52 protein-coding genes (2 of these 52 running past the window's edge) are annotated in these 57,671 nt (G+C 55.1%); 34 read left to right on the forward strand and 18 right to left on the reverse strand.

Annotation, left to right across the window (positions count from 1 at the left end):
• Both F1381_RS13705 and F1381_RS13710 read right to left on the reverse strand, forming a co-directional pair.
• On the reverse strand, positions 1–5,739 hold the 5' portion of the coding sequence (locus F1381_RS13705) for a DUF7507 domain-containing protein (RefSeq protein ID WP_425495276.1). The gene continues 975 nt to the left of window position 1, outside the view; the window shows 5,739 of its 6,714 coding nt (coding positions 1–5,739); it begins with the start codon at positions 5,737–5,739; its stop codon lies beyond the left edge, outside the window.
• 243 nt (positions 5,740–5,982) lie between these two features.
• Entirely contained in the window at positions 5,983–6,618 is a 636-nt protein-coding gene (locus F1381_RS13710) for a methyltransferase domain-containing protein (RefSeq protein WP_151735416.1), read from the reverse strand.
• Positions 6,619–6,759: 141 nt separating this feature from the next.
• Between F1381_RS13710 and F1381_RS13715 the strand changes: the two genes are divergently transcribed.
• Both F1381_RS13715 and F1381_RS13720 read left to right on the forward strand, forming a co-directional pair.
• Positions 6,760–8,352 carry an amidohydrolase gene (locus tag F1381_RS13715; RefSeq protein WP_151735417.1) on the forward strand — a complete coding sequence of 531 codons (1,593 nt, stop codon included), beginning with the start codon at positions 6,760–6,762 and terminating at the stop codon, positions 8,350–8,352.
• 128 nt (positions 8,353–8,480) lie between these two features.
• Positions 8,481–9,383: a hypothetical protein gene (locus tag F1381_RS13720; RefSeq protein WP_151735418.1), complete on the forward strand. Its 903-nt coding sequence runs from the start codon at positions 8,481–8,483 to the stop codon at positions 9,381–9,383.
• Positions 9,384–9,483: 100 nt separating this feature from the next.
• Here the strand turns inward: F1381_RS13720 and F1381_RS13725 are convergent, their stop codons facing one another.
• A complete protein-coding gene (locus tag F1381_RS13725) occupies positions 9,484–9,954 on the reverse strand; it encodes a hypothetical protein (protein WP_151735419.1) in 471 nt (156 codons plus the stop codon).
• Positions 9,955–10,139: 185 nt separating this feature from the next.
• Here F1381_RS13725 and F1381_RS13730 point away from each other — a divergent pair, with 185 nt between their 5' ends.
• Positions 10,140–10,520, forward strand: a complete 381-nt coding sequence (locus tag F1381_RS13730) for a DUF423 domain-containing protein (protein WP_151735420.1) — start codon at positions 10,140–10,142, stop codon at positions 10,518–10,520.
• A 63-nt stretch (positions 10,521–10,583) separates the two neighbouring features.
• Here F1381_RS13730 and F1381_RS13735 read toward each other — a convergent pair whose 3' ends face one another.
• The gene (locus F1381_RS13735) at positions 10,584–11,087 is read right to left on the reverse strand and encodes a hypothetical protein (protein ID WP_151735421.1); all 504 of its coding nucleotides are present in this window, start codon (positions 11,085–11,087) and stop codon (positions 10,584–10,586) included.
• A 191-nt stretch (positions 11,088–11,278) separates the two neighbouring features.
• Here F1381_RS13735 and F1381_RS13740 point away from each other — a divergent pair, with 191 nt between their 5' ends.
• From F1381_RS13740 to F1381_RS13785, 11 genes are all read left to right on the forward strand, one after another.
• The gene (locus F1381_RS13740) at positions 11,279–11,581 is read left to right on the forward strand and encodes a YunC family protein (protein WP_151735422.1); all 303 of its coding nucleotides are present in this window, start codon (positions 11,279–11,281) and stop codon (positions 11,579–11,581) included.
• 288 nt (positions 11,582–11,869) lie between these two features.
• Positions 11,870–12,334 carry a Dps family protein gene (locus F1381_RS13745; protein ID WP_151735423.1) on the forward strand — a complete coding sequence of 155 codons (465 nt, stop codon included), beginning with the start codon at positions 11,870–11,872 and terminating at the stop codon, positions 12,332–12,334.
• Positions 12,335–12,500: 166 nt separating this feature from the next.
• Positions 12,501–12,647: a hypothetical protein gene (locus F1381_RS28300; protein WP_187355346.1), complete on the forward strand. Its 147-nt coding sequence runs from the start codon at positions 12,501–12,503 to the stop codon at positions 12,645–12,647.
• A gap of 234 nt (positions 12,648–12,881) precedes the next feature.
• Positions 12,882–13,664, forward strand: a complete 783-nt coding sequence (gene sufC, locus F1381_RS13750) for a Fe-S cluster assembly ATPase SufC (RefSeq protein WP_151735424.1) — start codon at positions 12,882–12,884, stop codon at positions 13,662–13,664.
• Positions 13,665–13,695: 31 nt separating this feature from the next.
• Positions 13,696–14,997, forward strand: a complete 1,302-nt coding sequence (sufD, locus tag F1381_RS13755; RefSeq protein ID WP_151735425.1) for a Fe-S cluster assembly protein SufD — start codon at positions 13,696–13,698, stop codon at positions 14,995–14,997.
• Positions 14,994–16,220: a cysteine desulfurase gene (locus F1381_RS13760; RefSeq protein ID WP_151735426.1), complete on the forward strand. Its 1,227-nt coding sequence runs from the start codon at positions 14,994–14,996 to the stop codon at positions 16,218–16,220. The genes sufD and F1381_RS13760 overlap by 4 nt, the downstream gene beginning before the upstream one ends.
• On the forward strand, positions 16,207–16,641 hold the full coding sequence (gene sufU / locus F1381_RS13765; protein ID WP_151735427.1) for a Fe-S cluster assembly sulfur transfer protein SufU: 435 nt from the start codon (positions 16,207–16,209) through the stop codon (positions 16,639–16,641). Before F1381_RS13760 ends, sufU begins: the two co-directional genes overlap by 14 nt.
• Positions 16,642–16,659: 18 nt before the next feature.
• A complete protein-coding gene (gene sufB / locus F1381_RS13770) occupies positions 16,660–18,057 on the forward strand; it encodes a Fe-S cluster assembly protein SufB (protein WP_151735428.1) in 1,398 nt (465 codons plus the stop codon).
• A gap of 187 nt (positions 18,058–18,244) precedes the next feature.
• Positions 18,245–19,084 carry a hypothetical protein gene (locus tag F1381_RS13775; RefSeq protein WP_151735429.1) on the forward strand — a complete coding sequence of 280 codons (840 nt, stop codon included), beginning with the start codon at positions 18,245–18,247 and terminating at the stop codon, positions 19,082–19,084.
• Between the two features lie 231 nt (positions 19,085–19,315).
• Positions 19,316–21,091, forward strand: a complete 1,776-nt coding sequence (locus F1381_RS13780) for an ABC transporter ATP-binding protein (RefSeq protein WP_151735430.1) — start codon at positions 19,316–19,318, stop codon at positions 21,089–21,091.
• Positions 21,081–22,940: an ABC transporter ATP-binding protein gene (locus tag F1381_RS13785; protein ID WP_151735431.1), complete on the forward strand. Its 1,860-nt coding sequence runs from the start codon at positions 21,081–21,083 to the stop codon at positions 22,938–22,940. The genes F1381_RS13780 and F1381_RS13785 overlap by 11 nt, the downstream gene beginning before the upstream one ends.
• Before the next feature lie 126 nt (positions 22,941–23,066).
• Here the strand turns inward: F1381_RS13785 and F1381_RS13790 are convergent, their stop codons facing one another.
• From F1381_RS13790 to moaD, 3 genes are all read right to left on the reverse strand, one after another.
• The gene (locus F1381_RS13790; RefSeq protein ID WP_151735432.1) at positions 23,067–23,525 is read right to left on the reverse strand and encodes a VOC family protein; all 459 of its coding nucleotides are present in this window, start codon (positions 23,523–23,525) and stop codon (positions 23,067–23,069) included.
• A gap of 50 nt (positions 23,526–23,575) precedes the next feature.
• Positions 23,576–23,824 carry a DUF7667 family protein gene (locus F1381_RS13795; RefSeq protein WP_151735433.1) on the reverse strand — a complete coding sequence of 83 codons (249 nt, stop codon included), beginning with the start codon at positions 23,822–23,824 and terminating at the stop codon, positions 23,576–23,578.
• Positions 23,825–24,080: 256 nt separating this feature from the next.
• Positions 24,081–24,794, reverse strand: a complete 714-nt coding sequence (gene moaD / locus F1381_RS13800) for a molybdopterin converting factor subunit 1 (protein ID WP_151735434.1) — start codon at positions 24,792–24,794, stop codon at positions 24,081–24,083.
• A 135-nt stretch (positions 24,795–24,929) separates the two neighbouring features.
• Here moaD and F1381_RS13805 point away from each other — a divergent pair, with 135 nt between their 5' ends.
• From F1381_RS13805 to F1381_RS13825, 5 genes are all read left to right on the forward strand, one after another.
• The gene (locus F1381_RS13805) at positions 24,930–26,369 is read left to right on the forward strand and encodes a bifunctional metallophosphatase/5'-nucleotidase (RefSeq protein WP_151735435.1); all 1,440 of its coding nucleotides are present in this window, start codon (positions 24,930–24,932) and stop codon (positions 26,367–26,369) included.
• A 152-nt stretch (positions 26,370–26,521) separates the two neighbouring features.
• On the forward strand, positions 26,522–27,352 hold the full coding sequence (locus F1381_RS13810) for an undecaprenyl-diphosphate phosphatase (RefSeq protein ID WP_151735436.1): 831 nt from the start codon (positions 26,522–26,524) through the stop codon (positions 27,350–27,352).
• A gap of 144 nt (positions 27,353–27,496) precedes the next feature.
• Complete coding sequence (locus tag F1381_RS13815) at positions 27,497–28,606, forward strand: HD-GYP domain-containing protein (protein ID WP_151735437.1); 1,110 nt, start codon at positions 27,497–27,499, stop codon at positions 28,604–28,606.
• A 230-nt stretch (positions 28,607–28,836) separates the two neighbouring features.
• On the forward strand, positions 28,837–29,973 hold the full coding sequence (yfkAB, locus tag F1381_RS13820) for a radical SAM/CxCxxxxC motif protein YfkAB (RefSeq protein WP_187355347.1): 1,137 nt from the start codon (positions 28,837–28,839) through the stop codon (positions 29,971–29,973).
• Between the two features lie 15 nt (positions 29,974–29,988).
• A complete protein-coding gene (locus F1381_RS13825; RefSeq protein WP_151735439.1) occupies positions 29,989–31,350 on the forward strand; it encodes a hemolysin family protein in 1,362 nt (453 codons plus the stop codon).
• Between the two features lie 114 nt (positions 31,351–31,464).
• Here F1381_RS13825 and F1381_RS13830 read toward each other — a convergent pair whose 3' ends face one another.
• A complete protein-coding gene (locus F1381_RS13830; RefSeq protein WP_151735440.1) occupies positions 31,465–32,559 on the reverse strand; it encodes a hypothetical protein in 1,095 nt (364 codons plus the stop codon).
• A gap of 163 nt (positions 32,560–32,722) precedes the next feature.
• Here F1381_RS13830 and F1381_RS13835 point away from each other — a divergent pair, with 163 nt between their 5' ends.
• The 4 genes from F1381_RS13835 (at position 32,723) to F1381_RS28305 (ending at position 34,137) form a co-directional block, all read left to right on the forward strand.
• Positions 32,723–32,947 (forward strand): spore coat associated protein CotJA, encoded by a 225-nt coding sequence (locus F1381_RS13835; RefSeq protein WP_151735441.1) that lies wholly within the window; start codon positions 32,723–32,725, stop codon positions 32,945–32,947.
• Positions 32,944–33,213: a spore coat protein CotJB gene (locus tag F1381_RS13840; RefSeq protein ID WP_151735442.1), complete on the forward strand. Its 270-nt coding sequence runs from the start codon at positions 32,944–32,946 to the stop codon at positions 33,211–33,213. The genes F1381_RS13835 and F1381_RS13840 overlap by 4 nt, the downstream gene beginning before the upstream one ends.
• Before the next feature lie 28 nt (positions 33,214–33,241).
• On the forward strand, positions 33,242–33,811 hold the full coding sequence (locus tag F1381_RS13845) for a manganese catalase family protein (protein ID WP_151735443.1): 570 nt from the start codon (positions 33,242–33,244) through the stop codon (positions 33,809–33,811).
• A 182-nt stretch (positions 33,812–33,993) separates the two neighbouring features.
• Positions 33,994–34,137, forward strand: coding sequence for a hypothetical protein (locus F1381_RS28305; RefSeq protein ID WP_187355348.1), 144 nt, complete (start codon positions 33,994–33,996; stop codon positions 34,135–34,137).
• A 52-nt stretch (positions 34,138–34,189) separates the two neighbouring features.
• Here the strand turns inward: F1381_RS28305 and F1381_RS13850 are convergent, their stop codons facing one another.
• Positions 34,190–34,711 carry a DUF3231 family protein gene (locus F1381_RS13850; protein WP_151735444.1) on the reverse strand — a complete coding sequence of 174 codons (522 nt, stop codon included), beginning with the start codon at positions 34,709–34,711 and terminating at the stop codon, positions 34,190–34,192.
• A gap of 177 nt (positions 34,712–34,888) precedes the next feature.
• On the opposite strand from F1381_RS13850, the gene F1381_RS13855 reads away from it, so the two are divergent.
• Positions 34,889–36,328, forward strand: coding sequence for an amino acid permease (locus F1381_RS13855; RefSeq protein ID WP_151735445.1), 1,440 nt, complete (start codon positions 34,889–34,891; stop codon positions 36,326–36,328).
• Here the strand turns inward: F1381_RS13855 and F1381_RS13860 are convergent.
• The 3 genes from F1381_RS13860 to F1381_RS13870 form a co-directional block, all read right to left on the reverse strand.
• Positions 36,325–36,954, reverse strand: a complete 630-nt coding sequence (locus F1381_RS13860) for a LysE family translocator (protein WP_151735446.1) — start codon at positions 36,952–36,954, stop codon at positions 36,325–36,327. The genes F1381_RS13855 and F1381_RS13860 overlap by 4 nt on opposite strands.
• A 177-nt stretch (positions 36,955–37,131) precedes the next feature.
• Entirely contained in the window at positions 37,132–37,578 is a 447-nt protein-coding gene (locus F1381_RS13865; RefSeq protein ID WP_151735530.1) for a spore coat protein, read from the reverse strand.
• A gap of 127 nt (positions 37,579–37,705) precedes the next feature.
• Positions 37,706–38,560, reverse strand: coding sequence for a manganese catalase family protein (locus F1381_RS13870; protein WP_151735447.1), 855 nt, complete (start codon positions 38,558–38,560; stop codon positions 37,706–37,708).
• Positions 38,561–38,727: 167 nt separating this feature from the next.
• Between F1381_RS13870 and bcbE the strand changes: the two genes are divergently transcribed.
• Positions 38,728–40,020 carry a bacillibactin exporter BcbE gene (gene bcbE / locus F1381_RS13875; RefSeq protein ID WP_151735448.1) on the forward strand — a complete coding sequence of 431 codons (1,293 nt, stop codon included), beginning with the start codon at positions 38,728–38,730 and terminating at the stop codon, positions 40,018–40,020.
• A 71-nt stretch (positions 40,021–40,091) separates the two neighbouring features.
• On the opposite strand, the gene F1381_RS13880 is transcribed toward bcbE, so the two are convergent.
• The 4 genes from F1381_RS13880 to F1381_RS13895 all read right to left on the reverse strand — a co-directional run bounded on the left by F1381_RS13880 (position 40,092) and on the right by F1381_RS13895 (position 45,071).
• Complete coding sequence (locus tag F1381_RS13880; protein WP_246188022.1) at positions 40,092–41,876, reverse strand: alpha-glycosidase; 1,785 nt, start codon at positions 41,874–41,876, stop codon at positions 40,092–40,094.
• A gap of 112 nt (positions 41,877–41,988) precedes the next feature.
• The gene (locus tag F1381_RS13885) at positions 41,989–43,224 is read right to left on the reverse strand and encodes an MFS transporter (protein ID WP_151735449.1); all 1,236 of its coding nucleotides are present in this window, start codon (positions 43,222–43,224) and stop codon (positions 41,989–41,991) included.
• A gap of 38 nt (positions 43,225–43,262) precedes the next feature.
• The gene (locus tag F1381_RS13890; protein WP_151735450.1) at positions 43,263–44,291 is read right to left on the reverse strand and encodes an ROK family protein; all 1,029 of its coding nucleotides are present in this window, start codon (positions 44,289–44,291) and stop codon (positions 43,263–43,265) included.
• A 237-nt stretch (positions 44,292–44,528) separates the two neighbouring features.
• Positions 44,529–45,071, reverse strand: a complete 543-nt coding sequence (locus tag F1381_RS13895; protein ID WP_151735451.1) for an NADPH-dependent FMN reductase — start codon at positions 45,069–45,071, stop codon at positions 44,529–44,531.
• A 310-nt stretch (positions 45,072–45,381) separates the two neighbouring features.
• Between F1381_RS13895 and F1381_RS13900 the strand changes: the two genes are divergently transcribed.
• The 5 genes from F1381_RS13900 (at position 45,382) to F1381_RS13920 (ending at position 50,506) form a co-directional block, all read left to right on the forward strand.
• Positions 45,382–46,320: an aldo/keto reductase family protein gene (locus F1381_RS13900; RefSeq protein WP_151735452.1), complete on the forward strand. Its 939-nt coding sequence runs from the start codon at positions 45,382–45,384 to the stop codon at positions 46,318–46,320.
• Between the two features lie 20 nt (positions 46,321–46,340).
• Entirely contained in the window at positions 46,341–47,363 is a 1,023-nt protein-coding gene (locus F1381_RS13905; RefSeq protein ID WP_151735453.1) for an SDR family oxidoreductase, read from the forward strand.
• Between the two features lie 182 nt (positions 47,364–47,545).
• Positions 47,546–48,208 carry a class I SAM-dependent methyltransferase gene (locus F1381_RS13910; protein ID WP_151735454.1) on the forward strand — a complete coding sequence of 221 codons (663 nt, stop codon included), beginning with the start codon at positions 47,546–47,548 and terminating at the stop codon, positions 48,206–48,208.
• A 111-nt stretch (positions 48,209–48,319) separates the two neighbouring features.
• Positions 48,320–49,351, forward strand: coding sequence for a CapA family protein (locus tag F1381_RS13915; RefSeq protein WP_151735455.1), 1,032 nt, complete (start codon positions 48,320–48,322; stop codon positions 49,349–49,351).
• A gap of 267 nt (positions 49,352–49,618) precedes the next feature.
• Entirely contained in the window at positions 49,619–50,506 is an 888-nt protein-coding gene (locus F1381_RS13920; RefSeq protein ID WP_151735456.1) for a GNAT family N-acetyltransferase, read from the forward strand.
• An 83-nt stretch (positions 50,507–50,589) separates the two neighbouring features.
• Here F1381_RS13920 and F1381_RS13925 read toward each other — a convergent pair whose 3' ends face one another.
• Together F1381_RS13925 and F1381_RS13930 are read right to left on the reverse strand one after the other, a co-directional pair.
• Positions 50,590–51,426: a carbohydrate ABC transporter permease gene (locus F1381_RS13925; RefSeq protein WP_151735457.1), complete on the reverse strand. Its 837-nt coding sequence runs from the start codon at positions 51,424–51,426 to the stop codon at positions 50,590–50,592.
• Entirely contained in the window at positions 51,426–52,316 is an 891-nt protein-coding gene (locus F1381_RS13930) for a carbohydrate ABC transporter permease (protein ID WP_151735458.1), read from the reverse strand. The genes F1381_RS13925 and F1381_RS13930 overlap by 1 nt, the downstream gene beginning before the upstream one ends.
• 227 nt (positions 52,317–52,543) lie before the next feature.
• Here F1381_RS13930 and F1381_RS13935 point away from each other — a divergent pair, with 227 nt between their 5' ends.
• From F1381_RS13935 to F1381_RS13950, 4 genes are all read left to right on the forward strand, one after another.
• Complete coding sequence (locus tag F1381_RS13935; protein ID WP_246188023.1) at positions 52,544–54,385, forward strand: sensor histidine kinase; 1,842 nt, start codon at positions 52,544–52,546, stop codon at positions 54,383–54,385.
• A complete protein-coding gene (locus tag F1381_RS13940) occupies positions 54,363–56,009 on the forward strand; it encodes a response regulator (RefSeq protein ID WP_151735459.1) in 1,647 nt (548 codons plus the stop codon). Before F1381_RS13935 ends, F1381_RS13940 begins: the two co-directional genes overlap by 23 nt.
• A gap of 128 nt (positions 56,010–56,137) precedes the next feature.
• Positions 56,138–57,460, forward strand: a complete 1,323-nt coding sequence (locus tag F1381_RS13945; protein WP_151735460.1) for a type 2 periplasmic-binding domain-containing protein — start codon at positions 56,138–56,140, stop codon at positions 57,458–57,460.
• 134 nt (positions 57,461–57,594) lie between these two features.
• Positions 57,595–57,671 carry the 5' end (the start) of an alpha-galactosidase gene (locus F1381_RS13950; RefSeq protein WP_151735533.1) on the forward strand. The gene runs 2,023 nt beyond the window's last position, so the window shows 77 of its 2,100 coding nt (coding positions 1–77); it begins with the start codon at positions 57,595–57,597; its stop codon lies beyond the right edge, outside the window.

The raw sequence follows: 57,671 nt of genomic DNA on the forward strand, positions 1-57,671 counted from the left end.
GACGGTAATATTATAAGGAAGGGTATCTCCCGGTACCGCATCAATGACCGAAGTTGTCTTAAGCACAGTAACATCCGGCGAAGAGACGGGGATCAGGTTGAAGTTGGAGGCTACCGATTCGTTGAAGGTACGGCCATCCGGCAAGGTATAGGCAAAGGCAACGGTGGCCTGGTTGCTTAACTGCTGGCTAGCCGGCAAGGTGGTAATGAGCACGGAGAAGGTCAGCGTGTGGGTTGACCCTGCAGCGAGGCTTCCCAGCGGTACGCCGGCGGACGGGTCACTGCCAGGGAGCGGAAAGCCGTCCAGCAGAACGCTGTTCGCCACAAGCGACGTTCCGGCCGGAATAGTATCAGTCAGTGTGGCCGTAGCCGCATAGTTTCCGGTGTTGCTGACCACGACAGTATAGTTAATGGTATCGCCTACCGTTGCAACGCTGGCGCTTCCCGATTTCACCGCCGACAGAATCGGCTCATAGACAGGTGTGGTGACGATGTTGGAGAACGTGGTGCTGGCCAGCGTACCCGAAGTGAAGCTGACCGAAGACTGATTGTTCAGCACGCCGCTTGCCGGAAGCGAAGTGACCGTTACGGCGAAGGTGACCGTAACCGTCGCTCCCGGGGCGATGCTGCCGATGGTTACGCCGGTGGCCGGATTAGTTCCGGTACGCGGCGCACCGTCAACTGTGACGCTGTTCGGCACAAAGGCCGTACCCGCCGGCAGGGCATCCGTAAAGATCACGTTATTGACTGTGGCGATGCCGTTATTGACCAGCAGCACGGTGTACGTAATCGTATCCCCGACGGTGGTTGCCGTTGTTGCAGTGGATTTGGTTACGCCCAGATTCGGATTGGATACCGGAATCGTGAGCGTATTGGACAGGGCGGTGCCGCCAAGCGTACGGCCGTCCGGCAGCGTAAAGCTGAAGGCGGCAGCGCCCTGGTTCACGAGCAGCTGCGGTGACGGCAGGGAGGTAATATCCACAGAGAAGCTGACCTGCACGGCCCCGCCCGCCGGAATGATGCCTGCGGCGATTCCGGTAGCCGGATCGGCCTGCGGCAGCGGCTGTCCGTTGACCAGCACGCTGTTCGGGATGAAGGTGGTGCCGGCCGGAATGTTGTCGGTTACGGTCAGGCCTGCGGGATAATTTCCGGTATTGCTGACATTCAGGGTGTAAGTAACCGTATCCCCTACGGTGGCGTTGGTGGTGCTGGCGCTCTTGGCCACAGCGATGCTTGGCTGGAAGACCGGTACGGCGACCGGGTTGGACCAGGTGGTTCCGGAGAATACCCCGGAGGTATACGTAACGGTAGCCTGGTTATCGATAGACGCGTCTGCAGGCACGGCGGTCACCAGCACACTGTAGGTCACAGTCGCTGTTGCTCCCGAGGCCAGCGTTCCGATGGCAATGCCGGTGGCCGGATTTGCAGCCGGAAACGGTACGCCATTGACAGCTACGCTGTTCGCTACAAAGGTAGAGCCGTCCGGGGTCGGATCATTCAGCTGTACACTGGTGACGGAATCAATTCCGGTATTGGTAATCGTCACCGTATAAGGTACCGTATCGCCCAAGGCGGCGGCCGTAAACGTAGTGCTCTTCACCACATCCAGATTCGGGGCGGAGACGGCAACTGTTACCGTGTTCGACAGCGCTGTTCCGGTCAGCAGCCGGCCGTCGGGCGGCGTAAAGGTAAAGGTCGACGAGGCCTGGTTAACCAGCTGCTGCGGCGAAGGCAGCGACACGATAAATACGGCAAAGCTGACGGTAACACTGGTGCCGGGGGCTACCGTACCGACGGCAATGCCGGTATCCGGCGCAGAGCCCGGCTGCGGGAAGCCGCCGACGATGACGCTGTTCGGCTCGAACACCGTACCTGCCGGGATATTGTCCGTAAAAGTGACATTGGCGGCGAGATTTCCGCTGTTGCTGACGACAATCGTATAGACCAGATTTTGCCCGACGCTTGCATTCTGGTCGCTCGCGCTTTTGACAAGCGAGATTTGCGGCTGAATCACCGGTGTCGTGGTGATGTTGGACGATGAAGAGCCGGAGAAGACACCGGAGGTAAAGCTCACGGTGGACTGGTTGTTAATCTGTGAAGGAATCGGCATGGTTATCCTCACCTCGAATGTTACGGCGACTGAAGCCCCTGGGGCCAGACTGCCGATTGGAATGCCGGCGGACGGAACTGATAGCGGCTGGGGAACGCCGCCCACAATTACGGTTCCGGGTATGAAAGCCGCATTCTCAGGCAGCGGATCGCTGAGAATGATGTTGCTGACAGAAGCGATGCCGGTGTTCGTCAGAACGGAGGTGAACGTCAGGATATCACCGGTGACGGCATCGATGGCGTTCACGCTTTTGACGACACTGACATTGGGCGCGGAGACAGGGACGGTAAGTGTGTTCGAAACGGCGCTTGCTCCAAGCTGGCGTCCGTCCGGCAGCGTGAAGGTGAAGGCGGCGGCGGCCGAGTTGCTGAAGCTTTGCCCCGGCGGCAGGGACGTAACGGTGGCCAGAAAGCTCACGTTGATGCTGTCGCCGGGAGCAAGCGGACCGACAGGGATTCCGGTTGCCGGACTGTATCCGGGCAGCGGAGTGGTACCGATAATGACACTGTTGGTTTCAAAGACGGCCTGCGGCGGCAGGATGTCCGTCAAATTCAGCGAAGCGGCGATATTGCCGCTGTTGCTGACTTGAATGGAGAAGGCAATGGTACCCCCGACCGATGCCTGCTGGACATTGCTGCTCTTGACCAAGCTGATCACCGGGATAAACACGCCGGTCGTAAACGTATTGGAGATAGCCGTTCCGCTGAACGCGCCAGCGGTAAAGGTAACATTGGCCCGGTTGGCAAAGGAGGCGGGATTCGGCAGGAATGCCACATTCACCTGGAATATTACCGTGTGACTGGCTCCGGCCGCCAGCGGGCCGAGGGCAATGCCGTTGTTCGGATTGGCCGCCGGTACGGGTGAACCGTTCACAATAACGCTGCCGGCGACGAAATTACCGCCAGCGGGAACCGGGTCCGACAAGACCACATTATTGACTGTAACTCCGCTGGGATTGCTTACGGTTACGGTGTAAGTGAGATTCTCGCCGACGGCGGCGGACGTGAGATTTCCCGTCTTGGCCACCGTCAGATTGGGTGCGGACACCGGAATACTGACGATATTGGACACGCTGCTGCCGGACAGGGAACGGCCGCTCGGCAGGGTGTACGTGTAGCTGCCGGTGCCCAGGTCGCTGAGGACGGCCGGGGACGGAAGGCTCTGAACCGCTGTCTGAAAGGTCACGGTCACGGTTCCGCCTCCGGGCGGGATTGCGCCCAGCGGAATGCCAGTCAGCGGGGAATCCCCGGGACGGCTGACACCTCCCACAGTGACACTGCCGGGTACAAAGGCGGAACCGGCCGGGATTGTGTCGGTTAACGTGACGGTGGCCGCCAGATTTCCGGAATTGCTGACCTGCAGCGTATACACCACGCTGCCGCCTACTGTGGCACTGGAGGTATTTGCGCTCTTGGCGATATTGATTACCGGCTGGTAGACGGGGGTCAAGGTAGTGTTGGACTGCGTGATGGCAGAGAATGCTCCTGAATTGTACGAAACGGATGACCGGTTGGATAGCTGGCCCGCAGCCGGGACAGTGGTTACATTGACCTGGAAAGTGACGGTTACGCTGTTGCCCGGAGGAATGGCCCCTACGGTAATGCCCGCCGCCGGATCGGCGCTTGGCCGCGACGTTCCGCCTACAGTAACGCTTCCCGGTATAAATGTGCTGCCTGCAGGAATAGGGTCGGACAATACTACACTTGTTACCGCGGAAATGCCGTTGTTCGTGATCACTGAGCTGTAGGTCAGCACATCGCCAGGCGTTACATCCGGCAGGCTGGCGCTCTTGACGACGGCGACACTCGGCAGTCTGACCGGAGTGGTCAGCGTATTTGACGCCGCCGAGCCCGAGACCGTGCGTCCGTCCGGCACCAGGAAGGTGTAAGCGGCGGTTGCCTGGTCGGTAAGCTGCGGCGGCGAAGGGAGGCTGTTCACAAGCACCTGGAAGGTGACGGTGGCGGTGGCGCCCGCTGCGATGGTGCCTATGGCAATGCCCGCTGCAGGGTTGCCGGCAATGGGTGTGCCGTTGACGGCAAAGCTGCCGGGGACATAGGTGCTTCCGGCCGGAATGTTATCGGTGAAGGTGGTGGTTGCCCCGATGTTGCCGGTGTTATTGATCTGAACCGTATAGGTGATCGTGTCGCCGACGGTTCCATTACTTGTGCTCCCGCTCTTGACCATGCCGACAACCGGCGAGTATACCGGAAGCGTAACCGTATTGGAAGGAATGACCCCCGAGACCGTAGGTCCTCCGGCCACGCTCTGAAAGGTAAATGCCGCATTCGCCGAGTTGGCGATGCTCTGCGGGCTGGGCAGCGACGTTACTCTGGCCTGGTATGTAATCGTAACGGAAGTACCGAGAGCCAGGGAGCCCAGCGGGATGCCTGCCGTAATGTCGTAGGTGGGCCTGGACACGCCGGCTGCGACCACACTGCCGGTGACGAAGATCAGGCCCGGCGGAAGCGTATCGGACAGAACCACGCTGGCCGCATTGGCCGTGCCGCTGTTGCTGATGGTGACGGTGTAGGTGATCACATCTCCGACGATGGGGCTGGTGACATTGGCGCCTTTGGTCAGGCTGATGACCGGGGCATTGATGTTGACCTGGATGGCGTTGGCGTTAACCACATAGGCATCGCCGGAGGTCGTCAATGTCAGTACGGCGGAAGACTGGTTGTTTACGAGCCTTGCGGAAACATCGACATTGGTAATATCCCAGCCCTGGCGGCCGCCGATGATATTCGAGCCCGGGCTTCCGTTAGTCTGGTTGCGGTTGCCGAACGTTCCGGTCGTGTTCAGATTACCGGCATCATTGTTGATTTGTGACGCAAAGAAGTTGTTCGCAAAGTTGTTGGGACCGGAGAGAGCGACTTGGGTCGCGGAAGTCGGTCCGAACAGCGCCTGGTCGCCTGAACGGTTGGCGTCGCCTTCCTGTGCGCTGAACAGGGCCCGCCCGCCGAGCGCACCGGTAACCGGTGTGGCGAATCCTGTAATTGTCGTAACCACCGGCGCCGAGGTCGATTGCACGAGCACCGCTCCGGCCCGCAGCGACATGTTGCGGAAGGGCAGGGACGGATTCTGGTAGATCACGCCGAGCGTCCAGCCGGCATGGTTAGCCGTAGGATCTCCTGAGACGACGATGGTCCCGACTACACCGCCGGTAATGTAGGTTCCGGCTCCAGATGCCTGAATAATGCCCGTCACATTGGCTGACCGCACAAAAGCGAACGCGCCGTTGCCGAGATCGACTGTGTTGGCAGTGGCAGAGTCAGGGGTAACGCTGACCGTATTCCCGAGCGGTGTCGTAAAGGACACAGGGTTATTGATGGCCGCGCTGAGATTGACCGAGCCATTGATATAGGAACCGCCCCAGATCAGTTCGGCATATAAAACCGTGCTTCCGGCCGGCAGCGTCAGAATGGCCGCTGAGCTGTTGTTCTGATACAGACTGGTGGTACCGGCAGGATAGGTGCCGAACACGGAGGCAGTATTGACTGTAGTGAACGCGCCGATGCTGTCTTCGGTGCCGGGAACACCGGTTGTGCCCGAACGGCTGAGACCCAGTGTGTTTCCGGTAAACGTAATGGCGCCTGTAGCGTTAACTGTAGCCCGAACGACTAGAGGAATGATTCTCACCTCCTTACTGAGTAGTGCTGTGACTGCGTATGTTGCCGCAAACGAAAAAAAAAGCAGACCTTCTCCTGCCCTTCTTTACGATCTGCGCTCTTTCCTGATCTTACAAGACATCCTGTGCTATATTAGCCTATGAGGGCGGATGTACAGATTTGTATGTCCCAGTGTGATTATTTGAAAAAAAAAGTACATTCTCCCGCGCGTCAGACCCGCCCGCGAATAGCAGGGAACGGCAGACTATCTGCCGTTCCCTCCGGACAAGCGTCTGCGGCGCAGGACCTGCGGCTCTGGATAAACTTTCCGGCTCATGGACTCCAGCTCCTCCAGGGAGATCTCTTGTTTAACTACGGTGAAATGGTACATAATCTCATGGACTACATTGGACTGCAGGGTGCGCAGAACCTCCAGCTCCTCCGCCTCGTACAGTGTATCGTTAAACGGATACTGGTAGAACATTTCCATCCGCAGCAGCCTGTAATCGAAAGGCGGCGCAGGCGGAGGATAATCGGGAACCGGTGGCGACGGCATTCCGAGGGAAGGCTGGAAAAAATGGGCGGTAAGATGCCGCGGCGTGTATTCATCGAATTTTTGCTTGAACAAGGGATTGGAAGCGTGGGAGAAGCTGTGGGCGTAAGGAGCAAGGATGCACACGACGGCCTTATGGGCGCTGATGCGGTAAATTTCCTGCAGGGCGGTGAACAGATTGCGCACGTAAGGCAGCACACGGCTGGCCATAACAAATTCAGCGGTGTTGTCCGGAAGCGGAATTTCTTCATTAATATCGCAGACGATATCCACTCCGGGATAGGCAATGCGGTCGATTCCCAGATAACCGGTTTCTTTGGCGGAACCGCAGCCGATATCGATTCTCACGGAAATCACTCCTTCGCAAAAGCTGTAATCAGGCTCTCCACCATTGTATTAATCCTGCTCCCGCCTGCTTCCGGCTCATGCCTAAGCCTGCCCGGAAACGCCGGTAAAGTATATTGAACGATCAAAAGGAGAGTGAAACGCTTGAAAGCAACCTTGTTTACGAACGGAAACCTGTCCCTCAGTGGTCACCCGGCGGCCGATGCCGTTTATGTGGAGGACGGCAGAATCGTTGCCGTTGGCAGCGGGAAGGCGCTTGCCCTGCAGCTGGGCGGCAAAGACGTTGCCCGCGTGGACTGGGATGGCGCCTATGTGCTGCCCGGTCTAGTCGATGCCCATGTCCATCTGGGGATGCACGGAATGAAGCTGGATATGCTTGATTTTAGCGGCATGACATCCAAAGAAGAGATGCTGCGCGCTGTTGCGCAGCGCGCAGCCGTAACGCCGCCGGGCGAATGGATTCTCGGGCTGAACTGGAACGAGAATGAATTCTCGCCCCCTTTCGCCCCCGGCATAGCTGAATTGGATGCGGTAACGGACCGCCATCCGGTCTTCCTGACGCGGACCTGCTTCCATGCCTACTTAGGCAACAGCGAGGCGTTCAGAAGAGCCGGTGTGAATGAAGCCACGCCGGATTTTGCTTCGGGCGCTTACGGGCGCGGACCGGAGGGCAGGCTCAACGGCTGGATCTATGAAGATGCGGCTGCCCCGTTTCAGGCCGTCCAGCCGGAGCCTGATTATGCCGCCAAGAAAAATGCGGTCCGCCGGGGGATTCTGGACGCCCTATCCCTCGGCTTGACTGCGGTTCATACCGAAGACCTGCGCCTGCTCGGGAGTGTGGAGACGATGCTGCGGATTCACCGGGAGCTTAGGGAAGAGGGACTTAGCTTCCGTACCCATCAGCTGCTGTACTATGAATTCCTGCAGGAGGTGGAAGCGCTGGGGCTACGTGCCGGGCAGGGCGACGAATGGCTGCGTCTTGGAGCGGTCAAGCTGTTCGCCGACGGGGCGATCGGCGGCCGGACCGCGCTGCTGGAAGCGCCGTACAGCGATGCTTCCGGCACGCGGGGCATTGCCATCCATCCGCAGGAGGCGCTGGATGGCATCGTCGCCGCCGCCCGGAAGCTCGGCTTTCCGGTCGCGGTGCACGCCATTGGGGATGCCGCGGCCCGCATGACGCTGGCGGCAATGGCCAGTACCCCGCTGCCGGCGGGAGCGGCGCTGCCGGACCGCTTCATTCACGCACAGGTGCTTAGCCGCGCCCTGGTGGAGCAGATGCGGCGGCTTCCGCTGATCGCCGACATCCAGCCGCGCTTCGTCGCCAGCGACTTCCCGTGGGTGCTGGAGCGGGTAGGGCCGGAGCGTACGGAGTACCTGTACGCCTGGAAGAAGCTGCTGCAGGCGGGCGTTGTCTGTGCCGGCGGCAGCGATGCGCCGATTGAGCCGCTGAGCCCGCTGCTCGGCCTGCATGCCGCTATTACCCGTCGCAAGCCGGGGGAGAGGCATGCGGGGTATTTGCCACAGGAGAAGCTGGATACCGCCGAGGCGCTGGCACTGTTTACCGGGGGCAGCGCAGCTGCCGCCGGTGAAGCGGCGGAGCGGGGCAGGATCCAGCCCGGATACTGGGCGGATTTTACGGTCATCGACCGTAATATTGGCGCCGACCCGGAGGCTTTACTGCAGGCCAAGGTTAAGATGACCGTAGTCAACGGGAGAACCGCGTATACTGCAAATTGATGGGAGAAGAGCTAGAGCGGACTGCAGGAGTCCGGCAAAGTTTATGCAACCTTAAATGCGGGTTAAACGTTATAAGGGTAGAGATAAGCGCATTCTAACCAAAACGCATATACGAGGAGGCAAACAACATGAGATACAGACGTTCCTTGCCGATAATCTCCGCAGCCCTGGTGTTAACGCTGGCTCTTACCGCTTGCGCCGGCAATTCCGGCGCCCAGGCACCTTCCGAAACGGCTGCCCCGGAAATTCCGGCACAGACGGCAAGCCCTACGGCTTCACCCGGTCCTTCGCTTGCGCCGAGCCCATCGCCGGCAGCGGAGACGGAAGTTATCCGCGACACCGGCACTTATGTCGGGCAAATCGACAATCATTCGGTGGAGATCGAAACCGAGGCCGGACCGACAGCCTTTGAGCTTGGCGCGGGAACGGAGAATGCTCCCGAAAGTCTTGAAATGGATGATCCTGTAGAATTTGAATATGTAGAGAAAGCAGTGGAGGGCGATGACAGCGTTGTACAGCGGGTATTATCGAAGCTGGTCAAAGCCGGTGAAGATACCGGCGGGACGGTAGCCCTGCCCGAAACCAAGGCCTTCAAGCTGACGCTTGAAGGCATGGAGGAAGAGAAGACCGCAACGCTGGCACAAGGCACCGGCTATGCGCTGTATGTGTTCGACATCTTTGATTTCGACGCTGCGGCGGGCCGGCTGTCCATGAAGGTGGATCCGGAATATTACGCCGAAATCACGAAGCTGCCAGCCGATTACAGTCTGGATGCCCTGGCTGAAGAAGGCCGCAAGGAGCTGGCGGGCGTCGGGCAAGTCAGCGAATTGAACCAGAATCAGCGCGACGAACGAATGAAGGGGCTGAAGCTGTATCTGACGGCGGTGAAATCCGGTTTGACCCGCCAGTACATCGTCAAGGAGCTAGATGGGCAAGGATACCTGATCAAGCTGAATATTCCGCAGCGCGAAGCCTCTGAAGGCTTCGGACCGCATGTGTATGCTTCAATCAATTCCATAGTCAACCAATAATCCTCCTGCACAACAACAAACCCCGCAAAGAAAGGATGCGGCTCCCGGAGCCGTCGCTATGCTTTGCGGGGTTTCTGTCTGCCTGCGCGTATAGTGAGGGTCAGGAGGCGCCTGCGTTCACCAGCACGGCGCTGACCATCAGCATGAAGAGCAGCACGAATAAAGCGTTGAAGATGGTACCCAGGACGGCAAATACTTTGCGCCGGCCGCGGAGCGTCAGACCGATGATGCCGATAATGCCTCCGATGATGTTGAGGGCCAGCAGTACCAGGACGGATACGCCCAGCAGCATGATGAATCCGGAGGATTCGGCGATGGAGCCGTCACTCACCTCCAGTATGGTTGCAGCCTGCATACCGGCGTAAAGGAAAGCAACAATGTATCCGATGAAGGTTATCATCGAGATCACGAAGGAAGCGATCCCCGGCCCGGAATGCTTCAAATCTTGCTTGCGTTCCAGGTATTCATAAGGGGATTCCTGCAGCTGGCCCGCGCCGTAGCCGGAGACGGTCGGACCGGGCGGGTATTCGGGATTTTGCGGTTTAGGCGGATTCGGCGGATTGTATTCCATGGGCGGCACTCCTTGCAGATCGTAGTATATTCCATTTGCTTCTGATTCCACTTTTTCATAAGATGGCGGCAATTGCAAGCCCCAAGGGGGAAAATCCGCCCGCTGCTTCTCGGCCGCTGGCATTTCCGGTCCGGGATGCGATATTATAGGAGAGTCCCATCATCGATGAAGGAGTGAGTCCGTCCATGCAGCGAAGATTGTTGGCTTGGGGAGCGCTGCTTGCCATGCTGTCGGTGGCGATCGGCGCGTTCGGCGCGCATCTGCTGGAAGACAGAATCAGCGAGCACTATATGGAGGTCTATGAGACCGGAGTGCATTATCATATGGTCCATGCGCTTGGTATCCTATTGATCGCAATTGTGGCGGGCGTATGGGGAGAGAGCAGACGGCTGCTCTGGTCCGGACGGCTGCTGATTGCCGGGATCATCCTCTTCTCGGGCAGCCTGTATTTGCTGAGTATCAGCGGAATCAAAGTACTGGGCGCCATTACGCCCCTGGGCGGCGTATGCTTTATTGCCGGCTGGATCTGCCTGGCCCTAGAGGCGTTGTCACACGGCAAGTCTTAGCAAGAGAACAAGCACCCTTCCGCATGACGGGGGGTGCTTGTTTGGTGTGAAGGCAGTAAACGGCTACATGAACTCATCAATTTCATTGAGATGAAATGTATATACCTGCTTCTCGTCCACATGGTAGACGCTGATCGTATTGGCGGCCTCGTCGAAATTCAGAATACGGCAGGGCATTGAGGACTGCTTGCCCCGTTGGTTCGTTCGGAGACGCACCAGTTGCTTGTTCTGGATGTACTGGCGGATGGTGCGGAATACTTCTGCCGGTCCTTCAGCTGGAGGTTTGGGCGCAACCGGCGGCTGCCGTTTCTCTGCCTGCTTCACCGGCAGCTTGATGGCTTCGGGAGCTGCAGTCTCTTGCTTCAAAGCGATCTTGGCGGAACGGAGCAGATTATCAATCGTCCGTCCAAGCTCAAGCCCCGAGTTAATGTTGAAGTCCGTAATCTTCTCATTGCTGTTCAACATCTCAAGCAGATACTGCAATGCAAGCGGGTTGGTACGGGCATTGACCAGGATGTCGACATTAAATAAATAATTGCCGTCTGTGTGATGTAATTTCTTGTCCATTGATCCCCCAGCTTCATCGTTAACACGATTCGTAAATTACATAAACTATACCATTAATTTAAGCTTTAGCATATACCCGTGAACCAACAACTTAGGACAATATCCCCAGGAAAATCGCTCCAATCGTCCACACGCTGAGTAAGGTGGACGCATACACATACATCGTAATCATGCTAAAAGGAGGGCTGACTTTGGTTACTTTAGAGCCTGTGCAAATAGGCGGTCATACTCTGGTTGGCGTGGAGGTCAAGCTTCCCAAGACGACTTTGCTAAGCATAAGCACCAGCCGGGGGTATATCATGTGCGGAGCGCTGGATGTCGGCCTCTTGAATGCCAAGCTTGCCGACCGCGGTATTATCGCCGGGCGGGCGGTGGGCGTAAGAACACTGCAGCAGCTGCTGGAGGCTCCGCTGGAGTCGGTAACAACCGAAGCCGAGAAGCTGGGTATCTTGCCGGGAATGAGCGGCGAAGAAGCGCTGCTGCTTATGCTTTAGGCTTAAAAATCAGCAGGCTTCCGCAGGGGGGCTTGACGACTTGGAGGCTGTAACCCGCCGGTGCCTGCCGGCGGGTTTGTTGTTATGGCAACCTTGCCTTACCGGTAGGGCAGAGGAGTATAATAGAGGCAGCAATGCCGCAAGCTATATCGCAGGGAGCCGCCGTGCCAGCGAGGGCCGGAAGCTGTTTCGACCCATGTGCCCAAGGGTAAATGGACTGTAGACAACGGCGAGGCCGGTCACCGGATAAGCAGCCGGCAAATTTATGGATAAGGAAGGGATATAACAATGGCTAAAGCATCGAACAAAGTGGATTCTGCAACACTGGAACAAGTACTTAACCGTCAAGTAGCAAACCTGAATGTCTTATACGTCAAAGTTCATAACTACCACTGGTACGTCAAGGGCGAGCAGTTCTTCTCGCTGCATGAGAAATTCGAGGAGATCTACAATGATATTACGCTCAAAATGGACGAGGTGGCTGAACGCCTGCTCAGCATTAAAGGGGCTCCGGCTGCAACTATGAAGGAGTATCTGGAGATCGCTTCGATTCAGGAAGCTTCGGGTAAGGAAGATGCCCGCGGTATGGTGCAGGCACTGATTGAGGATTTTGCCACTGTCGTAGAAGAGCTGACTGAAGGCATTGAGCTGGCAGAAGGCATCAGCGATCAGCCGACGGCGGACCTGTTCATCAAGATCCGCACCGATTTTGAGAAGACACAATGGATGCTGCGTTCGTTCCTTGGTCAATAAGACGTCAGTATCCTCCGGAAAGCCTCTCCTGCGAGAGGCTTTCTTTTGTATTTACGGGCCAGTCGCTTTCTTCCGGCTGACCTGTTTTTTTGCTGTTAATGAAATATCAGGAGACTCTCCAATTAAACTATTAGGATGATAAGGATAAAAGAAGTTAAGTCTAAAGATGATAGCGGAGCAACTGGCGGAGGGGGTAACCAGACTGCGGTATATGACCGGCAGCCAGGATGAACGGGAAGCGGCGCTGTGGTTTGTAGATCTGCCGGCAAGGCGCTATAATCGGCATATGCGAGACAGCCTGCAGCGAATTTAGGGAAATACTAAGACCTTGGGAAAATAATGGGCAGAGCTGGTTGAAAATTGAAAAGAGATGTTTGTAAAAACATATGCTTTGTAATAAAATTAGTGAGAATCATTGATAATCAGTCCGTTCTACTTTATAATAATTACAATGTGATATAAAGTATAACTGTGCTGCAAGCAGGTTTGTCCTGTCACAATACACTTTCTAGATTTCGCAAATTCATCAATGGAGGGAAAATTAACTATGGCAGCAGAATTCGTCATTGAGGGTCTGAAAGCGACGATTGAAGGCAAGGAGATTTTGAAAGGCATCAACCTGCAAATGAAGGGCGGCGAGATCCATGCGATCATGGGTCCGAACGGTACCGGCAAGAGTACGCTGGCTTCCGCTTTGATGGGCCATCCTAAATATGAAGTAACTGAAGGCACGGCGGTGCTCGACGGCGAGGATCTGCTGGAGATGGCCGTCGACGAACGCGCTCGCGCCGGATTGTTCCTGGCGATGCAGTATCCAAGTGAAATCAGCGGTGTGACGAACTCCGACTTCCTGCGCAGTGCGATCAATGCCCGCCGGGAAGAAGGCAAGGAAATCTCCCTGATCAAGTTCATCCGCCAGATGGAAGCGAAGATGAAGGAGCTGGAGATGAATCCGGAATTCCTGCACCGCTACCTGAACGAAGGCTTCTCCGGCGGGGAGAAGAAGCGCAATGAAATTCTGCAAATGATGATGCTGGATCCGAAGATCGTCATCCTGGACGAAATCGACTCCGGCCTTGATATCGACGCCCTGAAGATTGTTGCCGAAGGCGTCAACTCGATGCGCAGCCCGGAACGCGGCTTCCTGGTTATTACCCACTATCAACGTCTGCTGAACTACATCAAGCCGGACTTTGTCCATGTGATGATGCAGGGCCGCATCGTGAAATCCGGCGGACCGGAGCTTGCGGAGCGTCTGGAAGCTGAAGGCTACGAATGGGTCAAGGAAGAGCTTGGTATTGAGGACGAGACTGTAGGACAAGAAGTTTAATCATAGGACGCCAGGAAGGAGGAAACCACTTATGACGACGCAAACCATTCTTCCGGTGGATGCCGCCCGCATCACCGAGCTGTCGCAGACCGGAGGCGAGCCGGCCTGGCTGAAGGACAGCCGGCTTAAGGCGCTGGAACTCGCGGCGGCCCTTGAGCTGCCGAAGCTGGAGAAGACGCGGATCGACCGCTGGAATATTAATCATTATGGAAGCTATAAAGCTGCAACAGCGGTCGCTTCGCTTGCCGAAGCGCCATCGTCCGTTGCCGCCCTGATTGCCGGCCAGGAGGAAGGCAATCTGGTGATTCAGCGCAATTCGGGCGCTGTATACACGCATCTGTCCCCTGAGCTTGCGGCTCAAGGCGTAATCTTTACCGATCTGGCAACCGCAGCGAAGGAGCATGGCGATCTTGTGCAGAAATATCTGCACAAGGCTGTGCTGCCGGAGGAGCATGCCATTGCCGCCCTGCATGCGGCGCTGTGGAACGGCGGGGTATTCCTCTACGTTCCGAAGAATGTTGTAATCGAAACTCCGCTGCAGGCGATTCTGCTTACAGATGACGCCGAAGCGACCTTTGTACCGCATATTCTGATTGTTGCCGATACGAACAGCTCGGTTACTTATGTCGATAACTACGTATCTGATAAGACCGAAGCCGGTCTGCATAACGGTGCGGTGGAAGTGTTCGTCGGCGCAGGCGCGGCAGTACGCTATGCTACGGTGCACCAGTTCGGCGAAGATACCACGGACGTTACTTACCGCCGTGCAGTCGTGGAGAATGACGGTACGATCGAGTGGATCGTCGGCGAAATGAACTACGGGGACACGGCCAGCGATACGAAGTCCGTCCTCAAAGGAAACGGCGCCAGCTCCGATGCGAAAGTAATCGCCGTCGGTTCAGGTTCGCAGAAGCTGAACTATACGACGCAGGCGCAGCATTTCGGCAAGAGCACGCCGAGCGACATGATTACCCGCGCTGTAATGCGGGAATCTGCCACCTCGATCATCAATGGCATTACCAAAATAGAAAAGGGTGCCACCCGGGCCGACGGCCAGCAGACGGAGAAAGTCCTGATGCTGAGCCCGAAAGCGCGCGGCGACGCCAATCCGATTCTGCTTATCGACGAAGATGATGTTACCGCAGGCCATGCCGCTTCCGTAGGACAGGTCAATCCGGAGCAGATCTATTACCTGATGTCCCGGGGAATTTCACGGCATGACGCAGAAAAACTGATTATATACGGCTTCCTTGCGCCTGTAGTGTCGCAAATTCCACTGGAGGGACTGCGCAATCAGCTGCAAACTCTTGTGGAAAGGAAGTTGGGACAATGATTAACAGCGCCATCCGGGAGCAATTTCCCATCCTGAACCAGAGCATTAACGGGCATCCGCTCGTCTACCTCGACAGTGCGGCTACTTCCCAGAAGCCGCTCCGGGTCATCGAAGCGGTGAAGTCCTACTATGAGCTGGACAACGCCAACGTTCACCGCGGCGTGCATACGCTGGGCAGCCGGGCAACCGACGCCTATGAAGGAGCCAGAGAGAAGCTGGCGAAGTTCCTGAACGCGCGCAGCACGAAGGAGATTATTTTCACGCGCGGCACGACAACGGCTCTGAATTTGGTGGCATCCTCATACGGTGCGGCCAACGTCCGCGAAGGCGATGAGATCGTCATCACGCAGATGGAGCATCACAGCAATTTCATTCCGTGGCAGCAGCTGGCGAAGCGGACGGGAGCGACGCTGAAGTTCATTCCGCTGCAGCAGGACGGAACGGTTACGCTGGAGGATGCCGAGAAGACGATTACGCCGAAGACGAAGATTGTGGCGATTGCCTATGTCTCGAACGTAATGGGCGTCACCCATCCGGTGAAGGAGCTGGCGGCGATCGCACACCGAAACGGAGCGGTGATTGTCGTAGACGGTGCCCAGAGCACGCCGCATATCAAGGTGGATGTGCAGGATCTGGACTGCGATTTCTATGCCCTCTCCGGCCACAAGATGCTTGCTCCGACCGGAATCGGCGCGCTGTACGGCAAGAAAGCGCTGCTCGAAGCCATGGAACCCGTGGAATTCGGCGGCGAAATGATTGATGACGTCGGTTTGTATGACTCCACCTGGAAAGAGCTTCCTTGGCGGTTCGAAGGCGGTACGCCGATCATCGCCGGGGCCGTCGGCCTTGGAGCGGCGGTTGATTTCCTGCAGGAGGTCGGCCTGGATAACATTCATGAGCATGAGATGAAGCTGGCCGCCTATGCCGAAGCCAGGCTGGCTGAGATTGAGGGGCTGTCGGTCTACGGTCCGAAAGGCCGCCAGGTCGGCGTTGTAACCTTCAATCTGGGCGATGTGCATCCGCATGATGTGGCGACTGTGCTGGACGCGGAAGGCATTGCCATCCGCGCCGGTCATCACTGCTGCCAGCCGCTGATGCGCTGGCTGCAGGTCAGCTCCACAGCGCGGGCCAGCTTCTACCTGTATAACACGGAGCAGGATGTCGATGCGCTGGTGAATGCTTTAATCAAGGCAAAGGAGTATTTCGCCTATGAACTTGGATGATTTGTACAGACGCGTAATTATGGATCATTATAAAAATCCCCGGAACCGCGGCTTGTTCGCAGATGACGCACTGAACATCGAACTGAACAACCCGACCTGCGGCGACCGCATTACGCTGCAGCTGAAGGTGGAGGACGGCATCGTGCAGGACGCCCGTTATACGGGTGAAGGCTGTTCGATCAGCATGTCCTCGGCGTCCATGATGACGGAGGCGGTCAAAGGCCAGACCATCCAGCATGCGCTGGAGCTGGCCGACCGGTTCTCCGCCCTCATGAAGGGTGAATCCGCAGATTTCGAAGAATATGAAGATATTGAAGCACTTTCCGGTGTAAATAAATTTCCGGCGCGGATCAAATGTGCCACTCTGGCCTGGAACGCGCTGCGCAAAGGGATCGACCCCGATCAAGAGCATCAACATTAGAACAAGGAGGCTGACACCATGGCTAAAAAAGCGCCTGAAATGGAAGAGTACCAGTACGGATTCCGTGATGAGCACAAATCGATCTTTCAGTCTGGCAAAGGTCTCACTGAAGAGATCGTCAAGGAAATCTCCAAGATCAAGAATGAGCCGGAGTGGATGCTGGAATTCCGCCTGAAGGCTCTGGAGCAATTCCGCAAGATGCCGATGCCGAAATGGGGCGGCAATCTGGATGAGCTGGACTTCGACGATATCCAATACTATGTAAGACCATCCGAGAAGCAGGGCAAGACCTGGGAAGAGGTTCCTGCTGAAATCAAGGAAACCTTCGACAAGCTGGGGATTCCGGAGGCCGAACAGAAATTTCTCGCCGGTGTCTCGGCGCAGTATGAATCCGAAGTAGTCTACCACAGCATGCAGAAGCAGTTGGAAGACCAAGGCGTCATCTTCACCGACACCGACACGGCGCTGCGTGAGCATCCGGAGCTCTTTAAGAAGTTCTTCGGCACGATCATTCCGCCGACAGACAACAAGTTTGCCGCGCTGAACAGCGCGGTCTGGTCCGGCGGCAGCTTCATCTATGTACCAAAGGGTGTCAAGTGCGAAGTGCCGCTGCAGGCTTACTTCCGCATTAACTCGGAGAACATGGGGCAGTTCGAACGCACACTGATCCTTGCCGACGAAGACAGCTTCGTGCATTACGTTGAAGGCTGTACGGCTCCGATCTACAGCACGAACTCCCTGCACAGCGCCGTCGTGGAGATCCTGTGCATGAAGAACGCGCGCGTCCGTTATACCACGATCCAGAACTGGGCACCGAATATCTACAACCTCGTTACCAAACGCGCGGTTGCCGAAGAAGGCGCCAATATGGAATGGGTCGACGGCAACATCGGCTCCAAGCTGACGATGAAATATCCGGCAGTGGTCCTGAAGGGCCGCGGCGCCAAGGGCTCGGTGCTGTCGATTGCCGTGGCCGGCAAAAACCAGCATCAGGATGCCGGCGCCAAGATGATCCATCTGGCACCGGATACGACTTCGACGATCGTCTCCAAGTCGATCAGTAAGCACGGCGGCAAGGTGACTTACCGCGGTCTGGCTTCCTTCGGCCGCCAGGCGGAAGGCGCCAAAGCCAACATCAAGTGCGATACGCTCATTCTGGACAACGAATCCACTTCGGATACAATTCCTTATAATGAGATCATGAACGACAACATCGTGCTGGAACACGAAGCGACCGTCTCCAAGGTATCGGAGGAGCAGCTGTTCTACCTGATGAGCCGCGGCCTTTCCGAAGCCGAAGCGACCCAGATGATCGTCATGGGCTTCATTGAGCCGTTCACCAAGGAGCTGCCGATGGAATATGCCGTGGAGATGAATCGTCTGATCAAGTTCGAGATGGAAGGCAGTATCGGATAATAGACACAATTTTGGATTAGGAATAGGAACTTATAATCGCTGAGCATTGACATGGAGCCACCCAGGCCATGAATGTGTTCAGCGGTTTTTTTATGGGATGAATGATGCTGCAATGAACAAATGCAAACCTAATATTTACAAAACTCTCCTCTATAAGGTATAACATAAACGAGAAAGGAGTAAAAAAATGGGATTGAAAATAAAAGCCCTTGGTATGCTTTGTTTACTTGTAGCATTGCAAACTGAACTAGTATCCGCTATGCAAAGTTCCAACATAAAGGTATTTAAAATGAACGCTTTCTTTCAGGCATGGCAAGGGGTGGCTGTTGACCGTGAGAAAATTTATGTAACATCAGACAGGGACATTCATTTTCGTCTATCAAATTCAATTTCCGTCTATGACAAGAAAGGACGGTTCCTATCAGAGACTCGTGAAGCATATACGGGTACCGATGCAAAAGGACGTTTTATGTCATTTGGCGACTGCTTCATTCAAAATAATTACCTGTACATAGCAGTCTATAACTTTAATGCTGCACCTCCAGAGAACCAACGTGAGAGCAGGATCATCCAGTACAAATTACCGGATTTGCACATAGTGAACGAATATCAAATAGGAGATGGGACGGCTGAATCCCTGGCTTACTACAAGAATTCCTTTTGGGTTGTCTATCATGACCGCAATAAAGTGAAGCAGTTTGACACCAGTTTCCGCTTTCTTAGATCTTACTTTCTTGAGAGTAAGTTTGGGCGAGAAGGAGGATATCAGGGGATCTTTTTTATGGGAGATGATTTGTACGCCAATCTCCATGGTTCCAATAAATTTAATGAGAAGTATGCACAAGGGCTTGATCATTACCATTTTGACGGGAGGACATTTAAATTTGTAGAGAGAATAAAGCCGCCTACCTATGGCGCAGGCCAAGGAATCGAGCTTTTTAATAACACTGTTTACTGGGCGGACCGTCCAGGGAATCAGATTGTAATGACTCCTGGATTCCGTCTTTTGTTAATTGAACAGAATTAACGAGGAAATGGGAGCAATTTAAGCATCAGCACTGCTTTTCTTCCGGGAGGCTCCCGCTTTTCTCGCGAATAAACCGGAATATGACCAATTCTCCGCTTTGCCGCAGCAAAACATGGATGGTAAACTGCTTAAAGTCGCTAAAATGGAAGCGCTAATTTAATGGCTTGCGGTGCTGGAGAACTCCGGCATGGCAAGCCAAATGTGTCCTATCGGACTATGAGGAGGAGAGACATGGATGTTCTCAGGCAACTGCGGGGCTTTTATCGGGAGAAGCGTCATTATTTACTTCTGTCGATTGTAGCTTTGGCCGCCGCAACTGCAGTGGGGCTGATTACCCCCAACCTGCTGAGAAAGTTGATTGACGAAGTGATTGTGCCCCTGAAATTCGACGAGGTGCCGATGCTGGCCCTGGCCGTTGTTGCCGTCGTCTTCGTAAAAGCCTGCCTGCAGTTTGCGCACGGCTTCTTCGGGGGAAGGTTAGGCAATTACCTGGCGTACCGGCTGCGCAATGCCTGCTACGAGAAGCTGCAGTTCCTGTCTTTCCGCTATTATGACACAGCGAAGACAGGCGACCTGATGTCCCGATTGACCGGGGACCTGGAGGCAATCCGCAACTTCATCGGCTTCGGCTTCGCCCAATTGCTGAATGTGTTTTTTATGGTGATTTTCGGTTCAGTGATGATGTTCTCGATTAACTGGCAGCTCACATTGGTAACGCTGATTACGATGCCGTTTCTGGCGGTGGTCGCACTCCGGTTTGAGTCGAAAATCCATCCCGCCTTTCAGGAAATGCGTCTGGCGCTGAGCTCCTTGACGACGGCTGTCCAGGAGAATGTAACCGGCGTGCGGACAGTAAAGTCATTTGCAAGAGAGGCTTATGAGGTGGAGAAATTTTCGCACCGCAATGAGCGTTACAAGGATAACCAGATTTTTGCTGCCGAGCTGTGGAGCAAGTTTTTTCCGGTGATGGAATTGCTGGCTTCGGTCAGTGTTGCCATACTGCTCGGCGTCGGAGGCACACTGGTCATCAACGGGCATATGTCGCTTGGTGAACTGGTCGCCTTCTTCAGCCTGATCTGGTATATCATCGGTCCGGTCTGGGGGCTCGGCTTCCATATCAACAACTATACGCAGTCCAAGGCTTCCGGAGAACGTGTGTTAGAAGTGTTGAACCAGCCGATTGATGTCCGGGATAAGGAGCATGCGCTGGAGCTGGAGGCTTCACATGTTCAAGGAGAAGTGGTATTTGACCATGTTACTTTTGCTTACGGCAACAAAATGCCAGCAGTCAAAGACATTCATTTTACCGCTGAACCGGGTGCGGTCATCGGGTTTCTGGGGGGAACAGGTTCCGGCAAATCAACGATTATTCAGCTGATGATGCGTGCCTATGATGTCAACCAGGGCAGCATCCGGCTCGACGGCGTGGATATCCGTCAATTTAAAGTGCGCAGCCTGCGTTCACAGATTGCCACCGTGTTCCAGGAGACCTTCCTGTTCTCCTCCTCCATCCGCAACAATATCGCTTATGGTATGAAGCAGGTGGACATGGAGGATATCATCCGCGCCGCTAAGCTGGCCAAGGCCCATGACTTCATTATGGAAATGCCCGATGGCTACGATACGGTGGTCGGGGAGCGGGGAATGGGGCTGTCCGGCGGGCAAAAGCAGCGGATTGCCATCGCCCGGGCGCTGCTGAAGAATCCGCGGATTCTGATCCTCGACGATGCCACCAGTGCTGTAGATATGGAGACGGAACATGAAATCCAGTCCGGCTTCCAGGAGGTGATGCGCGGGCGGACGACACTGATTATTGCCCACCGTATCTCATCCCTTCGCCATGCCGACCAAATTATCGTTATGGACGAAGGACGGATGGTGCAGACCGGCACGCATGCCGAGCTGATTGAGGTTCCCGGCCCTTATCAGGATGTCTACCGGATTCAATATGCGGATTATCTTGCCCGGCAAGGCGGAAGAGGGGAGGGAGATATTCATGAAGCTTGAGACTACGAAGCAGGCGGGCACAGCGGCAGGCGGCAAAATAGAGGCGGAGCAGGATCACGCCGTCGAGGAACGCTTCGTCTATAAGGACGACGATCAGATCGACAAGGCGTTTGACTGGAAGCAGTTCACCCGGCTGTTCGGTTACATGAAGCCATACGCCAAACAGATGCTGCCGCTGGTGGCGGCGCTGATGGTGCTGGGCACGATCACGAAGCTGACCGTCCCTTTCCTGACCAGTATGGCGATTGACAAGGCGCTGAATCCGGATCATCCAAGTCTGAAGCTGCTCTATTCGCTGACTGCGATTGTCATTGTGCTGTATATAGTGCAGTGGATTGCCGGGATTTACCGGATCAAGTACACCAATATTATCGGACAGCGGGTGATCTATGATCTGCGCTCCGACCTGTTCCGGCATATCCAGAAGCTGTCGTTCAACTTCTTCGATAAGCGTCCGGCGGGCTCGGTGCTGGTGCGGGTAACCAATGATATCAATTCGCTGCAGGACCTGTTCACCAACGGCGTGGTCAATCTGATGATTGACTGTGTACAGCTTGTAGGAATCACCGTCATCCTGCTGCTGATCAACTGGAAGCTGGGCCTCGCCGTGATGTTCACGGTGCCGGTGATGTTCCTGATCTCGACCAAGCTGCGGCAGAAGATCCGTATTGCCTGGCAGGAAGTGCGGATGAAGAACTCGCGGATTAACTCCCATCTGAATGAATCGATCCAGGGAATCCGGGTGACTCAGGCCTACACGCAGGAAGAAGAGAATATGCAGTATTTCGATGCAATGAACATGGACAGCCGCAAATCATGGAACAAAGCGTCGGCGATGAATCAGGCGTTCGGCCCAATTATTGAAGTGACGGGCGGCTTGGGAACGATGATTCTGTTCTGGTACGGAGCGTATCTGATTCAATCCGGAGAGTTGACCGTCGGCTACCTCGTTGCCTTCAGCACCTATGTCAGCAACTTCTGGGACCCGATCAACCGGCTGGGCCAGATGTACAACCAGCTGCTGGTGGCGATGGCCTCTTCGGAGCGGATCTTCGAATATCTGGATGAGCAGCCTGCTGTGCAGGACCGAGAGGGCGCCACACCGATTCCGAAGATCGCCGGGGATATCCGCTTCGACAAGGTGGTCTTTGAATATGAGCCCGGGCGGGCGGCGCTGAAGGGAATTGACCTGAACGTGCAGGCAGGACAGTCGATCGCACTGGTCGGGCATACCGGCTCCGGCAAAAGCACCATTATCAACCTGATCGGACGCTTCTATGACATTAAGAGCGGCAGTCTTACGATCGACGGGCGGGACATCCGCGGAGTGACCCTGCAGAGCCTGCGCGAGCAGATTGGCATCGTCCTGCAGGACACGTTCATCTTCTCGGGAACGATCCGCGACAATATCCGGTTCGGACGGCTGGACGCCACGGATGCGGAGATCGAAGAGGTCGCCAAGGCAGTGGATGCCCATGAGTTCATTATGAAGCTGCCGAGGGGTTATGAGACTGAGGTTGAAGAACGGGGCAGCGCCTTGTCCATGGGCCAGCGGCAGCTGCTGTCCTTCGCGCGGGCCTTGCTCGCCGATCCGCGTATTCTGATCCTGGATGAAGCGACGGCCAGCATCGATACCGAGACGGAGATCAAAATCCAGGAAGCGCTGAAGATTCTGCTTAAGGGCCGGACCTCCTTCATTGTCGCCCACCGGCTGTCAACGATCCGTCACGCGGACAAAATCGTCGTGCTCGACCACGGGGAAATCAAGGAAGTGGGCAATCATGGCGAGCTTACGGCGCAGGATGGCATCTATAACGGGCTGATCGAAGCGCAGTTCCGCTTCTTATAGAATGGTTAAGCAGCAAGCTGAACATAAATAATGTAAGCCAAACAAGCCTCTGTCCGTTTATCCGCAGACAGAGGCTTGTTTGGTTAACGGTATGTTTTCCGGTTAGGCCAGAAATTCACCTGAAGGCTACTTCCGTCCTTGCATTCGCTCCCATTCATCCCAGTACATCATTTCGAGTTCCGGCCGGGGCTCATCCGGCAGCATGGCAATGAACTCCAGGGAATGTCCGTCGGGATCGTCGAAATAGATCGAGACCGCCGGCATAAACGGGAAGACAATCAGCTGCTCCGCACTCTCTCCCCGGAAATTCTCGGGATGCAGTCCGAGTGCAAGCAGACGGTCTCTGGCCTCCGCCATGTCGCCAAGTGCAATCCGGAAGGCGAAGTGCTGACGCTGAACCAACGGAGACGGGTAGTTCTCGCGAATGCCCAGCATCGCTTCTCCCGGCTGGCCGATCCAGTAGAACCTTGATTTACGGACAGGATCCTCGTAAAGCGGTATAACGCCGGGCAGCTTCTCATAGAAAGCAGCCGATTTCTGCACATCGCTCACATTGATATGTGTCTCAAAAAGGCCTTGAATCATAGATGTCAGCTCCTGCTGTGAATTGTGACGAATACTTTTTACTATAATATCTAATTCGGCTTTTTGCCTACCTTACCCTTAACCCGCAGCTCCGCCATCTGGGCGGTGATCTCCTGCTGCCACGCTGTATCCTGCGTATCTGCAGCCAGCAGGGATTCGTTGCTGAGGCGCGCCATCTCCCAGCAGTATACGGCGTTAGCCTGCAGGCAATGCTTCTGTTCGGTCTTCTCCTCCTTGGTCAGCGGCCGGGTCAGACTGAGTATATACAGCTCCGCCAGACGCTGATGTACCGCCAGCATAAAGATTCCCCCTCATTATCTTCATAAGTACAGCCTCGACAGTATTGCGTATTTTCAAACCGGACGGGCTGTAATGAAGTAATGAAGGATGCAGAAGCAAAAAGAGGCTCTGTGGGCTTGGATCAGCCTGCGGGCCACTTTAACTTATCAGTATTCCGTTTCTCCATGTAACCGGATAAGATAATTCTGCAACATTCCTGCTTGGAATATCAGAGCGAAGATGCTATATAATAAGAAAGCATGCCTGCCTGCCGGATTAGCGGTTATGGAACTCTGCGGCAGCCGGATCTGCCCCGATCCACTGCGACCCGGATTCGCCGAGATCCTTCTTCCATACAGGAACGGTGGCCTTTAGCTGCTCAATGGCAAAGCGGCTGGCTTCATAGCAGACATCGCGGTGCCCTGCGGATACCGCGATAATGACGCTGGCTTCCTTCAGGCCGACAAGCCCGGTGCGGTGCGCGATAGCACAGTGCGCATTCCAGCGTTCGTTCACTTGGCGTCCGATTTCCTGCATTTTGCCAAGCGCCATCGGTACATAGGCTTCATAGAACAGTGCGGTTGTGCGCTGATCGCCAGTCATTTCCCGCGTAGTGCCTACAAACACCAGGGAGGCACCATGGTTGCGGTCCAGCACTTTGTCAAGCAGCGCCTCGGCGTCCAGCGGCTGATCGCTGACACTATACAGCCCGTCAGGCGTTTCCCCGCACTGTGGCTCGGGTTCGCCGCCGGAGACGGGAGGAATCAGTGCAACCTCGGCGTCTGCGGCAATCTGGGTGTCGCCCGTGGCGTACTCCCGGTTTACAGCGACCATGGACACCTGAATCTGCGATGCGGCTTCCGGGTAAGCGGCGGAGAGCTGCTCCTTCAATTGGGCTGCGGTCACTTCGTCCGTGTGAACGTGAAAGGCAAGGGAGGAAGCGCCGATCACTTCAGCCAGACCTGCAAACAGTCGGATATGGATATGCATTTTATTTTCACCTCAAAGTCTGATAATGATTCCAATATACCATAATGGACCTGAAAATGTTATGCTAGGCTCTATAGATCATAACCAGCCGCTTCACTTAAGAACGGCATTAGAGGTAGGAAGGACAGAACTCGCATGGAGCTGCACAGGCAACGTTTGACCATACTTCATACCAATGATATTCACAGCCATTTCGAGATGATGGGTCCTCTCGCCGCGGAGATCGGCCGGCTGCGGGAAGCCGCAGGGGAAGAACCGGTGCTGCTTGTGGATATCGGCGACCATATGGACCGTTCTGCTGTGGAAACGGAAGGAACGCTGGGCCAGGCGAATATCGATATTATCAATTTGACCGGCTATGATGCGGTTACTATCGGCAATAACGAGGGCTTGACCTTTTCCGGAGACATGCTGTCCGCCGCCTATGCCGGCATCCAGTGTCCCGTGGTCTGCTGCAATGTGCTGGAGACCGCAACCGGCAAGCCGCCGGAATGGATGAAACGCAGTGTTGTTGTGGAGAAGGACGGAATTAAGATCGGGATTACCGGCGCGACGGCAGCCTTCACCGCGTTCTATTCGCTGTTAGGCTGGGAGGTGGGCGATCCTGAAGCCGCGTTGCGCGAGCAGTGCCGCGAACTGGCTGCACAGACGGATATTGTACTGGTGCTGTCCCATCTGGGGCTCCCTGCCGATCAACGGCTGGCGGAGGTGCTGGAAGGGGTGCATGCCATTCTCGGCGGGCATACCCACCATATGCTGGAGAAGCCGGAGATGATCTGCGGCACGGCGGTCTGCGGTGCCGGCAAGTTCGGGCGATACCTCGGCCGGCTTGTGTTCGAGCGGCTTGCGCCGGGAGAACCTTTTGCATTGACGGAGGGGGAATGTACAGCCGTTGATCCGGCTTTAGCGGATGAACAGATCCTGCATGCCGCCGGCATCCACTTGCTGCACGCGCAGGAGAAGCTGTCGGAGACGGTGGCGATCATAGACCGCGAGCTTCCGCTAGATGTGTACGGGGAGTCGCCGCTTGGCAATTTGCTGGCCCAGGCCGTGCGCCGCTTTACCGGCTGCAATCTGGCCCTGGTCAACACAGGGCAGCTGCTGGGGCCGCTGCCGGAGGGGGAGATTACGGCGGGGATGCTGCACGGGCTGTGCCCTTCGCCGATCAACGCCTGCACCTTGAAGCTGCTGGGCAAGGATATCCGCACGGCTCTTGAGCAAAGTCTCCGCATGGAATTTCAGGACAAGAAGATCTACGGATACGGGTTCCGGGGGGAAGTGCTGGGAAGTCTGGCCGTTGACGGATTAAAAATCTTGTACGATCCCAAGGCGATGCCGTATGATAACGGTATTGCAGTTTTTGTCGGCGGTGAGCCGCTGGAAGACAGCAAAGAGTACACGGTGGGAACACTCGATATGTTCACCTTCCGCGTAGGATATGAGAGTATAGCGGGCGGACGGGATCCCGTTTATTTGGTGCCGCACTTTTTGCGGGATTTGCTGCGGATGGAGCTGCAGCGCCCGGGAGGTCTTCAGGAGGCTGATATTGTCCGCTGGAAGGCTGGGGCTTACTAAGCTCCCTTACATAATGGCTGTTAAGCCGCTCATTGCCTGTAACAGGTACTTCAATTAATATAAGAATGATTTGCGTAATAATGGATTTTTATATTTTTGGCAGCAGCGAAAAGTTGTACAATTTATAATATGTCAGTACTCAGGAGGAGCACATGGATACAATTACGGCAATTATCCTTGCCATTGTTGAAGGCATTACCGAATTTATTCCGGTTTCGTCGACCGGACATATGATTTTAACGAGCAAGCTATTAGGATATGACGAGCAGGAACCGATTATGAAGACATACGAGATTGTTATCCAGCTCGGAGCTATTCTGGCGATTGCTCTCGTCTACCGCCAGCGGATAGCGGACCTGCTAGGGTTTGGGCGCCGCCGGAGCAGCGGCAGGGGCGGGCTGATGCCGGCTTCCCGGCTGAACCTGATCCATGTCATTCTGGGGATTGCGCCGGCGCTGGCCGTGGCCTTTTTTGCCCGGGATTTCATTAAGGGGCTGTTCGGGGCGAGCACGGTGCTGTGGGCGCTCGTCGCCGGCGGTATTCTGATGATTGTCGCCGAATGGCTGAACGGCCGCAAGATCCGGGTAACTGCACACGAACTGGACGATCTGTCTTACGGACAGGCGCTGGCCATCGGGGTATACCAGATTATCTCTGTGCTGTGGCCCGGCTTCTCCCGGTCCGGATCAACCATTTCGGGGGGGATGCTCAGCGGAGTCAGCTACAAAGCTTCAGCCGATTTCTCCTTTCTGATCGCCATTCCGATCATGTACGCGGCTTCCGGATACGAGCTGCTGGATTCCTACAAATACTTCAATAGCGACACCATTTGGGACTTCGCCATCGGCTTTGTGATCTCGTTTGTCGTTGCCTATGTGGTAGTTGTTCTGTTCATGAAGCTGATCCAGAAGATCAGACCGACACATTTTGCGATTTACCGCTTTATACTGGCGGCGGTATTCTGGCTGTTCATTATGCGTTAGCATACACTTGGCAGACCGGCAGGGCCATGTCCGCTTTTCACGCGGGCGCCGGCCGGTCAACAAAGTAACGGTACAGGCATGGACTGTGACCCAGAGATTCACAAGCAGAGTAGAATTTACCGTTAAGGGCAGGAGTGAGCCAAGGTGCGTTTAGTATCCGTGAATCGGCTTCAGGCGGGCATGAAGCTGGGGAAAAAAATTTATAATGACGAAGGGCTGGTTTTACTGGCGGACGGTATGGAACTGACGGATTCGCTGATCAGGCGGCTGGCCAAAATCGATATCGGCTATGTTTACGTGGAGGACGCCCTCACGGACGATGTTGAAATTACCAGCCTGCTGCATGATGAGACGCGCAATCGGGCCCTTAAGGTGATCCGGAACCAGTTTCAGGAAATGTCGGGCATGTCCGGAATTACCAGAGGCTTCTACCATCTCGATAAGAAGTTCTCCGGGATTATGGATTCGATTCTGGATGATATGTCCTCGCAGGAGGACCCGATGATCATGCTGGCGGATATGAACACGGCGGACAACTATCTCTACGTGCATTCCCTGAATGTCTGCCTGTATACGCTGGTGCTCGGGATTGCCCATGGTTACAGCAAGGAGGAACTGCGCGTAATCGGTCTCGGCTCGCTCCTGCACGATATCGGCAAGACCCAGATTCCGGTCAAAATTGTCCAGAAGCCGGGCATGCTGACGGAAGATGAATTCCGCCATATGCAGGCTCATACCGAGATTGGATATAAAATTCTGAAGGAGGAGCCGAATATTCCGTTATTGGCCGCCCACTGCGCCCTACAGCATCACGAACGGATTAACGGATCGGGATACCCGCGCGGACTTACCGGTAATCAAATTCACGAATATGCCAAGTGGCTGGGCGTTGCCGATTCCTACGATGCCATGACCTCCAACCGTATTTACAAAAAAGCGATGCTCCCTCATCAGGCTGTCGAAGCGCTGTATGTCGGTTCGGGCACCCTTTACGAACAGAAGCAGCTTGAACTGTTCCGGGACCGGGTGGCCATCTATCCGCTCGGCCTGACGGTCAAGCTCAGCACCGGCGAGAGCGGTGTCGTGGTTAAGATTGATCCCAGCACACCGCACCGGCCGGTTGTACGGATTATCAGCGGTCCGGAAGGCGAGAAGATCACTCCGTTCGAGCGGGATCTCTCCACCGCCTTGTCCGTCGTAATCATGGATGTTTCGGATGAAGATTCCTCTGCAGTACAATCTACATCGGTTTAGGGATAGCGGCGGGAAGATTCCTGCGGGCGCGAGTTCAGAGGCGTCCCGGGTTTCAGGCCCGCTGCTTTTGCATTTTTGGCGCTTAACCGGGGGCTCTACGGGGGGGGGGGTAATCCGGCGGTAAGTGCCGTTTTTTTGACGATCATGGTATGATAGAAGATAAGCCCTCGTGCTTCATGTAAAGTTTTGGGTTAATAATAAGAAATACGCATCAAAGGAGACACTGAATAATGAGCATATCAGAACCATCATGGACAACGGTCAGGGAGCTGTCCCCCGCCTATGATCCCTGGGATCCGATCACATCGCTGCGCGAGCATGGCCGGCATGTGCTGACCAGTGTGGAGATGACGGTTACCAATTTGTGCAATATGCGCTGTGAGCACTGCGCAGTCGGCGACAGTCTGACCATGAGAGAAGCGGAGATGCTGCCGCTTAAGACCATGCTGGACCGGCTGGAGGAAGTAGAGCATCTGCAGACGATCAGCATTACCGGCGGTGAGCCGATGTTCCGGGCTTCCACTGTGGAGAATGTCATCGTCCCGCTGCTGAAATATGCCCGGGAACGGGGAATCCGCTCCCAGATCAATTCCAATCTTACCATGCCTTATGCCCGGTACGAGCAGTTGCTGCCGTATCTGGACGTTATGCATATCTCGTTCAATTATGTGAACGGCGATGATTTTCATGAGGTCGGGTTCGCAAACAGCGGGCATCCGGTGGCTAAGGAGGCTGCTTACCGGCTATATGAGACGATGCTGGAGAATTCGCGCCGTCTCAGCGAGGATGGAATGCTGATCTCTGCTGAATCGATGATCAACTATCGTACGCACCGCAAGCTGTCGCATATTCACCGGCTGATCAAGGATATGGGCGCAAAGCGCCATGAAGTGCACCCGATGTACGCTTCGAGCTTCGCTTCCTCCCTGCCGGTGTTATCTCTCCAGGAGATGAATGCGGCCATCCATGATCTGCTTGATCACCGCGATCCCGGGCTGTGGATGCTGTTCGGTACACTGCCTTTCTTCGCCTGCAGCTTCCTGGAGGAAGACCAGCGGCTGCTGCGCAGACTGCGCAGTGAGCAGAATGTGACCGTCCGCAATGATCCCGACGGCCGCAACCGGGTCAATGTGAACATGTTTACAGGCGATGTATTTGTCACCGATTTTGCTGACATTTCCGCTTTCGGCAATGTGCATACCAATAAACTTGACGATATCTTCACCGCATGGCAGGAGGAGCATCCGCTCAACCAGAAGGTCAACTGCCATTGCGATGCCGCCGGCTGCTGCGGACCGAATCTGCTGGTGGCTGATATGTACTATCCGCAGATTGACTTCAAATCCAGAAAGGCGATCAATTTGTAGAAATGGGGCGCTATTATTGTGCATGAATTTGACATAGGAAAACTGCTGTTTAATCTGGCTGTGGTTATTGTGCTTGTTTTTCTTAACGGGGTATTCGTCGCCGCGGAGTTCTCGCTGGTTAAGGTCAGGCAATCGCGCCTGACCCAGCTGGTCAGCGAAGGCAATAAGATGGCGGGCTACGCCCTGAAGGTCAACAAGAAGCTGGATGCTTATCTGTCTGCAACCCAGTTCGGGATTACGCTTGCTTCGCTCGGCCTCGGCTGGGTGGGCGAACCGGCCGTTTCGGAGCTCTTGATTGAGCCGCTGATGTTTCAGCTGGGTGTGACGGATGAGACACTGATTTCCACCGTATCCGTGATTGTCGGATTCTCCATTATTACATTTTTACATATTGTACTGGGCGAGCTGGCGCCGAAATCCCTGGCGATCCAGAAGACCGAAGGCTCCGCGCTGCTCTTGTCCGCACCGCTGATGTTCTTCTACAATCTGTTCTTTCCGTTTATCTGGGTGCTTAACGCTTCCGCCAATGCACTGCTGCGCCTGGTCGGTGTCCAGCCCGCCAGTGAAGCCGAGGCTGCTCATTCTGAGGAAGAGATCCGTATTCTGATGAACCAGAGCGCCAAGAGCGGGGTCATTGATCAGGATGAAATGAAGCTGATGGACAACATTTTTGAATTCTCGGACCTGCTGGCCCGTGAGGTTATGCTGCCGCGGACAGACATGGACGTACTCTACAGCAACCTGTCTCTGGAAGAGAACATGAAGATCATTACAGAGACGAAGCATTCCCGTTACCCCGTCGCCAATGAAGATAAGGACCGGATTATCGGGTTCATCCATATTACCGATCTGCTGTTTGCTCCGCCGGAGCAGCAGAATGACCTGGCTTCGCTGGTCCGGCCGATTCTAAATGTGCCCGAATCCATCGAGATCAGCCATGCGCTGCGGATCATGCAGAAGAACAAGGCGCAATTGACGCTGGTGGTCGACGAATACGGAGGAACCGCCGGGCTCCTGACGGCCGAAGAGATTCTGGAGGAAATTGTCGGCGATCTGCACGATGAATTCGAGGACGAGCGTCCGAGCGTCGAATATAACGGGGATTATATTTCCGTTGAGGGCCGGATGCTGATCGAGGATGTCAATGATCTGACCGGTGTCATCATTGAGGATGACGAGGTCGACTCCATCGGAGGCTGGCTGTTCAAAGAGCTGGAAGGCAATCCGACCAAAGGCAAGAAGGTCGTTCTCGGCAATGTGACCTTCGAGGTGGAGGAATCGACCCGGCTGCGGATTACGCGGATTAACATCCATAAGGAGACGCCGCCGGATGCGGTCCAGGCTGAGAATGACGACGAATCGGAAATAAAGGAATAGCGACTGGCTTCAGCCCCGTCTTTGCGAGGATAATCTTCGCAAAGACGGGGCTTTTGGTAGTTAGCCGATGGGCTGCCATGTTTGGAAGTTAAGCAGCATACCAACCTCTGCTATTTATAAGGAATAAGTACGTGACCATTCCGACCAGAGCTTGGGAGACTTTACCCCATAGGATTCAGGCTCACCTACATCGTTGTACAGAAGAAGCCCGCACTCTTGGCATTCCGCCTTATAGATGTATTCCCATTCGGTGATTTCCCCGTCGTCTTCATCTGGAGCATAATCCCCTTCTTTAAACAAGATCAAAGATTCTTCTCCGCAAACCATGCATTTTCTTCGCTCGTCTGCATTATGGAAGCTCCCGGAAACCATGGCCTCGGCTTTAATTGTCGATATAACTCCATGGAGACGCGTTGTCCGGTGCGGTTTTCTATAGTTGAGGCAAACCAGTCCAACCGCCTTATAAAATGCAATCTTAGAATAGTTTATATCCTCTTCCCCGGATAGCCTTACCAATGATTGAATGATATCGAGTTCCCCGAACAGCGGCTTTTTATATAAGAATATCAAATCAAGTATCCCTTTGTATTGGGTTGTGTTGATGATTTCATAAACGAGAGGCAGAATATTTCCAATGATGAATTGATCCAGTTCTGAATAGGTAAGAACATAAATTCCTCTGTGCCAGGCCTGGTTTCTTAATTGATTGAGAACGTCCAAACTGTTTTTCTTCACACCTTCTTTATTAAAAAGTTCAGTCAGGGAAAGAGGAGGGTCTATACCTTTCAACGAGGTCACCCGTTTAATTGCGGATGTGAACTCAATGGAATGGGTAGTATCCTCCAACTGCTCACCCGTTTGAATCTTCTTGATGGTTTCTAAATCATCTGTGTTGATTTTCATGGCATAAAGCGGATTTTCCATGCGGAGGACGTCCTTTGTGACGAGTTCAATGAAATGATGGAAATGGAAAATGGTCTGCATGTATTTCTCTTGGTACTCTAAATCCTCCGCAGCATTTAATTCCCATTTTCGGTTGTTGCCTTCAAACGGCTGCGTTAACGACATCGAATATCTATGTATGACAGAATAAGTTTCAAAATAGCTTTTAAGCGCGATCCTCAACGAGGCAATTGCAGAGTCCGTTGTATTTCTTTCATGCCAATCTTTTAGTTTGATTCCATGTACATCCGGATTATGCTTAAACACCGACTGACCTCCCCTTTTCCAAGCTACATTAACTATAAAAAAAATGCGGGTTGATGAGAAGGGCAAAAGTATTACGACCCTCCTTCTATCTTCCCGGCTTTTGTCATACACATATTGAGACTGAAGAAATCGTTGTTGTCCAGTAATTAAGGAGGTGTACCTTATGGATTCGCAGGAACGCGTATGGAAGCCTTACAGGGGCCCGTTCGATCCCTGCCCCCCGATCCCGTATAAGACGTATGTGGTGCCGCCCAACCTGTTCATTCCGTTTCAGCCGCCGGGCCTGCCACAATTTCCGCTGAATGAGGCGCTTAGAGCGGGAACGCTGTGGCCGGCGCTCTACAGCCCGTATGAGTCCAAAGCCGGCAAAGGAGGTGTCAAAGGATGACGGATGCCATTCCTTGCGATCCCAAGTACTATGAGCTGCTGGAGCAGCTGCAGGTGCTCGATTTCGCACTGGTTGAGCTCAATCTGTATCTGAACACGCACCCCGAGGATCTCAAAGCGATCGAGCAGTTCAACCAGCTGACCCAGGAAAGAACCCGGCTGGCTAACCAGTTCCAGGAGCTTTACGGCCCTCTGCAAAACTTCGGCCGGGCCTATTCGAAATGCCCGTGGGAATGGAATCAGACCCCGTGGCCCTGGCAAGTTTGAATGATGGAAAAGGAGGGAGGATGTTCCCATGTGGGTTTATGAGAAGAAGCTGCAGTACCCGGTGCGCGTCAGTAAATGCGATGTGCGCATGGCCAAATATTTGCTGGAGCAATACGGCGGTGCGGACGGAGAGCTTTCGGCGGCGCTGAGATATCTGAATCAGAGATATACCATTCCCGACAAGGTCATCGGTGTGCTGAATGACATCGGGACGGAAGAATTTGCCCATCTCGAAATGATTGCCACCATGGTCTATAAACTGACCAAGGATGCTTCGGTCCATGAGCTGGAGGCGGCCGGGCTCGGAGCCAACTATGCGCAGCGTGACCATGCCATGTTCTACCAGAACGCCGAAGGGGTGCCATGGACCTCTGCCTACATTCAAGCCAAAGGCGATCCGATTGCCGATCTGTATGAGGATATCGCTGCAGAGGAGAAGGCGCGGGCTACATATCAGTGGCTGATCGACATGACCGATGACGTCGATCTGCAGGACAGCCTGAAGTTCCTGCGCGAGCGGGAAATCGTGCATTCGCTGCGCTTCAAGGAGTCGGTGCAGATTCTGATCGATGAGCGGGATAAGAAGCGGATTTTTTGAGGTCAAGGCTGTTTGAGCTGCTTACCGGTTGCCGGTGGCGGCTTTTTTTTGTATCCGGGAGATAAAAAGTTGTATATAATTGGAATATCCTGCTGCGTGTGGAGGTTGACGGATGAATCGTATAGGGAAATGCTTATCCTTATGAAGATATTGGTTCCGGCCTGTATATACGGGAGTATCCGGTGGAAGGCGGCTATCGCCTGCTGATTAACGGGGCAAGCACGAACGAGCCGCCATTTTGCGTTTGTCTGACCGTCTCCGGGGATGCTTCAGGCATTGATATCCGGTATGAGGATATTGATCAATGGGTGTCACAGCACAACTAAAAAGAGGATGGCCCTCCAGGCTAATAGCCCCGGGGTCATCCTCTTTGTTTGTCTAGGCGTGTACCGGCTCAGGCTTCTTCGCCTGCAGCGGCGGAGGCACCAGCCAGCCTTTCTTCTTAAGCATGTGCAGAATTTTCAGGCCCAGCGCCGCCTTCGTGGCATGGTATTTACCAAACAGCGCCCCGACATCCTCACGGATAGACATGGCCATCATCTGGCTGCAGGATACCAGCCCGGCACCGTTCTCCGCAGCGATCTTGGCGGCGATTTCCGGATCGGTGAAGCGGGCGCCGACCGGAATGTCCTCCAGTCTCGCTTCCGGACGGTTTGGCATAACCGGTGCAGAAGCAAGTCCGATGCCCTCAAGCAGGGAGTCACATTCGCTGACCTCCAGCTCCGCCTGATCGATCAGCTCGCCGAGCAGCTTCTTCAGATCATGATCACCCGCATGGTACTGGTAGGCGCGGTAACAAGAGATGGCCCCTTTGGCTACCGTTGATGCCTGCCAGATACTGAAAATTTCCCCGTAATGCAGTGGTTCTTCCTTCGGATTGCCTCCCAGAATTCCTGTCATTGATCCATGCCCCTTTGCCAATGAGATAAATACCGGCTTAGTATGGCATACACCGGTGAATCTATGCGGAAGGCAAACATTGTTCATGATTTGGAGAGAAATTCCCAAATTGAAACTTGCCAATCCGGGAAGTCTAGGGGGGTGGTGCAAAACGTAAACAAGCGAGGGAATGAACTCATGGGCAAGTCTTCCGGTAATGCGCAAGGCAAACAGCAATTGAAATGGTGGCAGCTGACGCTGCTGGGTGTCGCCGGGACGATCGGAACCGGCTATTTCCTGGGCTCGAGTCTGGCCATCTCCATCGGCGGGCCGGCGGTGCTCATTGCCTATCTGCTTGCAGCGGCAGGTACTTATGTTGTGTTTGACGCTCTGGCCCGGATGACAGCGAAACAGCCTGAGCAGGGCTCCTTCCGTTCCTATGCGAAGAAAGCCTTTGGCAACTGGGCGGGCTTCGGCAGCGGCTGGATATACTGGTTCTCGGAGCTGCTGATTATGGGCAGCCAGCTGTCGGCGCTGGCGATTTTTGCCCGGTTCTGGTTCCCGGCGGTCCCGATGTGGGTGTTCGCTGCCGGGTTCGGTCTGGCCGGGCTTGTGATCGTCTTTTTCGGCAACAAAGGCTTTGACCGCGTAGAGAATGTGCTGGCGGTGGTCAAGCTGGCTGCGATGGTGATGTTTCTTGTCCTGGCGGTTGCCCTGCTGGCCGGCTGGATCGGCGGCGGGAAGTATACGCCCAGGCTCCCGCTCAGCGGACAGGCGCTGTTTCCGGCCGGAACGGTGGGACTGTGGTCGGCTTTTATCTTTGCTTTTTACGCCTATGGCGGGATTGAAGTACTGGGAATTATGTCTTACCGGCTAAAGCAGCCGGAGGAAGCGCCCAAAGCGGGGAAAGTGATGCTTATTACGCTTGCGGCATTATATGTAGTCTCTATCGGATTGGCGGTAACCATGGTTCCGCTAAAGGCCTTCAATCCGGAAGAGAGTCCCTTTGTGCTGGCACTACGGAGCGACCGCCTGGCCTTTGTGCCGCATCTGTTCAACGGGGTGCTGATTACCGCCGGATTCTCGACGATGACTGCCTCGCTGTATGCCGTAACTTCTATGATGATTACGCTGGCCCAGGAAGGGGATGCCCCTCGGCTGTTCGCCAGGAAGTGGAAGAAGAAGTATCCGCTGCTTGCATTAAGTCTGATTCTGTGCGGACTGGTCGCCGCCGTTCTGCTGTCCCTGTTGCTGCCGGGGAAGGTCTATGAGTATATCACGACGGCAGCAGGAATTATGCTGCTGTACAACTGGGCCTTTATTCTGCTGTCGTCAGGGAAGCTGCTGGAGTCCTCCGGCTTGAACAGCTTTAAACGCTGGAGCGGCCTTACGCTGATTGCGGCGGCCATATCCGGAACGCTGTTTCACAAGCTGAGCCGCCCGGGCTTCTTCATCAGCCTCATCCTTGTAGCCCTGATTGCCGTATGTGATTTTATAGTGCAGCGGGTCCGGAAGAAGAAGCAGGCTGCGTCCCGTGTGGAACAAGGCGGGCAGAAAGAGACGGCGGAGCTGCAGCCGCTGCCCGGCGGTCTGACGTTCCGCATTAAAGGCATCCGTCTGCGCCGCAGCAAGGGCTAAGGGTAGAGCAGCATAAAGGCCTGAATGCCAAAATAGATCCCGAAGCCGACCAGCGACAAGCCGGACAGCACGGAAATGCTTTTAAGCACTCTCAGAGTCAGAAAGCGGCGGAACAGGCTTGAGGCCGAAGCCATCGTCACATCCCACAGCAAAATGCCAAGCACAATTCCGCCGCTGTATATCAGCAGCTGCTGCATCGGGTATTCGGAGGACGCCTTGGCCAATACCGAGCCGTAAATGCCAAGCCAGAACAGAATGGACAACGGGTTAAACAGCGACATCAGAAATCCCGACAGGAACGACTTGGCGTAGGACTCGTCCTGTCCGCGTGTATCTGCCGCCGAGATTTTGCCCGCGTCTCTGATGCTTTCGTATCCCGTATAGACCAGAACGAAGAACCCGAAGAGCCACAGGAATGCCTTAATAAAAGGGGCATCGAGGACATGGACTATTCCGAAATAAACCAGCAGCATGTAGATGACATCCGCGCAGATCGCCCCGAGGCCGACCAGCCAGGCATGGAGAAAGCCGCCGCGGATGCCCTTGTCGAGCTGGGAAGCGTTGATCGGGCCGATCGGTGCAGACAAGGAAAGCCCCAGCAGTATGTATCCGATAAAAGCGTTCACCGGTATCACTCCCTATGCTTTGTTTATTCCATTCTTATTTCACCGAATGGAAATTTAGGACAAGATCAGCAAAAGAGTGTTCCGCTGTTGCAAAGGCGGATGATTGGAAAACGTCAAAGGAGCTGCCCAAACCGCTGTTATGCGGCTTTTGGGCAGCTCCTTTTGTAAATATAGCGCCTACAGCGAAAGCGCCTGATTAGCGGTATTCACATCATTTTGCAGCAGCTTAGGCAGGTCGTAGGAGGGATAAAAGCCGCGTTCCAGCATGAAGTAGAACACCTTTGCGTGCAGGGCGATGGCCGCGTTAAGCTGCTTCTGCAGTGTCTCGCGCAGCTGCGGGGTAGCTGTCTCGGTGATGCCGATGGCATAGCTGCGTACCGCTGTCTTGGCGAAGCCGAGCAGCTGGCCGGCGTAGAACGCGGTCAGGTCTACAGGGCTTTTGTCTTTCCGGGTTCCCTGAGGCGCAAGCGGGTAATATTGCAGCAGCTCGCGCAGGTTCTGCTCCACGCCCTGGATCGCTTCCACATACAGGGCGTGCAGCTGAGGGTCCTTTACATCGTCCACGACCATTTTAAAATGAATCAGCTGATTGCTTTGGTAAGCCGTCAGCTCATGCAGCTCCATCGTTTCATGCCAGGCCAGATGCTGCTGCTTGCGTTGCTGTTCGTAAGTATACAATACACGATACCTCCTAGGCGGTTATGCGTTAGCCTATTCGGCAGCGGCTTGTAAGGTGACGGGAACCGTGAATCTACCGGTTCAGATCGCCGAGGCCCGGGGCGTGTTCGTTCGGCATTTCCGGCATCACCGGAGCAGGGAAGCCTGCCGGCGGCTCGGTCACCTGATATTCCCCTTTGTTGCGGCTCGGCGATGTGCCGTTCAGGATCTCCGCCATACGGTTAGGCTCCAGACTGAAGTTGAACTGCACATTATGGTAACCCATTTCCACATATTTCCGGCATTCCGGATATTTATTGAGGTCGTAATTCGGAATCGGGAAGATATTGCCCCAGTTGACCCCGAGCGTCTCCAGCGCCTTTGCGAAGGCGTTTTGGTGGGCATTGTCGCGCACGATCAGGAAGGCCAGCGTCTCGCGGAAGGTCTGGTTGGCGCTCATTTCATAAATCCGCGTTTTTTGCAATACGCCGGTTGATTCCAGCACGACATTGTTCAGCAGGTCGGCAACCAGATTGCCGTGGCTGTAGACATAGTTGCCCAGCCAGGGATTTCCCGCAGCGTCAACAGGCAGGGAAGCCTGGGCCCCGACGATGAAATGGTGGGGATTGGCATGCTTGACCGCTTCGTCGAGCGGTGCAGCATCGGAGCCTGCGTTGCCGGCGCCCTCTTCACCTGATCCGTTCAGCAGCTGATTAATGGTGTGCTGTACAAGATCAACGTGGGCGATCTCCTCCAGGAAGATGCCGCGCATCAGGTCGCGGAACTGGAGCTCCGGTCCGCGGAAATTGCTGCTTTGGAAGAAATACTGCATCATGGTGCGCATTTCGCCGTAATGGCCGCCGAGAATTTCCTGCAGCACCTTGGCCGCCGCCGGGTCCGGCTGGTCCACCACGATATTGTTAATTAAACCGTCTTTATAGAAATACATTGAACATCCTCCTGAATATACAGTTTGGGTAGCGCTCATAGTTTTGCCGGAACAAGCAGACTTATCCGCAAGGAAAGGGGATTTTCGGCGGGAAGCGCCGTAATGCATATTTCTTTCCCGGAACAGCCACACTAAGCAGCATGTAAAATAACAAAGGTGGTCAACTCATGAAGAGTCAAAAAGGGGCTTTGGCGGCGCTCGCCTCCATTCCGCTGATCATGACGCTCGGCAACTCCATGCTGCTGCCGGTTCTGCCGCAGATCTCCAAGGAGCTGGGAGTCGGAGCGTTTCAGGTCAGTATGATCATCACGGTGTACGGCCTAATCGCCATAGTCATGATTCCCATTGCCGGATATTTATCCGACCGCTTCGGCCGCAAGAAGGTTATTATCCCCAGTCTTGCGCTGGCCGCCGCCGGAGGCGCTGTTTGTGTGGCGGCAGCCTGGTTCATGGACGGCACCGCCGCCTACGGGGTTATTCTCGGCGGCCGCCTGCTGCAGGGGATCGGTGCGGCGGGGGCGTTTCCGATCGTTATCCCTTTTGTGGGCGATTTATTTAAGGATGAGAAAGAGGTTAGCAAAGGACTGGGAATTGTCGAAACCTGCAACACCTTCGGCAAGGTGCTTAGCCCGATTCTGGGCGCTTATCTGGGGCTGGTACTGTGGTATGCACCATTCATTGCCATCCCGGTACTGAGCCTGCTTGCGCTTGTTCTCGTAGCCATTCTGGTCAAGGAACCCGGAAAGCGCGGCAGCGGGGAGCCGCAGAAGCTGCGGCAGTTCCTGAAGGGCATCAAGGATATTCTCCATGAGCACGGCCGGTGGCTGTATGCGATTTTTGCGATCGGCGGCATTTGTATGTTCATAACGTTCGGGGTATTGTTCTATTTATCGGAGACATTGGAAGCCAAGTACGGCCTGCACGGCGCTTCCAAAGGATATGTACTTGCGATTCCGCTGGCCCTGTTGTGCCTTGCGTCCTTTATCGGCGGCAAAATCATCGGGCAGAAAAAGAACCGCATGAAATGGCTGGCGTTCCTGGGGATGGCTTTGCTGGCCGGAGCAATGGTGCTGACCATCTTCTCCAAGCAAATCGTCTATATGGTTAGCTTCCTGAGCCTTGGGGGAATCGGCATCGGCCTTGCTTTGCCCTGCATGGATGCCCTGATTACCGAGAGCCTTGAAAAAGAAAGCCGCGGCACGATTACCTCGCTGTACAGCAGTATGCGGTTTATCGGGGTGGCTCTCGGCCCGCCCGCCGTCTCGCTCCTGATGCGCACCGGACATTGGGTGCTCTTCGGAACAATGGCCGCTCTGGGCGTTGCCGGAGCGCTGCTGATCCTGTTCGCGGTGAAGCCCAGCAAGAGCGGGCAGGATCCAAGCAAACCGGAGAAGATGGAAAGGGAGAAGAAGGAGAAGTCCGTCACCATCAGAGCTGGGGTGCGGCAGCGGGCAAGATAGGCGAGGTTCCTTAACAATAACGGCTGCTTCCGTCTGTAGACGGGGCAGCCGTTTATTTATGTGGCGTACGCTCAGGATTTCTTCAATATCGTATAGCCGTATGGCTCCAGTTCAACCTGAATCAGGCCCTCTACCGGCTCTGCACGTTCACCGGAAAGCGCATTGTCCCACCGGCCCTCAAGCTCCAGAGACAGCTGCACCGGCTGGTCGGAAGGATTCATCCATACGGTTAAATGCTCCTCGTCATTAAACCGTTCGTACACGAACGCACGCTCGTCCTCCCGGGCCCGCAGGAACCCGAATTCACCTGTGCGGAGGGCTGAATGCTTGTGCCGGAGCTGAATCAGCTCCCGGTAGCTTTGCAGCAGGCCGCGGTCCTGCTTCTCTTCTTCCCAGATCATACACTTCCGGCAATCCGGATCGCCTTCGCCTTCAAGCCCCACCTCATCGCCGTAGAAAATGCACGGCGTTCCGGTAAAGGTGAAGAGGAAGGCCGCCGCAAGCTTCAGTTTCCGCTTGTCGCCGCCCAGCTGGGTCAGCAGGCGTGCCGTGTCATGGCTGGCGAGCAGATTGAACATGACCTCATTGGCCTGCTGCGGATAACGCATCAGCAGATGCCCGATATAAGCGGCGAATGTATCCGCACCCAGTGAGTCGTCCCGTAAATATTCAAGCAGCCGGTCGGACAACGGATAATTCATCACGGAATCAAACTGGTCGCCGTCCAGCCAGCGCAGGGAGTCTGTCCACACCTCGCCGATAATATAAGCTTCCGGATTGATCGCTTTGATCCGCTTGCGGAACTCCCGCCAGAAGGCGTGGTCAATCTCGTTGGCCACATCCAGCCGCCAGCCGTCCATGCCGAGTTCCTTCAGCCAGTATTCGGCAATATCCAGCAGGTACTCCCGGGTTTCGGGATTGGCGGTATTCAGCTTCGGCATTTGCGGGAAGAAGCCGAACGCATCATAATTGGGCCGGTCTTCTTTGACCTCCACCGGAAAGCTGTGGATATGGAACCAGCCGGCATACTTTGATTGCTCCCCGTGCTCGATAACATCCTTGAACTGCGGCGAGTTTGCCCCGATATGGTTGAATACGGCGTCCAGCACGACGCGAATACCCTTCGCATGGGCTTCCTGTACGAGCTGCTTCAGCAGCTCCAGATCGCCGAAATGGGGATCGACCTTCTTGTAATCCAGCGTATCGTATTTATGGTTGGTCGGCGCTTCAAAGATCGGGGTCAGATACAGCGCAGTGATTCCCAGATCGGCGAGATAACCGAGCTCGTTGATAATCCCCTGCAGATCCCCGCCGAAGAAGCTTTCCGTGTCCGGCGTTTCGCCCCATGCCGAAATGTCCTCCGGATCATTGTCAGGGTCGCCGTTGGCAAAGCGGTCCGGCATGATCTGATAGAAGACAGCCGATTTGGCCCATTCCGGGGGATCGAACATGTCGATGATATGAACATAAGGCTGGTCAAAAAAGCCGTTCGGCGCTTCGGGCTCTTCGGTATATACGCCGGTCTCGGTCAGCCAGACCGACTCCTGTCCGGCATGAAAGCGGAAAGCATAAGAAAACCGCCGGTTGTCGGGGGTAACACCGGCCTGCCAATAGTCAAAAAACCGGTCGCTGGCCACCTTGCGCATCGGATGCTCGTGATGAAAGGCCTCCCAGTCATACTTGTCGCCTGTAAGGGCAAAGGCCCGGTTCACGTCGCCTTTCTTGGTGCGGACGCGCAAATGGAAAACATCCTTGTCGTAAGAATAGGCCCATTTGCTGTGGGAGAGATGGTGCAGGCATTCGAGATGAATCTGCGTAGGATGATCGGGTTGAATCTTGCGCTGATTGGTTATCATAGCTGACCCTCCGCTTTGAATAGTATAGTGATTAGTTCCATTGTTGTCTGCGGCGGCGAAAATCATCCGCAAAATATAGTAAACCCTGCATTGGTGATATTAAACACTTTAACTAAATTAATTCATCGCGGCGGCGCAGATACCGGTAAAGAAAGCAGCCGCAGATCGCGCTGAGCAGTGCACACAATCCGATAAACGCGTATCCCGCCTGCAATCCGCGCAGCAGTCCGCTTGGGGAGGAGCCGCCGAAGGAACGCTTGACGCCTTCGATAATACCGCCGATGGCATAGTTGCCGATGACGCTGCCCAGCCCCATCAGCGTTACCGTGAAGGTGATGGCCGTATCGCTGCCATGCGGATAACGCTTGGCGATAAAGGCCATAACGGTCGGATAAATCATGGCGATGCCGATGCCTGCGGCGGCAAAGAAAAACGCGAGAGACTCTCCGCCCCAGATCGCAGCGAAGGTGCAGAGTGCTGAAAGGGCGGCGAAGATGATCAGCGACAGGGTAAACCCGATCCGGTCGGTTACCGGCCCCAGCAGCAGCCGGGCGAGCGCAAAGCAGAGGAAGAAGGCCGACAGCATGCCTGAAGCCTTCACGGGCTCCCATTCGTAGGCTTTCTCCAGAAAGTTGACCAGCCAGCCGCCGACGGCCAGCTCGGACACGACACCGAAGGAGAGGATGGCCACCATCATCCAGATGACAGGGTCGCGCAGCAGCACCTTGAACGGCAGGCGGTCTTCATGGGCCACCTCGTCGCCCGGGAAGGAACTGAACCAGGCCGACAGGATCGGCAGCAGGGACAGGGAGAGCATGACCAGGTACATGCCCCGCCAGTCGAGGACATGTCCGAAGAGGCTGACCGACATCAGGCCGGTAGCCATCAGGGGAGCCAGGGTGGAGCTGAAGCCATAAAAGAAATGCGACAGATTCATCATGGTTCCGGTATTCTTGACGAAGATTCGCGCGCCGAGGATCGCGAGTGCGATCTCGAGCATCCCGTTGCCGATATACATCAGGAAGTAGGAAGCGGTAAAGAAAGAGTAGGTGTGAGCAATATAGATCAGCACACCGGAAATCAGCATGGAGGCGAACGCCAGGATGCTGACGGCCTTGATCCCCCATTTGCGGACCAGAATGGCCGTGAAGGAGCAGGCGATCAGATACCCGAGGGCATTGAGCGAGAGCAGCGTTCCGAGCTGCTGTTCACTGAGCGCGAAGTCGAACTGGATCCGCGGAATAGCCGGGCCCTTAATATTCTCCGAAATCCCGAAGATGATAAAACCCAAAAATATGGTTGCGAGCTGAAGGGCATAAGTTTTGTTTAGTCTGCCTTGTTGTTTCAATGTCTGAACCCCCTGGTGAAGTTGAAAAATGGATAAATTTAGCGCCGCTCGATCAGCTGCAAATGGTAAGCAAGGCTTTCCAGCGTCATGGCGGTAAGCCCGGACAGGTATTCCGGCTGAATATCCTGCCTGAGGATGAGCTGCGGCATATGCTCGGCAGGAATCTCCCGGCGGCAGGCTTCCTCAAGAGTTTTCAGCAGGTGCTCGCGGAACAAATCGCCGGTGAGCACGATGGAGACCGGATTAATAATGGCAATGATGGAGATGAGTGTCTTTACGGCGATCTCCACAAAGCCGTCCCTGGTATGCATCAGCTGCAGCTGTTCGGCGCGTGACATCCCGAAGGGAAGATAGGACACCTCGCCGCCGAAGCGGGTGCTGCCGGCAAGAATGCGCCCCTCGACAATGAAACCCGCACCGGGAAAATGATTCCGTGGGAACGTAACAATGGCCAGCGTCTTCTCCTCGTCGTAATTTTGCAGGCGGTAGAAGCCGTAAATGGTCAGATTCATGTCATTTTCAATCGTGACTTTCAGCCCGTACTTGTCTTCGAGCCGGCCTCCGAGATCCATCCCGGACAGTGCCGGAACATCACAGATACCGATAACGCCGCCGCGCGCTACCCCCGGAATCCCGATGCCGACAGCCTGGATATCGGGATAATCTGCGATGTAACGCTCCAGCAGCGCCTCGATCGTTCCGGCATCAATTTCGGAATAAGTGAGCGTCTCTTCCATGACACTCTCGCCGAGCATATTGGCCAGCACTGCCGTGACAGCATGTATTCCGCCTTCCGTGCGCACGATCAGCAGCAGGACATAGGCATAACCGGCATTGTACTGATACTGCTTCGCCGGGCGCCCGCCGCTGAATTCGCCGGAATCGCTTTCAATGACCTCGCCCGTTTGCAGCAGCTCGTTGAGGATCGTGCTGCAGGTAGCCACGCTGAGCGTGGTCGTTCGGGCAATTGAAGCCTTGGTGGCGACCCCGAGTGACTTCAAGGTGTTTCGGACCAGCTCCACATTGATACGCTTGAGTTGAACCGTGTTATGTGTAACAGGCTGCATAATCCATCTCCTTAGTCAGTCTGGTTTATTCTGTTACTTTTAATAATACTTATAATAAGTATAAAATAGCGACCTTTCTGCCGGCTGTCAATGTCAAGTTTGCAGTGCCGGCAAAGGAACCGCTAAGCGGGGGAGCCCGGAGCTGATTCAGCCAAGATACCTGGACGCCAATCTTTCCGCTGATAGAACCAAAAAAGCCACTCCGCAGTGGAAGTGGCTCTTTAATAAATCGCTTTATTACTGCCGCAGCGTCTTCAGCGCTCCGCTCCAGGCCAGGACCTGATCCAGCATAGCGTTGACGTTGGCTTTATGCAGGTCGGCCGGCTTGAAGACCGTGCCGTTCTCGAAATCGGTGAACAGGGACAGCAGCGGGTGCACCCGTACATCGGCTACCTGCAGCTCGCCGAGAATACCGCGCAGATGCTCTGCGGCACGCACTCCGCCGCCGGATCCGTAGCTCACAATACCAGCCGCTTTATTGTTCCACTCGTCGCGCGCCGAATCCAGTGCATTCTTCAATGCACCGCTCAGGCTGTGGTTGTACTCTTGAACGATAAACACAAAGCCGTCCAGTGTGGCCAGCTTCTCCGCCCAGGCTTTGGCCGGTGCGATGTCATCGCTCTCGCCAAGCAGCGGCAGCTTGAAGTCGGCGATGTCGACAATCTCATAGTTCGCGTCTCCGCGTTCCTCGGCGATTCCTTTGACCCATTCTCCGACCTGCGGGCTGACCCGGCCCTGACGGGTGCTTCCCAGAATAATTCCGATGTTTAATTTGCTCATTTCGATTACCTCCCGAAAATAGGATTATTGTGGCTGTCAGTTCATTTCCTCTTGATGAAACTTATTATAGCATATTACTTTTATAAAGCAAGTGTAAATTTGAAACTATCATCTCTCTGTAAACCAGCTTTTTAGTAGAACGTAATTGCTTTAGGGCCGGCTGTGATTGGACCCGCTGCAGTTATGGTTTACCCGCGGGCTCAGGATTATGCTATAAATGGATAGAAATGTTGGGCAATCTGGACTAGAATAGAAGAGCATGAACCAGCGGTTCCCCGGGAACCGGAGATATTGGAGAGGAGAGTGTCAAATGAAATACCGCAAATTGGGTGGAACCGGGCTTAAGGTCAGCGAAATCAGCCTGGGCAGTTGGTTGACGTACGGGGGCTACGTGGAGCGGGAGAATGCCGTCAAAGCCATTGAAACCGCTTACGGACTGGGCATCAATTTCTTTGATACTGCCAATGTGTACGAACGCGGAGCGGCGGAGAAGCTGCTGGGCGAGACGCTGCGCGGCTTCCCCCGCGATTCCTATGTGCTTGCCACTAAGGTATACGGCGTTATGGGCGAAGGACCGAATGACCGCGGGTTATCCCGCAAGCATATTACCGAGCAATGCCATGCCAGCCTCAAGCGGCTGGGGGCGGACTATGTGGATCTCTATTACTGCCACCGTTTCGATCCGGATACGCCGCTGGAAGAAACGCTGCGCGCGCTGGACGATCTCGTCCGCCAGGGAAAGGTGCTGTACGTCGGTGTGAGCGAATGGACGGCGGCACAGATGACGGAGGCGCTGGCAGTAGCCGACCGCTATCTGCTCGACCGCATCGTTGTTAACCAGCCGATCTACAATATGTTTAACCGTTATATTGAGAAGGAGATTATTCCGCTCGGACAGCGCTCAGGCATCGGACAAGTGGTGTTCTCTCCGCTGGCCCAGGGCCTGCTGACCGGCAAATACAGCTCGGTGGGCGACCTTCCGCCCGACAGCCGTGCCGCCAAGCTGGAAGGGATGCGCAAGAATATTACGGAGGAGAAGCTGACGAAGGTACAGGAGCTGGCTGCCGTTGCCGGAGAACTGGACATTTCGGTCGGTAATCTGGCCCTGGCCTGGGTACTGCGCCAGGAGAACGTAGCGAGCGCGCTGGTCGGCGCAAGCCGGCCGGGGCAGGTGGAGGAGAATGTGCGGGCTTCGGGCATTGTGCTTCCGGAGGATGTTCTGACCCGTATTGACGCGATACTCGGCTGAAGAGAGAGGAGCAGATACAGATGAAGGTATTGTTTATCGGAGGAACGGGACTGATAAGCGAAGCGGTGTCCAAGCTGGCGGTCCGGCGCGGCATCGAGCTGTATCTGTTCAACCGCGGAGAACGCAGCGAGCATGTGCCGCATGGGGCGCAGGTGATCCAGGGAGATATCCGTGACAGCGCCGGGGCGGCTGAAGCGCTGAAGGGGCATGAATTTGATGTCGTGGTGGACTGGATCGCGTTTACTCCCCAGCATGTGCAGCTGGATATTGAGCTGTTTGCCGGCAAGACCAAGCAGTATATTTTCATCAGTTCCGCTTCCGCTTATCAGAAGCCGCTGAAGCATTACCGGATTACCGAGGAGACGCCGCTCGCTAATCCGTACTGGCAGTATTCACGCGACAAAATCGCCTGCGAGCAGCTGCTGCTTGAGGTGCACCGCAACAGCGGTTTTCCGGTGACGATTGTCCGCCCGTCGCATACCTACGGCAACACCGCCATTCCGGCGGCGCTGACCAGCTGGCAGCATCCGTGGTCGCTGATCGAGCGCATCCGCAAGGGCCAGCCGCTGGTCATTCACGGAGACGGCACCTCGCTGTGGACGCTGACCCACAATACCGACTTCGCCAAAGGCTTCGTCGGCCTGCTCGGCCATCCGGACACGATCGGCGAGGCGGTTCATATCACTTCCGACGAGTCGCTGAGCTGGAATCAAATTTATGCCGCTATCGGCGAGGCGGCGGGCCGGGAGCCGAAGGTGGTGCATATGTCCACCGACTTCATCGCGGCCCATACACCCGCAGGAACGGCGGACGGGCTGATCGGGGACCAGGCGGTCAGCGCCGTGTTCGACAACAGCAAGCTCAAGCGGCTGGTGCCGGATTACGAGGCGGTTGTGCCGTTTGCCGAGGGAATCAAGCAGTCGGTGCTGTGGTTCGAGAACCATCCGCAGCTGCGTACGGCCGACCCGGCCTGGTCCGCCATGCTGGATGCGCTGATCAGCAAGCATGGGGTGGATGCCAAGCTGCTGTCTTATTATGTATAGGATAAGCTTGCCCGGAGCATAGAAGGGTATGGGGAAGACGGCGGTCCGCTGCAGGACGGCCGTCTTTTTGCTGATCAGGGGAAAGGCACCACGCGCCGTACGGGCTGCAAGCATTAGACATGAATCAAGGTTTCCTGAATATACTCTCACTACCGAAATACCTTGACAAAGGAGTCCTGGCCATGCCGACACACCCGTATGTCTCGCGTTTTTTTGTTACGGACGATGCCCGCCGCGACAAGCTGGTCTTTGATCTGCCGGAATCCTGGTGGAGCAGGCCCTATGAATATGCCTGGTGCACCAACTTTGTTTCGCCCCATGATGCCGTGCTCGATGCCGCCTGCGGCATCTCCCATCCGCTCAAGTTCTATCTCGCAGGCTTCTCCAGCGAGGTATACGCCTGTGATCTCGATGCCCGGATATTATCCTGGGACGCTGTGCTCCAGGAGATTGCCGACGATATCGGCCTGGAAGCGGCCGCCCGGGTAAAGGCAAGGCAGCGCGACCGCCTGCATCTGGCTCAGGCTGATCTTACGGAGCTGCCTTATGCCGATGAGAGCTTTGACACTATATTCTGCATCTCGGTGCTGGAGCATCTCACTCCTGCCGATGCTGTGCTGGCCGTGCGGGAGTTTCACCGGACCTTGAACGACGAAGGGCTGCTTGTACTGACCTTTGACTATCCTACGGTCAATCTGGAGCAGATGAACGGCGTACTGCTGCAGGCCGGCTTTCAGTACTGGGGTGAGACGGATTTCACGCTGCCGGAGAATGCCGTGCGCACGGAGGACTGGGGAGGACTTCATTGCTTCCGCGCTGTCTTGAAGAAAGCCCCGCGGATATAACCTGCAAAGGTACGAAATAACAATGCGGCAATATGCAGGACTTTATGCCCTTCATCCTGAATTTGTCCTCTATTATAGTAGAGAAAAACAATATAAAGGGGAACGCGTACTTTGCGTAAAGGGGTTATCCTACTGATTCTCATTCTGTTGCTTGCTCCGGCACCGGGCGCATCCGGCGCCAAAGCGCCCGGTGTGCAGGAAGACATTACGCTGGCCTTCGCCGGCGACATTCTGCTGGACGGCTTTGTCGGTGAGCAGATCGCCAGATACGGGGTGAAATTTCCGTTTCTGAAAGTGGCTCCCGCCTTGCAGCAGGTGGATCTGGCTTTCGCCAATCTGGAGACGCCGGTCTCCACCAAAGGCAAGCCCGCAGACAAAAGCTTTGTCTTCCGCTCCCGGCCGGCCACGCTTGCAGGGCTGGTGTACGCCGGCATTGACGGGGTGACGCTGGCCAACAATCATATTCTAGACTACGGGCCGGAGGCTATGCTCGACACCTTGAGTTACCTGGATCAATACAAGCTCGGCTATACGGGGGCGGGTCAGAACCGCGAAGCGGCTTTCACGCCCTACACTAAAGAGATCAAGGGCAAGAGAGTTGCCGTGCTCGGCGCCAGCCGCGTGCTGTCCGGCCCCTCCTGGCATGCCGGAGCGAAGAGTCCGGGTGCGGCGTCCGCCTATTCGCCGGAACCGCTGCTTAGTGCAATCCGCAAATCGGCCACAGACAATGACTACACCATTGTTTACATGCACTGGAATGAGGAATTTCAGGATCATCCCCTGAAGGAATCGCGGACGCTGGCCAAGCAGATGATTGACAGCGGAGCGGATATCATTCTCGGGGCGCACAGCCACACGCTGATGGGGATCGAATATTATAAGCATAAGCCGATTTATTATTCGCTCGGCAACTTTGTGTTCAACCGTTCCACCCGAGGCGGCGAGAAGACCGTGCACTCCATGCTCCTGCGCTTCAAGATCAGCGGAGACAAGCTGACCGCGAAGATTACGCCGGTCAAGATCACCGGCGGGCAGCCGAACCTGATGGGGACGGCGTACAATAAAGAAACGTTCGCCCTGCTGAACCGCCTGTCCTACAATGCCAAGGTCGGGGCTGACGGCACGGTGTCGGAGAAGCTGTAGCGCTCAGACGAGCAATGAAGGCCAAGGGAGATAGACCTGGTAGCGGCTGGTCCGCATAACACATGAATTGAAGGGACCCGTGTCCGGGAATACCGGAATGGGTTCCTTCTTATGTTCGGGCTGCGTAGCACCTGCTGCACGCCTGGCAGTTAGCGGTAAAAAACGCGTATAACGGTACAATACCGGGAAGGGGCAGGATCACTTGTGCTAATCTATATCCATACCCGTAAGCCACATTAACACATCCGAACAGAAAGGGTCAGTCCCATGATGATATGCAGCACAGAATATAAAGATAAAGCGGCTTACCGGACAAGCTTCAACAAGCTTGCCGGTATGGTCTTCGGTCTTGATTTTGAAGAGTGGTATCAAAGAGGCTGCTGGGATGAGCGCTATATCTGCCATTCCATCGCCGAAGGCGGAGAGATTATCGCCAATGTATCTGCGAGCAAGCTGGATCTTGTCGTCAGCGGACAGACCCGCCGCGCCGTCCAGATCGGCACGGTGATGACCCACCCGGATCACCGGGGACAAGGCTATGCCGCCTGTCTCATGCAGCAGGTGCTGGACACCTATGCCGATACCTGTGATTTCGTCTACTTGTTTGCCAACCGCAGTGTGCTGGATTTCTATCCCCGGTTCGGATTCAGCCCGGTGAAGACTACCGAATATGAGATGGAAGCGCCGGCGGAGACGGGCCGGAGTGTTATTTCCGCGAAGCCGGACAAGCTGGATATTACTTCAGCGTCGGGCTTCGGCTTGCTTCAGCAGATGCTGGCAGTAAGCCGGCCCGTCTCGGACAGACTGGGTGTAGTGAACAATACCGGATTATTCGCTTTTTATGCCATGAGCGTTTTTCCCGGATCGCTTTATTACTGGGCGGAGCAGGAGACGGTTGTCGTGGCCGGACATGAAGGGGAGACACTTCATCTATATGATGTCGTGAGCCCGGCACCGGTCCGGCTGGAGAAGCTGCTGCCCGCCCTGTGTACCGGCGGGACGAAGAAGATCCGTTTTCACTTTACCCCCGACTCGCTGCTGGACCGTGCATATCCGGTTGAGTCCGGGGATGCCGGTGAAGTCTTGTTCGCAAGACCCGGCCGGGAGCTGGACGCCATTGCGCCAGTCTGCTATCCGAAGCTGGCACAGGCCTAAATGCCGGAAGCCCGCCGGCTACATAACAAGGGATGCTCCGCCAAGCCTGAAACCTTGGGCTTGGCGGAGCATCCCTATTTGTGTTAGCCTTTGACGGCGCCGGCGACAACGCCCTTGACGATATATTTCTGCAGGAAGATGAAGACGACGATCGACGGCAGCACAGCCATTACCATGGCGGTCATTGCATATTGCCAGTCGGAGGTATACTGTCCGACGAAGGTATAAGCGGCGAGCGTCAGCGTCTTGGTCGTCGGCGAACCGTTAACCATCAGCAGCGGGAGCAGGAAGTCGTTCCAGATCCACATCACGTCGATGATGACGATCGTCGTTGTGACCGATTTCAGCAGCGGGAAGATGACGCTGAAGAAGAGTCGGAACCCGGAAGCGCCGTCAATTGTGGCGCTTTCGTCGATTTCCAGCGGGATGCCCTTGACGAAGCCGTGATAGATGAAGACGGCCAGCGGGGCGCCGAAGCCCCAGTACAGCAGGCCGAGGCCCCAGGTGCTTTCCGACAGGTTCAGATTCTTGGCCGTCTGCAGCACGGTCAGCATGATCGACTGGAACGGAATCAGCATCGGCATAATGCAGATGAAGTAGATAATTCCGCTGAACCGCGATTTGGTCCGCGCCAGCTTATAAGCGGCGATGGAGGAGACCAGGATGATCCCCAGCAGGCCCAGGCCGGTGATGATGAAGTTGTTCAGGAACAGGCGCGGGTAGTTGATGAAATTCCACACATAGGAATAGTTGCTGAATTGAAGCTTTTGCGGGAGAGCGATGACGTCGGTCATGACCTCGCCGAAGCTTTTGAACGAATTGATAACGGTCAGGAACAGCGGATACAGGAACAGGAGCGACAGAAGCACGAGTACGACTTCGAGAACAATCCGGCCTGCCTTGTTGTTGGTATTTGTCATTATGCCTCAACCTCTCTTCGCTTAAAGAACGTAAGCTGGATGACCGTGACGATCAGGACGGCGACGAACAGAATGAGCGCTTTGGCCGTACCGTAGCCGTACAGGTTGTTCTGGAAGGTGTCGCGGTAAATATCGTAGGCAATACTGTAAGTAGTTCCGCCCGGACCGCCGCCGGTCAGCGACAGGATCACGTCGAACACCTTGATCGAGTTGGTCAGCGCCATGAATACCGAGATCGTAATGGATGGTGCGAGCAGCGGCAGGGTGATACTGAAGAAGCGGCGGATGGCGCCTGCCCCGTCTACCGTAGCGGCCTCCTTCAGATCATCCGGTACGGATTGCAGACCGGCGATATAGATGACCAGGTAGAACCCGATAGACTGCCAGATTGAAACGCCCAGAATCGAGATGAAGGCGAGTCCCGGCGTACCCAGCCAGCTGAGATCGAAGATCCCCCAGCCTGTGCTTTCGCCCAAAGAGTTGAAGCCCTGCATGAAGATGAACTTCCAGATGAAGCCGACAATGACCAAGCTGAGAATGTAAGGAATGAAGAACGCCGCTCTCAGCCAGTTGGTCGTCTTCAGCTTCATATCGAGCAGAACAGCCAGCAGTATGGCCAGTACGTTGACGATAATGATATACAGAACCGCATATTTGATCGTAAACCAGGCGGAGCTGGAGAAGGCCGCGTCACCCGTAAAAATCTGCTTGAAATTGTCCAGCCCGACAAACGTCGGATGCTTGGAAATCCCGTTCCATTTGGTCATGGAATAACGGATGGTCATGGCAAAGGGAATGTAAAATGCCACTGCGACACAGATCAGGACCGGGAGGGTGAATAACCCGAATTCTGTTTTGTCGCGCCATTTTCTGCCGAGTGATTTGAACATGGTTGCACCTCTTCTTGGTTTGTAGGGTGGAATTGTGGCCCTGCTTGCCACACATAACCATTCCGGTTAGTCTATATTGTGTATTATAGAGCAGGCCCCTATACTCAAAAATGGATTTAAGAGTACAGTTAGGGGTAAAAAGGTGAACTGAAAAAAGCGTTATCATTATTCCCGGAAGGAAGGGGCGGCTGGACATCAAAACAACATTACGGGGAATCTTCGAGTCCTTGCGGGAGCGGATTACGCGCCGCCTGGCCAACAAGCTGATTCTGCTCTTCACGACGATCATCATCCTGGTGGTGGCTTCGCTGACCCTTATTTCGTACAGCATGCTGCGCAAGGAATCGGTAAACGCCAGCATCGCCAGCACAAGCAACAATCTGCTGCTGGTCGGGCGCAATCTGGAAAGCTATCTCGCGGGGATTGAGCAGCTGTCGCTGCCGCAAATCTCTTATGATGAGATCACTTACGCCATCATGCATGAATCAGAGAATTACGCCTCCAAAATGTATGTGGAAGATTATCTGCGCAATCTGTATTTCTCCAGGGACGACGATCTGGAAGCGGCTTATCTCTACATCATCAAAGAGCATAAATACTATGTGGTGACCAAGGAAAACTACAATATCACGGTCCGGGTCATCGAGCATCCCTCCATTGAACAGCTGTCGTGGTATCAGAATGCACTGCAAAGTCCCTTTAACCGGTCTTATCAATCCTTGCTCGGCGGTGCGGATGCACTGGAGGAGGGGGATTATACCACCCGGACCGACCGCAGCTTTATGGGGTATCACCGGCTGCTGCGCTCGATTGTCTCCCGGGAACCGCAGGCTGTGCTGTCCCTGTATTTCAACTCTTCCCGGGCGGATGAGATTATGAAGGATATTCCGCTTGGCGAAGGGGAGCATCTGATGGTGCTGGGACCGGACAATGAGCCGTTTATGGCGGATGACGGGGAGTTCTACAGCGGCAGCGCAGCCGCGGGGCTATTAAAGCTGCTTACACCGGACAATAAAGGGCAGGTTACCTGGCCATATGCCGCAGAGAAGTATCTGGTCAGCTACAACATCGGCCAGAAAGAGGGCTGGAAGCTCGTCAAGCCTATTCCTTATAAGGAAATCTACGCGGCGGCCACCACCACGCGCAAGCTGAGCATTACGATTGGGGTACTGTTTCTGATTGTATCCGTTGTGCTGGTGAGTCTGATCTCCAATAAAATCACCCATCCGCTGAAGAATCTGTCGCTTCAGATGAAGCGCTTCAGCTCGGGCAGCTTCGATGCGGAGACGGCTGTGGAAGGCAATGACGAAATCGCCTATCTCTCCCGTCATTTCAACAAGATGGTCGAGCGGACCAATGAGCTGATCAATGAGCGCTATAAGATGAAAATTGTCGAGAAAAATGCGGTGCTCAAGGCGCTGGAAGCGGAGATCAATCCGCATTTTCTCTATAATGCGCTGCAGGCGATTTCCACCAAGGCGCTGAAGAACAAGAATGACGATATTGTCGAGATGGTCGATAATCTGGCCTTGACGTTGAGATACTGCATCAGCGGCCGCGATGTGGTAGAGGCCCGGGAGGAGCTGCGGCATATCGAACGTTATCTTGCCCTGCAGCAGGCCCGGTTCGGCTCCAGAATGCAGGTGTTTACCGGCTGGGAGGAGGAGCTGCTTCCCCTCAAGATTCCGAAGCTGTCGCTGCAGACGCTGGTGGAGAATTGCATCAAGCATGCGCTGGAGAAGGTATCAACTACGGTGACCATCCGCATCGAAGCGCGTTCGACGGATACGCACAATATTATATCCGTCCATGACGACGGCCCGGGAATATCCGAGCGGCGGCTGGAGGAGGTCCTGGATTCTTTGCAGCAGGAGTGGGATCATCCCGGCGAAGGGTCTGAAGACGGAGGGGGCGAGAGCATCGGGCTGAAAAATCTGCAGATGCGCCTAAAGCTGCTGTACGGAGAGGAAGCGGGGCTGGTCATCGGCAGCGATGAACATGGCACCGTGATGGAAATGCATATACCGCAGGGAGGTTCGGGACAACATGGCGAAAGTACTGATTATTGACGACGAAGAACCGCTGCGCGAGGCGATTCATATTCTGGGGGACTGGGAGGACCTCGGGGTGACCGAGGTGCTGGAGGCGAAGGATGGCAGGTCCGGCCTGGCCATGCTGCGGGAGCACCGGATTGACATTGCGCTGGTCGATATGAAAATGCCGGAGCTTAGCGGCCCGGAGCTGCTGCATATCGCCCAGCACGAGTTCCCTGAGCTGCTGCTGATTGTCATCAGCGGCTATGAGGATTTCCGGTATACGCAGCAGGCGATCCGCTCCAAAGCGGTCGATTACCTGCTGAAGCCGGTCAACCGCGCTGATCTGAACGGCGCCCTGCGCAAGGCGGTCGATATGCTGGCGGCGAGGCGGCAGCGCGAGAACGAGTTCATTAACCGCAACATTACGCTGAATATGTCACTGCCGAAGCTCAAGGAGAAGCTGTACCTGTCCATCCTGGAACGCAGCTTCAAGAGCCATTCCCATGAAGCGTCGCTACCCCTGATCGGGGCCGGCGTTCCCGGCAATGTATTCGCCGCAGGCATCCTGCGGCTGCTGAATCTGGAGCAGGTGCGCAGCGCCCGGTTTCACGGAGACCGCGAGCTGATGCGGTTTGCGGTGACCAATGTGCTGAACGAGAACAGCATTCAGGACTTTGAAGCCTTCAGCTTCGCCGATCCCAAGGAGGAGCGGGAGGTAGTGGCAATCTTTACGCTGCAGGGAAGCTACGGCGAAGAGACGGCCTACCATTCCATGCATCATCTCCGCAAGGCGGTGTCCATGCTGAAGGAGCTGTTCGGCATTGTCTGTGTGGGCGGAATCGGCCAGCCCTGCCGGGAGGTCCCGGAACTTGCCCATTCCTATGAGGAAGCCAAGGCCGCGCTGGACCGCATTGATCTGCTGCAGCTGAAGCCGAACACCGTTGCCGGCAGCAATGACGCCCGGCCGGCGCTGTCCGAGCGGCCTTCGCTGACCGGCAAGATGCCGCTTCTGCGCAATTTTCTGGAGAGCGGCAATTTCGCTCAGGCCAAGAACGTGCTTAATGAAGTGATACATGGATGGCAGACGGCGGGCTATTTCAATCTCGGTGATGCCGACCGGACGATTCAGGAGTTTATCATTCTGCTGAACGATGCCGCCCTGGAGCTGGGAGCGGCGCCGGAAGCGCTGCGGGACGGGAAGCACAGGCAGCTGAGCGGGCTCGGCATCAGCGGCGATTATACCTCCTTCGGTGAATTTGCAGCGGTGCTCGGGCAAATTCTGAGCGTCTATGCCGCAGAAATCGGCCGTTCACTCGGCGGCGACCGGGGCAGTGTGCTGGAAAATATTAAAGCATACATTGATAACCATTATTTCGAGAATATTAAAATATCGATGTTCACGGATAAATACTTCCTGAGCAGAGAATACTTGATGAAGCTGTTCAAAGGGCAATACGGCTATGGCATTCATGAGTATGTGCAGAAGGTAAGAATGGACAAGGCCAAAGAGCTGCTGTCCGATCCGGGCCTGAAGATCCAGGATATATCCGAGATGCTGGGATACCGGGACAAGAACTATTTCAGCAAGGCGTTCCGGAATTACTATGACTGTTCGCCGTCGGAATTCCGGATGATGCCGCCGGAGGTTAAAAAGTGAAACGGTTACATTAGCCCACTTTTTTACCCTCATCTCTTCACTTATGTACATTCTTATCCTTTTTCTTTTTATTTAGAATAACACCAAGACCACAAGATGCTATTGAAGAAAAGGGGGCAACATCCACGATGAAAAAACAAGTGATGGCATTATCCGCAAGTCTGCTGCTCGCCGGCGGACTGCTGGCCGGCTGCGGAGGCAACAATAACGCCGCAGATAACAACGCGGCAAATACGGCCGAGTCCGGAAACGCGGCCACAGACAGCTCCAAACCGGTAACCATCAATATGTTCACGGCTTCTCCCGAATATACCGACGCCTTCAACGCCTACATCGCTGAATACAAAAAGGTTAAACCGAACGTAACCATTAACCTGGAAATTATGCAGGCCGACTACAATACGGTGCTGAAATCGAGAATTGCCGCCGGCAGTACGCCGGATGTATTCCAGACCACGGCCGGCGGGGACATCGATACCTTCGCCGAGTACAGCGCCGATCTGACCGACCAGCCGCTGGCGGCGGCCATGACCGATGCGGTCCGCGCCAACATGAGCTCCTCGGACGGCAAAGTGCTGGGTCTCCCGGTCAAAGGCAACCTGTTCGCCCTGATGTACAACAAGAAGCTGCTCTCCGATGCAGGCATCACCGAAGCGCCGAAGACGGTGGCCGAGCTGGATGACGCCATCACCAAGCTGGAAGCCAAGGGCATCACGCCGTTCGCCAATGCCTACAAAGAATGGTGGGTATGGAAGCACATCTTCCAGCACTATGTGGATGCCGCCGCCATCGATGCCGGAACGGACGCCAAGACGCTCGTAGCTGACTTTATCGCCGGTAAAACGACCATCAAGGAGCATCCGGCCCTGTACGACAACTTCTTTAACTTCATTGACACTACCGTCAAGCATGGTACAGACAAGCCGCTGGAACGCGACAGCAACGCCCAGGTCAGCGACTTTGCCCTCGGCAAAGCGGCCTTCATGACCGGTAAAGGCGCATGGGACGAAGAAGCGATCAAGAAGATTACGCCGGACTTCGACCTCGGGATTTCCGGGTACCCTGTCAGCGACAAAGCGGAGCAATCCCAGATCATCACCGGTGCCGACCAGGCGCTGCGCATCAACAAGGATTCCAAAGTGGTGAATGAGACGATTGAATTCTTCAACTGGCTCTACACCTCCGACTACGGCAAGAACTGGTTCTCCGCAGTGGCGAAGGTGATTCCTCCGATCAAGGATGCTCCAATGCCTGACCTGCAAATGCCGAAGGAGATGGAAGAGATCCTGGCTAATGAGCCGTCGGGCGACCTGTCCGTCAACTACTCGCTGGATACCTTCCATCAGAAATTCGGCGAGCTGATGCAGGCTTATATCGGCGGCAGCAAATCGAAGGATCAGGCCATCGAAGAAATTCAGCAAGCCTGGATTCAATTCGGGTCCGCGCAATAACAGCCAGTCTTCATCCGGGGACGGCCCTCCAGGTAAATTCTTTACCGGAGGGCCGTCCCTTTCGCTTACAGAGACAAACCCCTATAATCGGGATTAGGAGAATCCATCAAATGGCAGGAGGCTTACATGTGAGCATGCAACCCAAGGTTATCGAGATTAATGAAAACGGACTATATCTATTTATTGAGATTACAGAGGAGCAGGATGTGCG

It is taken from the genome of Paenibacillus tengchongensis (genome assembly GCF_008973665.1).
Classification (GTDB): domain Bacteria; phylum Bacillota; class Bacilli; order Paenibacillales; family Paenibacillaceae; genus Paenibacillus_AQ; species Paenibacillus_AQ tengchongensis.

Coding starts and splice junctions, on each gene's coding strand:
- F1381_RS13720 (WP_151735418.1), top strand. CDS start 8,481: ATGAGATACAGACGTTCCTTGCCGATAATCTCCGCAGCCCTGGTGTTA.
- F1381_RS13725 (WP_151735419.1), bottom strand. CDS start 9,954: ATGGAATACAATCCGCCGAATCCGCCTAAACCGCAAAATCCCGAATAC.
- F1381_RS13730 (WP_151735420.1), top strand. CDS start 10,140: ATGCAGCGAAGATTGTTGGCTTGGGGAGCGCTGCTTGCCATGCTGTCG.
- F1381_RS13735 (WP_151735421.1), bottom strand. CDS start 11,087: ATGGACAAGAAATTACATCACACAGACGGCAATTATTTATTTAATGTC.
- F1381_RS13745 (WP_151735423.1), top strand. CDS start 11,870: ATGGCTAAAGCATCGAACAAAGTGGATTCTGCAACACTGGAACAAGTA.
- F1381_RS28300 (WP_187355346.1), top strand. CDS start 12,501: ATGATAGCGGAGCAACTGGCGGAGGGGGTAACCAGACTGCGGTATATG.
- sufC (WP_151735424.1), top strand. CDS start 12,882: ATGGCAGCAGAATTCGTCATTGAGGGTCTGAAAGCGACGATTGAAGGC.
- sufD (WP_151735425.1), top strand. CDS start 13,696: ATGACGACGCAAACCATTCTTCCGGTGGATGCCGCCCGCATCACCGAG.
- F1381_RS13760 (WP_151735426.1), top strand. CDS start 14,994: ATGATTAACAGCGCCATCCGGGAGCAATTTCCCATCCTGAACCAGAGC.
- sufU (WP_151735427.1), top strand. CDS start 16,207: ATGAACTTGGATGATTTGTACAGACGCGTAATTATGGATCATTATAAA.
- sufB (WP_151735428.1), top strand. CDS start 16,660: ATGGCTAAAAAAGCGCCTGAAATGGAAGAGTACCAGTACGGATTCCGT.
- F1381_RS13775 (WP_151735429.1), top strand. CDS start 18,245: ATGGGATTGAAAATAAAAGCCCTTGGTATGCTTTGTTTACTTGTAGCA.
- F1381_RS13780 (WP_151735430.1), top strand. CDS start 19,316: ATGGATGTTCTCAGGCAACTGCGGGGCTTTTATCGGGAGAAGCGTCAT.
- F1381_RS13785 (WP_151735431.1), top strand. CDS start 21,081: ATGAAGCTTGAGACTACGAAGCAGGCGGGCACAGCGGCAGGCGGCAAA.
- F1381_RS13790 (WP_151735432.1), bottom strand. CDS start 23,525: ATGATTCAAGGCCTTTTTGAGACACATATCAATGTGAGCGATGTGCAG.
- F1381_RS13795 (WP_151735433.1), bottom strand. CDS start 23,824: ATGCTGGCGGTACATCAGCGTCTGGCGGAGCTGTATATACTCAGTCTG.
- moaD (WP_151735434.1), bottom strand. CDS start 24,794: ATGCATATCCATATCCGACTGTTTGCAGGTCTGGCTGAAGTGATCGGC.
- F1381_RS13805 (WP_151735435.1), top strand. CDS start 24,930: ATGGAGCTGCACAGGCAACGTTTGACCATACTTCATACCAATGATATT.
- F1381_RS13810 (WP_151735436.1), top strand. CDS start 26,522: ATGGATACAATTACGGCAATTATCCTTGCCATTGTTGAAGGCATTACC.
- yfkAB (WP_187355347.1), top strand. CDS start 28,837: ATGAGCATATCAGAACCATCATGGACAACGGTCAGGGAGCTGTCCCCC.
- F1381_RS13835 (WP_151735441.1), top strand. CDS start 32,723: ATGGATTCGCAGGAACGCGTATGGAAGCCTTACAGGGGCCCGTTCGAT.
- F1381_RS13840 (WP_151735442.1), top strand. CDS start 32,944: ATGACGGATGCCATTCCTTGCGATCCCAAGTACTATGAGCTGCTGGAG.
- F1381_RS13845 (WP_151735443.1), top strand. CDS start 33,242: ATGTGGGTTTATGAGAAGAAGCTGCAGTACCCGGTGCGCGTCAGTAAA.
- F1381_RS13850 (WP_151735444.1), bottom strand. CDS start 34,711: ATGACAGGAATTCTGGGAGGCAATCCGAAGGAAGAACCACTGCATTAC.
- F1381_RS13855 (WP_151735445.1), top strand. CDS start 34,889: ATGGGCAAGTCTTCCGGTAATGCGCAAGGCAAACAGCAATTGAAATGG.
- F1381_RS13865 (WP_151735530.1), bottom strand. CDS start 37,578: ATGGAGCTGCATGAGCTGACGGCTTACCAAAGCAATCAGCTGATTCAT.
- F1381_RS13870 (WP_151735447.1), bottom strand. CDS start 38,560: ATGTATTTCTATAAAGACGGTTTAATTAACAATATCGTGGTGGACCAG.
- bcbE (WP_151735448.1), top strand. CDS start 38,728: ATGAAGAGTCAAAAAGGGGCTTTGGCGGCGCTCGCCTCCATTCCGCTG.
- F1381_RS13880 (WP_246188022.1), bottom strand. CDS start 41,876: ATGATAACCAATCAGCGCAAGATTCAACCCGATCATCCTACGCAGATT.
- F1381_RS13890 (WP_151735450.1), bottom strand. CDS start 44,291: ATGCAGCCTGTTACACATAACACGGTTCAACTCAAGCGTATCAATGTG.
- F1381_RS13895 (WP_151735451.1), bottom strand. CDS start 45,071: ATGAGCAAATTAAACATCGGAATTATTCTGGGAAGCACCCGTCAGGGC.
- F1381_RS13900 (WP_151735452.1), top strand. CDS start 45,382: ATGAAATACCGCAAATTGGGTGGAACCGGGCTTAAGGTCAGCGAAATC.
- F1381_RS13905 (WP_151735453.1), top strand. CDS start 46,341: ATGAAGGTATTGTTTATCGGAGGAACGGGACTGATAAGCGAAGCGGTG.
- F1381_RS13910 (WP_151735454.1), top strand. CDS start 47,546: ATGCCGACACACCCGTATGTCTCGCGTTTTTTTGTTACGGACGATGCC.
- F1381_RS13920 (WP_151735456.1), top strand. CDS start 49,619: ATGATGATATGCAGCACAGAATATAAAGATAAAGCGGCTTACCGGACA.
- F1381_RS13925 (WP_151735457.1), bottom strand. CDS start 51,426: ATGACAAATACCAACAACAAGGCAGGCCGGATTGTTCTCGAAGTCGTA.
- F1381_RS13930 (WP_151735458.1), bottom strand. CDS start 52,316: ATGTTCAAATCACTCGGCAGAAAATGGCGCGACAAAACAGAATTCGGG.
- F1381_RS13940 (WP_151735459.1), top strand. CDS start 54,363: ATGGCGAAAGTACTGATTATTGACGACGAAGAACCGCTGCGCGAGGCG.
- F1381_RS13945 (WP_151735460.1), top strand. CDS start 56,138: ATGAAAAAACAAGTGATGGCATTATCCGCAAGTCTGCTGCTCGCCGGC.